We start from the raw sequence: 57,671 nt of genomic DNA on the forward strand, positions 1-57,671 counted from the left end.
GGGTCGAAGCCCCACCGATCGAGCCGGGCTTGCGGTGGTTACGGTGCGAACCGTGGGAAGCGCTGACGCCCTTGAAGCCGTGACGCTTCATGACACCGGCGGTGCCCTTGCCCTTGGTCGTGCCGATGACGTCGACCTTCTGGCCGGCCTCGAAGACCTCGGCCGTGAGCTCCTGGCCCAGGGCGTAGTCCGAGGCGTCCGGCGTGCGGATCTCGGTCACGTGGCGGCGCGGCGTGACGCCGGCCTTCTCGAAGTGGCCCTTGAGGGGCTGCGTCACCTTGCGCGGGTCGATCTGGCCTGCGGCAAGCTGGACGGCGGCGTAGCCGTCGGCCTCGGCGGTCCGGACCTGGGTCACCACGTTGGTGCCGATCGCGACGACGGTCACAGGAACCAGTCGGCCGTTCTCGTCCCAGGTCTGGGTCATGCCGAGCTTGGTGCCGAGGACGGCCTTCACGAGGCGCTCGTTCTGCTGGGTGGTCATTCTCGTCTCCTCCCCAGCCTCAGAGCTTGATCTCGATGTTCACGTCGGCAGGCAGGTCGAGTCGCATGAGCGAGTCCACCGCCTTCGGCGTGGGGTCGATGATGTCGATGAGGCGCTTGTGGGTGCGCATCTCGAAGTGCTCGCGGCTGTCCTTGTACTTGTGAGGCGAACGGATCACGACGAAAACGTTCTTCTCGGTCGGCAGCGGCACCGGACCCACGACCGTTGCACCAGCGCGGGTGACAGTGTCGACGATCTTGCGCGCCGAGCTGTCAATCACCTCGTGGTCGTAGGACTTGAGCCGGATGCGGATCTTCTGTCCCGCCATGGCGTCGTCTGACTCTCTCTCTCGAACCGCTATGTCTGTCCGACCCCCGCGCTCGGGCGTGTCGCGTAGTGCGGCGTGCCGTGGCACGCAACACCCGGCGATCCGGGGCCGTGATGTGTGGATCTGACTCGCCCCCACAGGCTGTGAAGCCGTGGGCTGCGACGTCGACCCGCAACGTACGCTCGCCTGCGTCTGGAACGTGTGTTCCACCGGGGCTCGATCCGCGTCGCACAGAAGGCTGACGCCGAGAGACTCGGTCAGTTCAACACACTGTTCGACACATGAAGGAGCGCACCTATAACAGGCAACCCGTCTAGTCTGCCACAGATGGCGCCAGGGACCAAGTTCGGGTCGACGTGATCTCCCCCACCGCCCGCCTCTCCGCGGCCCGTCGCCTACGCAAGGTCGCTTCGCGTGCGCTCCGGCGCGCGCGAGGAGCCGAAGCGCACGCGAAGCCGGGCCCGTCCGCCGGCGAAGCCTGAGCGGGCCTCAGGCCACGCCACCACGCCGGCGCCCCGCGGGCCCCCGGCGCACCTCTCGGCGGCCGCTCGCCTCCGTCGGGACCGCGCGCGCCCCACGAAGCCCGGCCGCCGCCAGCAATCGCGCCAGACGCGTCCGGTCGGCAAGGTCGTCCCACCCCCAGCGCACCACCCGCCACCCCGCTCCGCGCAGCCGATCCTCACGTCGCTTCTCCGCCCAGACGACCTCGCCGGGATCCCAGCCGCCGAGGTACTCCTCGCGCAGGTACTTCGCCCGTCCGTCGAACTCCCCCACCAGCGCGAGGTCCTCCCAGGCGAAGTCGACCCGGCCGGCCAGCCCGTCCGCGTCCCTGACCTCCACCTGGAGCTGCGGCCGCGGGAGACCCAGCTCGAGCATCCGCGCCCGGCTGACCGACTCACCGACCGACCCGGAGCGTCCGTCCGCGTGCGCCAGGACGCGCTCAGCCCGCGCGCGTCCCAGGACAGCCGCATGACCGCTCAGCACCCGCGCGAGACCGTCGTGACCGGCGAGGCCGACCCGCAACGCCCAGTCCGCCGACGCCAGGGCAGACGCGAACGAGTCCGTGAGCGCGAGGTCCACCACCGTGCGCTCAGCCCCGACGCAGCGGCCGGCGCTCCCGCGCGCGACGACCTCGAGCTCGCCGCCGAACGTGTGCTGCACCAGCTGAGACGTCGACCGCCCGCCGCTCGCGGCCCCTGCGCAGACGTGCGCCACCTCGTCCCAGCCGTCGGTCCGGGGGACTCCCCATGCCACCGCGGCCGACTGGTGCGAGAGCACCACGCCCGGGAACAGTGCGGTCGCCGCACACGCCCGCAGCGCGTGCCGCTCCTCCGCCGTCGCCGCCTCCCAGACCGTGGTCCCGACGTAGGCACCTCGGCGCACACGGACCAGCTCGCCAGCGGCGTGCGCGCGGACGAGGGTGCGCGGTGCCCCTCCCGTCGTTCCGGCGTCGCGGGTCAGGACGAGCTCGCGTGCGAGGCGTTCCACGCGCTCGAGCGCGTCAGCGGGGGCGTCGACCGACGGATGCCCTGGTGCAGGCGGCGGGCGGCGGGTCGCGTCGTACCGCGTGGGTCGTGCGTCGGACGGTCGCGTCGGGCGGCTGTGCGTCATGGGACGACCCTGCCCGGTTGCCACGGTGCGCTGCCGAGCGGGTGGGGGTCGCGGCCGCCGGCTGTGGCAACCGGCCGAGCGGCGCCGGCCCGTGCACGACGTGCTCGCGTGCGTTGCGGCGCTTCGCGTGCGCCGCACCGGACGCGAAGCGACCTTGCGTAGGCGACGGACGCCGGGGCGGGGGGTGGGGACGCCAAGGGCCCCGGCACCTTGCGGTGCCGGGGCCCTCGTGAACCAGCGGGAGCTCCCGCGGTCAGACCTGGGTCAGGTCAGATCACTTGATGATCTTCGTGACACGGCCCGAGCCGACGGTGCGGCCACCCTCACGGATGGCGAAGCCGAGGCCCTCCTCCATGGCGATCGGCTGGATGAGCTCGACCGTCATCTCGGTGTTGTCGCCGGGCATGACCATCTCGGTGCCCTCGGGCAGCGTGATGACACCGGTGACGTCCGTGGTCCGGAAGTAGAACTGCGGACGGTAGTTCGAGTAGAACGGGTTGTGACGGCCGCCCTCGTCCTTGGCCAGGATGTAGACCTGAGCCTCGAAGTTGGTGTGCGGGGTGATCGAACCCGGCTTCACGACGACCTGGCCACGCTCGACGTCCTCGCGCTTGATGCCGCGGAGCAGGAGGCCGGTGTTGTCGCCCGCCTGTGCCTCGTCCATCTGCTTGTGGAACGTCTCGATGCCGGTGACCGTGGTCTTCTGCGCCGGACGGATACCGACGATCTCGACCTCGGAGTTGACCTGGAGGGTACCGCGGTCCACCTTGCCGGTGACGACGGTGCCACGACCGGTGATCGTGAAGACGTCCTCGATCGGCATGAGGAACGGCTTGTCGAGGTCACGGACCGGGTCGGGGACGTTCTCGTCCACGGCGGTCATGAGCTCGAGGATCTTCGCGGTCCACTCGGGGTCGCCCTCGAGAGCCTTGAGGCCCGAGACGCGGACGACCGGAGCCTCGTCACCGTCGAAGCCCTGCGAGGAGAGGAGCTCACGGACCTCCATCTCGACGAGCTCGAGGATCTCCTCGTCGTCGACCATGTCGGACTTGTTGAGCGCCACGAGCAGGTAGGGCACGCCGACCTGACGGGCGAGCAGGACGTGCTCACGCGTCTGGGCCATCGGGCCGTCGGTCGCGGCGACCACGAGGATCGCGCCGTCCATCTGGGCGGCACCCGTGATCATGTTCTTGATGTAGTCGGCGTGACCCGGGGCGTCGACGTGCGCGTAGTGGCGCGCCGGCGTCTCGTACTCGATGTGCGCGATGTTGATCGTGATACCGCGCTGCTTCTCCTCCGGCGCGGCGTCGATCTCGTCGAAGTTGCGCTGGACGTTCGCCGGCAGGTCGGGGTACGTGTCGGCGAGCGTCTTCGAGATCGCAGCCGTCAGCGTCGTCTTACCGTGGTCGACGTGACCGATGGTGCCGACGTTGACGTGCGGCTTGGTCCGCTCGAACTTGGCCTTAGCCACTGGGGTCCTCCTGGGACTCGGGGTAGTTGCGCTGGCGCGCGTCGCTACAGGTTGGGGTGATTCTAAGGGGTCGACCTGTGGGGACTTACTCGCCCCGGGTCTTCTTGATGATCTCGTCAGCCACGTTGCGAGGAACCTCGGCGTAGCTGTCGAACGACATCGAGTACACGGCACGACCCTGGGTCTTGGACCGCAGGTCGCCGATGTAGCCGAACATCTCCGACAACGGTACCTGGGCCCGGACGACCTTGACGCCGGTCGCGTCCTCCATCGACTGGATCATCCCGCGACGCGAGTTGATGTCGCCGATGACGTCGCCCATGTACTCCTCGGGGGTCCGGACCTCGACGGCCATGACCGGCTCCAGGAGCACGGGGTCTGCGCGCTTGACGCCCTCCTTGAGGACCATCGAGCCCGCGATCTTGAACGCCATCTCCGAGGAGTCGACGTCGTGGTACGCGCCGTCGATGAGCGTGGCCTTGACGCCCACGAGCGGGAAGCCCGCGAGCACGCCCTGCTCCATCGCCGACTGGATACCGGCGTCGACCGACGGGATGTACTCACGCGGGATGCGGCCACCGGTGACGGCGTTGACGAACTCGTAGAGGTCGCCCTCGGCCGTGTCGAGCGGCTCGAAGGTCACCTGGACCTTCGCGAACTGACCCGAACCACCGGTCTGCTTCTTGTGCGTGTAGTCGACCTTGTCGGTCTTCCGACGGATCGTCTCGCGGTACGCCACCTGAGGCTTGCCGACGTTGGCCTCGACCTTGAACTCGCGACGCATGCGGTCGACGAGGATGTCGAGGTGGAGCTCGCCCATGCCGCCGATGACGGTCTGGCCGGTCTCCTGGTCGAGCTTCACCCGGAAGGTCGGGTCCTCTTCCGCCAGCTTCTGGATGGCGGTGGAGAGCTTCTCCTGGTCGGCCTTCGTCTTCGGCTCGATGGCGACGTCGATGACCGGCTCGGGGAACGTCATCGACTCGAGGACCACCGGGTTGGCGATGTCGCAGAGCGTGTCACCCGTGGTGACGTCCTTGAGTCCGATGAACGCGTAGATGTGGCCGGCCGTGGCGTCCTCGACCGGGTTCTCCTTGTTGGAGTGCATCTGGAAGAGCTTCCCGATGCGCTCCTTCTTGTCCTTCGTCGAGTTGAGCACCTGGGCGCCCTGCGCGACGTGGCCCGAGTAGACCCGGACGTACGTCAGCTTGCCGAAGAACGGGTGCGACGCGACCTTGAACGCGAGAGCCGAGAAGGGCTCGTTCGCGTCGGGGTGGCGCTCGATGATCTCCTCGACGTTGCGCACCGAGTGGCCCTCGACAGAGGGCACGTCGAGCGGGGTCGGGAGGTAGTCGATGACCGCGTCGAGCATGGGCTGGACGCCCTTGTTCTTGAACGCGGAGCCGCAGAGGACCGGGAAGGCCTCGCCGGCGATCGTGAGCTTGCGGATGCCGGACTTGATCTCGGCGATCGACAGCTCCTCGCCACCGAGGAACTTCTCGAGCAGCTCGTCGTCGGTCTCGGCGACAGCCTCGACGAGGGCCGCGCGGTACTCCTCGGCCTTCTCCTGGAGGTCGGCCGGGATCTCCTCGGTGTCGTACGCCTCGCCGAGCTTGGTCTCGCCGTGCCAGACGAGCGCCTTCATCTCGATCAGGTCGACGACGCCGGTGAAGTCGTTCTCGGAGCCGATCGGCAGCTGGATGACCAGCGGCTTCGCCTTGAGGCGGTTGACGATCGTGTCGATGGTGAAGTAGAAGTCCGCGCCGAGCTTGTCCATCTTGTTGACGAAGCAGATGCGGGGGACGTTGTACTTGTCCGCCTGGCGCCACACCGTCTCGGACTGGGGCTCGACACCCTCCTTGCCGTCGAAGACGGCGACCGCGCCGTCGAGGACGCGCAGCGAACGCTCGACCTCGACCGTGAAGTCCACGTGGCCGGGCGTGTCGATGATGTTGATCTGGTTGTTCTTCCAGTAACAGGTCGTCGCGGCCGACGTGATGGTGATGCCGCGCTCCTGCTCCTGCTCCATCCAGTCCATCGTGGAGGCGCCGTCGTGCGTCTCACCGATCTTGTAGTTGACGCCCGTGTAGAACAGGATGCGCTCGGTCGTCGTCGTCTTACCGGCATCGATGTGCGCCATGATGCCGATGTTGCGGACCTTGTTCAGGTCGGTCAGCACGTCCAGTGCCACGTTGGTATCCCCTTGTCGGTGGGAGGGAGGTCGAGCGCGCGCAGGTGTGGCGCCGTCGACCGGGGGTCACCCGGCCGACGGCGACGACATCACCAGCGGTAGTGCGCGAAGGCCTTGTTGGACTCGGCCATCTTGTGCATGTCCTCGCGGCGCTTGACCGCGGCACCGAGGCCGTTCGAGGCGTCGAGGATCTCGTTGGTGAGACGCTCGGTCATCGTCTTCTCGCGGCGGGCGCGCGAGTAGTCGGTCAGCCAGCGCAGCGCGAGGGTGGTCGCACGGGCCGGACGGACCTCGATCGGGACCTGGTACGTGGCACCACCGACGCGGCGGGACTTGACCTCGAGCGCGGGGCGCACGTTGTCGAGCGCGCGCTTGAGGACGACGACGGGGTCGCCCTCGGTCTTGGCGCGGACGCCCTCGAGGGCGCCGTAGACGATCGCCTCGGCGGTCGACTTCTTGCCGTCGCGGAGGACCTTGTTGACGAGCTGGGTGACGATCGGCGACCCGTAGACGGGGTCGACGACGAGCGGCCGCTTCGGAGCGGGACCCTTACGAGGCATCAGGCCTTCTCCTTCTTCGCGCCGTAGCGGCTACGCGCCTGCTTGCGGTTCTTGACGCCCTGGGTGTCCAGCGCGCCACGGACGATCTTGTAACGCACACCGGGGAGGTCCTTCACACGACCGCCGCGCACGAGCACGATCGAGTGCTCCTGCAGGTTGTGGCCGACACCGGGGATGTACGCGGTGACCTCGAGGCCCGACGAGAGCTTGACGCGCGCGACCTTGCGGAGCGCGGAGTTCGGCTTCTTCGGGGTGGTGGTGTACACGCGGGTGCACACGCCGCGGCGCTGAGGGGAGCCCTTGAGGGCCGGCGTCTTGGACTTCGACGCCTTCGACGTCCGCCCCTTGCGGACGAGCTGCTGGATCGTAGGCACTACGTCTCCGTGTCTTCTCGAGCTGCACGAGACGCGAGCCGCCTCGACAGTAGGTACATGTCTTTGGGCACCGGCAGCAAGAGGCGCCAGCAGTGCACGAGGCACTGCTACAGCCACTTCCCACCGGCCCGATGGTCCGCTCTCCGATGACCCGGAGGTCTCGGTGCGGATCGCCCGCGCGCTCACATCAGGACCAGAACTGACAGTGGCACACGCTCCACCGCAAGGGCAGGGAGATCGGTGCATCAGAACGGCCCGACGGCGCGGGCAACAGTTGTCTATCGTACTCGGCGCATCAAGCGCCGTCAAAGACGCCGACGGCCGGCCCCGCACGCACGGGGCGTGCAGGACCGGCCGTCCTGGGATCTGACGAGCCGGAGCCCGTGGACGATCAGCGGTAGTCGCCGAAGTCCAGGTCGTCGAGCGGGATCGCCTCGCCGGTGCCCATGCCCAGCGGCCCGAAGTCGATCTCGTCGTACCCGAACGTCGGGAACAGCTCGGAGCGCGCCTCGTCGGTCGGCTCCACGTCGACGTCGCGGTACCGCGGCAGGCCCGTCCCGGCGGGGATGAGCTTACCGAGGATGACGTTCTCCTTGAGGCCCAGCAGCGGGTCACGACGACCGCTCATCGCGGCCTCCGTGAGCACGCGCGTGGTCTCCTGGAAGGACGCCGCGGACAGCCACGAGTCGGTCGCGAGCGACGCCTTCGTGATGCCCATGAGCTCCGGACGACCCGAGGCCGGCTGACCGCCCTCCGCGACCGCGCGACGGTTCGCGTCCTCGAAGCGGCCACGCTCGGCCAGCTCACCGGGGAGCAGGTGCGAGTCGCCCGAGTCGAGCACGGTCACGCGACGCAGCATCTGCCGCACGATGACCTCGATGTGCTTGTCGTGGATGTCGACACCCTGCGAGCGGTAGACCTCCTGGACCTCCGCCACGAGGTGCTTCTGCGTCTCGCGCGGCCCGAGGATGCGCAGGACCTTCTTCGGGTCCACGGCACCCAGCACGAGCTGCGTGCCGACCTCGACGTGCGCGCCGTCGTCGACCAGCAGGCGCGCACGCTTCGAGACGGGGTACGCGATCTCCTCGCCGCCGTCGTCGGGCGTGAGCACCAGGCGGCGCGTGCGCTCCGAGTCGTCGATCGCGACGCGTCCCGAGTACTCCGCGATGGGGCTCTCACCCTTGGGGGTGCGGGCCTCGAAGAGCTCGGTGACACGCGGCAGACCCTGCGTGATGTCCTCTGCCGAGGCGACACCACCGGTGTGGAAGGTACGCATCGTGAGCTGCGTGCCCGGCTCACCGATCGACTGGGCCGCGATGATGCCGACGGCCTCGCCGATGTCGACGAGCTTGCCGGTCGCGAGCGAACGGCCGTAGCACTTCGCGCACGTGCCCACGCGGGACTCGCAGGTCAGGACCGAACGGACCTTGATCTCCGAGACCCCGGCCTCCAGCAGGCGGTCGATGAGGACGTCGCCGACGTCCTCGCCGGCCTCCGCCACGACGGTGCCGTCAGCATCCTCGACGGCCGACGCGAGCGTCCGGGCGTACACGCTGGTCTCCACCTTGGAGTGGCGGACCAGTGCGTCGCCGATCTGCTCGGCGACCGGGTACGCCAGACCACGCTCGGTGCCGCAGTCCTCCTCGCGGATGATGACGTCCTGCGACACGTCCACGAGACGGCGGGTCAGGTAGCCCGAGTCGGCCGTACGCAGAGCGGTGTCGGCCAGACCCTTACGGGCACCGTGCGTCGCGATGAAGTACTCGAGGACCGAGAGGCCCTCGCGGTAGTTCGACTTGATCGGGCGCGGGATGATCTCGCCCTTCGGGTTCGCGACGAGACCACGCATACCGGCGATCTGGCGGACCTGCATCCAGTTACCGCGCGCACCGGAGCCGACCATCGTGTAGACCGTGTTGCGCTCCGGGAAGTTCTCCCGCATCGCGGTCGCGACCTTGTCGGTGGCCTGCGTCCAGATCTCGATGAGCTCCTGACGGCGCTCGTCGTCGGTGATCAGACCCTTGTCGTACTGCTGCTGCACCTTGAGGGCACGAGCCTCGTGCTCGGCGAGGATCGCGGCCTTGGCCGACGGCGTGGCGACGTCGGAGATCGCGATGGTGACACCCGAACGGGTGGCCCACCGGAACCCGGCCTCCTTGAGCGCGTCGAGCGAGGCGGCGACCTCGACCTTCGGGTAGCGCTCCGCCAGCTCGTTGACGATCGACGACAGACGCTTCTTGTCGACGATCTCGTTCACGTACGGGTAGTCGACGGGCAGCGTGTCGTTGAACAGCGCGCGGCCCAGCGTCGTCGTGTAGTCGAAGGACGCACCGGCGACGTAGCCCTCGGGAGCGTCCGTCTCGGCCAGCACGAGGTCCGGGATGCGGAGCGTGACCTCGGCGTTCAGGTCCAGGCTGCCCTGGTCGAACGCCATGATCGCCTCGGCGACGGACGCGAACGCACGACCCGCACCCTCCGCGTCCTTCTTCTCGTTGGTCAGGTGGTAAAGACCGATGATCATGTCCTGAGAAGGCATGGTCACCGGACGACCGTCCGACGGCTTGAGGATGTTGTTCGACGACAGCATCAGGATGCGGGCCTCGGCCTGCGCCTCGGACGAGAGCGGCAGGTGGACGGCCATCTGGTCACCGTCGAAGTCCGCGTTGAACGCGGCACACACGAGCGGGTGCAGGTGGATCGCCTTGCCCTCGACGAGCTGCGGCTCGAAGGCCTGGATGCCGAGGCGGTGCAGCGTGGGTGCACGGTTCAGCAGGACGGGGTGCTCGGTGATGACCTCTTCGAGCACGTCCCACACGACCGGGCGGGCACGCTCGACCATGCGCTTCGCCGACTTGATGTTCTGCGCGTGGTTCAGGTCGACCAGGCGCTTCATCACGAACGGCTTGAAGAGCTCGAGCGCCATCTGCTTCGGCAGGCCGCACTGGTGCAGCTTGAGCTGCGGGCCGACGACGATGACCGAACGGCCCGAGTAGTCGACGCGCTTGCCGAGCAGGTTCTGGCGGAAGCGCCCCTGCTTGCCCTTGAGCATGTCGGAGATCGACTTGAGCGGGCGGTTGCCCGGACCCGTCACCGGACGACCACGACGACCGTTGTCGAACAGCGAGTCGACGGCCTCCTGGAGCATGCGCTTCTCGTTGTTCACGATGATCTCGGGGGCACCGAGGTCGAGCAGACGCTTCAGCCGGTTGTTGCGGTTGATGACGCGGCGGTACAGGTCGTTCAGGTCGGACGTGGCGAAGCGGCCACCGTCGAGCTGGACCATCGGACGCAGGTCCGGCGGGATGACCGGGACGGCGTCGAGGACCATGGCGGTCGGCGAGTTCGTCGTCGTGAGGAACGCGTTGACGACCTTGAGCCGCTTCAGGGCGCGGGTCTTGCGCTGGCCCTTGCCGGTGCGGATGGTCTCGCGCAGCGACTCGGCCTCGGCGTCCAGGTCGAAGCTCTCGAGACGCTTCTGGATCGCCGCGGCGCCCATCGAGCCCTCGAAGTAGGTGCCGTAGCGGTCCGTCAGCTGGCGGTACAGCATCTCGTCACCCTCGAGGTCCGCGACCTTGAGGTTCTTGAAGCGGTCCCACACCTGGGTCAGGCGGTCGAGCTCCGCGTCGGCACGCTTGCGCAGCTGCGCCATCTCGCGCTCCGCGGAGTCGCGCACCTTGCGGCGGGCGTCCGCGCGAGCACCCTCGGCCTCGAGCTCGGCCAGGTCGGCCTCGAGCTTCTGGGCACGGGCGTTGATGTCGTTGTCGCGGCGGTTCTCGATCTCCTTCTTCTCGAGATCGATCTCGTTCTGGAGGTTCGGCAGGTCCTCCTGGCGGGCCTCGGCGTCGACCCACGTGATCATGTACGCCGCGAAGTAGATGACCTTCTCGAGGTCCTTCGGGGCGAGGTCGAGCAGGTAGCCGAGGCGCGACGGGACGCCCTTGAAGAACCAGATGTGCGTGACGGGCGCGGCGAGCTCGATGTGGCCCATGCGCTCACGACGCACCTTCGACCGGGTCACCTCGACGCCGCAGCGCTCACAGATGATGCCCTTGAAGCGCACGCGCTTGTACTTGCCGCAGTAGCACTCCCAGTCCCGGGTCGGACCGAAGATCTTCTCGCAGAAGAGCCCGTCCTTCTCCGGCTTGAGGGTGCGGTAGTTGATGGTCTCGGGCTTCTTCACCTCGCCGTGCGACCAGGCACGGATGTCGTCGGCCGTGGCCAGGCCGATGCGCAGCTCGTCGAAGACGTTGACGTCGAGCAAAGTGTCCTACTTCCTTCGTCTCACCGGTCCCGTCCGGTCGTTGCCGGTCCGGGTCGTCGGTGCAGGGAATGTCGTGAAGGTGGTTGGTGGCGGTCGGGCCGGTCGTCAGGGACGGCCGACCCGACCGCGCGTGGAGACCGTCAGATCTCTTCGACGCTGGACGCGTTGGGGCGGCGGGACAGGTCGATCCCGAGCTCCTCGGCGGCGCGGTACACCTCGTCGTCGGGCTCCCGCATGTCGACCATCGTGCCGTCCGAGGACAGGACCTCGACGTTCAGGCACAGCGACTGCATCTCCTTGAGGAGAACCTTGAACGACTCCGGGATGCCCGAGTCGGGGATGTTCTCGCCCTTGACGATGGCCTCGTAGACCTTGACGCGGCCGGGGACGTCGTCCGACTTGATGGTGAGGAGCTCCTGCAGCGTGTAGGCCGCGCCGTACGCCTCGAGAGCCCACACCTCCATCTCGCCGAAACGCTGTCCACCGAACTGCGCCTTACCACCGAGCGGCTGCTGCGTGATCATCGAGTACGGACCCGTCGACCGCGCGTGGATCTTGTCGTCCACGAGGTGGTGCAGCTTGAGGATGTACATGTAGCCGACCGACACAGGAGCCGGGAACGGCTCGCCGGAGCGGCCGTCGAACAGCTGCGCCTTGCCGTCGCCGCCGACCATGCGCTCGCCGTCACGGTTGGGGAGCGTCGTCGACAGCAGACCGGTGAGCGCCTCCTCCTCCAGACCGTCGAAGACGGGTGTGGCGACCGGGGTGCCCGGCTCGGCCTTCGCGGCGACCGCGGGGACCTTGTCCTTCCAGGAGAGGTCCTTCTCCTCGGCGAGCGAGATGTCCCAGCCCTGCTTCGCGACCCACCCGAGGTGGGTCTCGAGGACCTGGCCGACGTTCATACGACCGGGGACGCCGAGCGGGTTGAGGATCACGTCGACCGCGGTGCCGTCCGCGAGGAACGGCATGTCCTCGACCGGGAGGATCTTCGAGATGACGCCCTTGTTGCCGTGACGGCCGGCGAGCTTGTCGCCGTCGGTGATCTTGCGGCGCTGCGCGATGTAGACGCGGACCAGCTGGTTCACGCCGGCGGGCAGCTCGTCGCCGTCCTCGCGGTTGAACTCGCGGACGCCGATGACCGTGCCGGACTCGCCGTGGGGCACCTTGAGCGACGTGTCGCGGACCTCGCGCGCCTTCTCACCGAAGATCGCGCGGAGCAGGCGCTCCTCCGGGGTCAGCTCGGTCTCGCCCTTGGGCGTGACCTTGCCGACGAGGATGTCGCCCGCCGAGACCTCGGCACCGATGCGGATGATGCCGCGTTCGTCGAGGTCCGCCAGGGCCTCCTCGGAGACGTTCGGGATGTCCCGCGTGATCTCCTCCGGGCCGAGCTTGGTGTCGCGCGCGTCGACCTCGTGCTCCTCGATGTGGATCGAGGAGAGCACGTCGTCCTGCACGAGACGCTGGCTGAGGATGATCGCGTCCTCGTAGTTGTGGCCCTCCCACGACATGAACGCGACGAGGAGGTTGCGGCCGAGCGCGAGCTCGCCCTCGTCCGTCGCCGGACCGTCGCCGAGCACCGAGCCGACCTCGACCCGCTGGCCCTCGTCGACGAGCACGCGCTGGTTGTAGCTCGTGCCCTGGTTCGAGCGCTGGAACTTCTGCGCGCGGTACGTCGACGTCGTGCCGTCGTCGTTCACGACGGTGACCAGGTCGGCCGACACGGCGGTCACGACGCCCGGCTTGGTCGCGACGATGACGTCACCGGCGTCGACCGCGGCACGCCACTCCATGCCGGTGCCGACGAGCGGCGCCTCGGAGCGGACCAGCGGCACCGCCTGACGCTGCATGTTCGCACCCATGAGGGCGCGGTTGGCGTCGTCGTGCTCGAGGAACGGGATGAGCGCCGTCGCGACCGAGACCATCTGGCGCGGCGAGACGTCCATGTAGTCGATCTGCGTCGCCGGGACGTCGTCCGTCTCGCCGCCCTTGATGCGGACGAGCACGCGGTCGAGGACGAAGTGGCCGTCCTCGGTGAGCGGCGTGTTCGCCTGGGCGATGATGTGGCGGTCCTCGTCGTCAGCCGTGAGGTACTCGATGTCGTCCGTCACGCGGCCGTCGACGACCTTGCGGTAGGGCGTCTCGACGAAACCGAACGGGTTGATCCGACCGAACGACGCGAGCGAACCGATGAGGCCGATGTTCGGGCCCTCAGGGGTCTCGATCGGGCACATGCGGCCGTAGTGCGACGGGTGGACGTCACGGACCTCCATGCCGGCGCGGTCACGCGACAGACCACCCGGGCCGAGGGCCGACAGACGCCGCTTGTGCGTCAGGCCCGCGAGCGGGTTGTTCTGGTCCATGAACTGCGACAGCTGGCTCGTCCCGAAGAACTCCTTGATGGAGGCCACGACGGGACGGATGTTGATGAGCGTCTGCGGCGTGATGGCCTCGACGTCCTGCGTCGTCATGCGCTCGCGCACGACGCGCTCCATCCGGGACAGGCCGGTGCGGACCTGGTTCTGGATGAGCTCGCCGACCGCGCGGATGCGGCGGTTGCCGAAGTGGTCGATGTCGTCCGTCTCGACGCGGACCTCGACGGTCTCGCCGTTCCGGGTGCCCGGGATGCTCGCGACCTCGGCGTGCAGCGCGGCGATGTAGCGGATCGTGGCGACGATGTCGTCCTTGGACAGCGTGGAGTCCGCGAGGGGCGCGTCGATGCCGAGCTTCTTGCTCACCTTGTAGCGGCCGACCTTCGCGAGGTCGTAGCGCTTCGGGTTGAAGTAGAAGTTCTCGAGGAGCGCGCGACCGGCCTCGACCGTCGGCGGCTCGCCCGGACGGATCTTGCGGTAGAGGTCGAGCAGCGCCTCTTCCTCGGTGTGGACGTGGTCCTTCTCGAGGGTGTCGAGCACGGCCGGGAAGTCGGCGAACTGCTCGCGGATCTCGGACTCGGTCATGCCGAGCGCCTTGAGCAGCACGGTGACGGACTGCTTGCGCTTGCGGTCGACGCGCACGCCGACGGCGTCGCGCTTGTCGATCTCGAACTCGAGCCAGGCGCCGCGCGACGGGATGATCTTCGCGGAGAAGATGTCACGGTCGCTCGTCTTGTCGGCGATGCGCTCGAAGTAGACGCCCGGCGAACGGACGAGCTGCGACACGACGACGCGCTCGGTGCCGTTGATGATGAACGTGCCGCGCTCGCTCATGAGCGGGAAGTCGCCCATGAAGACCGTCTGGCTCTTGATCTCACCGGTGGTGTAGTTGACGAACTCCGCGGTCACGAAGAGCGGCGCGGCGTACGTGAAGTCCTTCTCCTTGCACTCGTCGGCCGTGTACTTCGGCGGCTCGAAACGGTGGTTGGAGAAGGAGAGGGACATCGTCTGACCGAAGTCCTCGATCGGGGAGATCTCCTCGAAGATCTCCTCGAGGCCCGACGTCGACGGCACGTCCTGGCGGCCGGCCTCCTGGGCGGCGGCGACGCGCGCGCGCCACTTCTCGTTACCGAGGAGCCAGTCGAAGCTCTCGGTCTGGAGACCGAGCAGATCGGGGACACCGAGGGGCTCGTAGATCTTGGCGAAGGAGACGCGACGAGAAGCAGTACGGTTCGCGATGGCGTCGGCGGTGGGAGCAGAAGGGGTGCGCGAGGCAGCCAAGAGGGGTCCTTCCCTGCAGATCGAAAGAACGCTGCACTGCCGGACCGGGCACGATCACCGCCGCCAGGACCACAACGTGACGCGCACGTACGTCACCGTGAGGTCGTGGGGTATCTGAGATCGGGGGCACAGGACAGCGCAAAGCGTTAGCCTACCCGAAACCTGGCCTCGGGTCCAGTCCCCCTCTGCGGGCCACGACAGGTCGCGCCCCATCACCGCGCGGCACCGTCCTCGGGCCCCGCGATCACTTCGCCGACCACGTCGTCGACGTCCTGCTGGGACCCGCGTTCCCGCACGTCCCTGCGCGACTCCCGGACCAGGTGCGCATCGTCGCTGTCCTGCGCGCTGCGCCACCACGAGTCCGCGTCCTCGTCGCGCAGACATGGTGGCACACGGGGTCGCCCTTCGTGAAGTCGTGCACCCCGTACGGCTCCTCGCGCAGCGCCGCCCGGGTGGTGGCGCTATGCTCCCGCGACCCTGTCGCAGAGACGACGAGGCCCCCACCCAGAAGGGTGGGGGCCTCGCACGGTGATCACGCCGGTGATCCCGGCCGCGGCCCGACTCGCGTCAGGCGACGACCGGAAGGATCACTTGACCGTGACGGTGGCGCCGGCGCCCTCGAGGGCAGCCTTGGCCTTGTCAGCGGCCTCCTTGGTGGCGTTCTCGAGAACCGGCTTGGGGGCGCCGTCGACGAGGTCCTTGGCCTCCTTGAGACCGAGGTTCGTGAGCGCGCGCACCTCCTTGATGACCTGGATCTTCTTCTCGCCGGCAGCCTCGAGGATGACGTCGAACTCCGTCTTCTCCTCCTCGGCCTCAGCAGCAGCACCCGCGGCGGGGGCGGCGACGGCAACGGCGGCCGGAGCGGCAGCGGTGACCTCGAAGGTCTCCTCGAAGGCCTTCACGAACTCGTTGAGCTCGATGAGCGTGAGCTCCTTGAAAGCGTCGATGAGCTCGTCGGTGGTGAGCTTCGCCATGATGGCGTTCCTTTCGATCTGGGCGCCCTGAACGGTTCCGGGCTCGCGGCCCGGGACTCCGTCAGGAGCAGGGGTTGTGATGGTCGGCGCACCGCGGTCAGGCGGCAGCGCCCTCCGAGTCCTGCTTCTGACGCAGGGCATCGATGACGCGAGCAGCCTCGGCGGGCTTCGCGGTGAAGACGTACGCAGCCTGGAACAGCTTCGCCTTCATCGCCCCGGCCGCCTTGGCCAGCAGGATCTCGCGGGACTCGAGGTCCGCGAGCTTCGTGACCTCGTCGCTCGTCAGGGGGCGTCCGTCGAGGACACCGCCCTTGATGACCAGCGCGGGGTTCGCCTTGGCAAAGTCACGCAGACCCTTGGCCGCCTCGACCGGGTCACCGGTCACGAAGGCGATCGCCGACGGACCAGCGAGGTCGGCGTCGGCGATGTCGACCCCGGCCTCCTTGGCCGCGATGGCGGTCAGCGTGTTCTTCACCACGGCGTAGGTTGCGTTGCCGCTGAGCGACCGACGCAGCGTCTTGAGCTGCGCGACGGTGAGCCCGCGGTACTCGGTCAGCACGGCTGCGTTCGACTCACGGAACGCGTCCGTGAGCTCTGCAACTGCGGCTGCCTTGTCCGGCCTCGCCATGGCAATCCTTCCGATGGTGGTGCCGCAGGCGCCGTGCCGAGACCCCGGGAAACGAGAAGAGCCCCGCACAGGGCGGGGCTCGTGATCACACGCACATCGGTGAGGACGTCTCGTGTCGAGGCTCGCACCTGCGCCGGCCCCCGTTCGATGACGGGACTTCGGTGACGACTGCCGATCCCCGCGAACGGGTTCCGGGCAGGCGTCGACGACCTGCGGTCTTGGGTACCCGACCACTGTACGTCATCGCGGCGGCACGACCAAAACGCGCCCTGCGGTGGCTGACCCGTCACGCCGCCAGACCGGGCAGCGACGCGAAGCACACCAGCGGCACGGGCTCCTCGACGTCCTCGAGCGCCCGGGCGAGCGCCTCCTCCGGCTCGGCGCCGTCGCGCAGACGCTGGTGGAAGCGCGGCATGACCTCCGCCGCGACCTCGTCGGACAGTGGTGCGACAGATGCCACGACCGCGCGAGCACCCAGGCGCAGGAGCACCGACGTGAGCCCGAGCACCTCCCCCGCCAGACCTGGCGTCGCACCGCCCACCTCGCACGCCGACAGGACGACGACCGACTGCGGGAGCCGGAGGCCGTCGAGCTCGTGGGCGAACAGAGGCCCGTCCGCGAGGCCGACCTGTGCGAACAACGGGTTGTCGGCGTCGTGCCGCCCGTGCGCAGCGAGGTGCACGACGTCGTGGTCGCCGAGCGCGTCGCGCACCGCGGACGCCGTCGCCGCGCCCGCGACCCAGGCCGCGCCCCCCGGCCAGACGGTCGCGACCGCACGCACCTCGTCGGCAGCCCGCGGCACGCCAGGACCAGCCGCCGCCACCACCCTCGCGTCGACGGCGCCCGACCCGACAGCGCGCCCTCGCGCCACATAGGAGTTGACCGCAGTCGGCAGGCCGCGACGGGACGGGAGCGACGACCAGGGAAGGCCGATCAGCGGGTCACGGGCCGCCACGTACAGCGCCCCCTCCGCGCGCAACGGCCGGACCAGCAGGTCGTCGAGGTGCCGCAAGCCCGACCCGAGAGAAGCCACCGCGACGCGGTGCAGCGCCGGCGGGATCAGGTCGTTCGACACGATCTGCAGGTCGGCGCGGACGCGGCGGATCCGCTCCGCGACGTCCGCGGCGTCGGCGAGGTCGACGAGCGTCATGCCCTGCGCGCCGGCCCGGACGGCGACGACACGCCCCTGGATCACGGCGAACGAGGCGACGACGGCGCCGTCGGACTGCTCCACGAGTCGCCCGAGCACCTCCCGAGCGTGCACCGGACGCTGCACCGACGCGTCGCCCGGGCGTTGCCACGATCGCTCCCGCAGCTGGTGCTGGGTGTCCTTCGCGCGCTTCCGCAGCATCGCAGCCTCCCGTGCGGCCGCGGGGTCGGTGTCGACCGGGAGGTCACGGGCCCGTGCGAGGAGCGCCCGCGCGGTCGACAGCAGCTCCGCGGCGACCGGGTCGTCGGGCGGGGTGACGCGAGCGGCACCGGCGAACGCGGCCCGGCCACGCTCCAGCGCGTCGAAGAGTGAGGCGGGGCGCCGCGTCCGCGCCGCCGCGTCCACGTCCGCCCAGTTCAGCCCCAGACCATGGACCGACGCGGCAGTGAGCGACTCCACGGAGCCCAGCCGGGTGCGGTGCGCAGCCAGGACGCCGAACCCGTGCCGTACGGCGCGCAGGCCGGCAGGCCGGTCTCCTGCGGCGAAGGCGAGCTCGGCGGCCACGACGCATCGCTGTACCCGCAGGCTCAATGGTGCACCGTGCAGTCGAGCGGGTACCTCGTCGAGCACTGCGCGAGCTGCGTCGAGCTCCGCCGCGGAGACGAGCCACTGGATCGCGATGAGCCGGGCCTCGACTGCCGGCTCACGGCCGAGCACCGCACCCGTCGACGCACCCCGGTCCGCGACGTCGAGCGCCGCCGCGGCACGTCGACGGCAGACCGCAGGGCTCGGCGTCCCCTCGACCCGGGCGCGCGCTACCTCGACCTCGAGCTCGAGGGCCCGGGCCGTGACTGCCCACGACGCGTGACCACCGTCCTCGAAGTGGCGCCGCGCGAGCGCCCCCCATCGCTTGGCGTCAGCGAAGCGGCGCAGTCCGAGGAACGTCCGGGCGCGGAAGTACTCCGCCTCCGCGAGATCGAGACGGAAGCCGGCGCGCTGCAGCTGCGGGATCGCCTCCGCGAGCGCCGCGTCCGCCTCGGTCCACAGTCCGGCCTCGACGAGGACCTCCGCCTTGCCGAGGAGAGGGATGCCGTCGTCCTGGTCGGGCGCGTGCTGGTAGGACCGGTCCATGTCGGCGAGAGCACCCGGCAGATCGCCGAGGAGACTCTTGGCATAGCCGACGTTGTGATCGGCGAACGCGACGTAGTAGGGATGCCCCAACTTCCTGGCGTGCTCCTGCGCACCGAGATAGTCACGGAGCCCGACGTTCACGTCACCAAGATCGATCGATGCCGAGCCGCGGTTGATGAGAGTGATGGCCATGTCGCGGTGGTTCGTCCTCGGCAAGCCGCTCAGTGCCGAGGTGAACATCCGGTGCGCGAGCGTCGGTGAGCCTGTTCGGAGAAAGATGAGCCCACGCTGACCGTCGACCACGGCCGCCAGCTCGCGGTCACCGAGCAGCGCCGCATGTGCGGCGGCCTGCTCGAGATCGCCTCCCGCATCGCCCTCCCCGGGAATGGCGTCGACCGCGGTCGATCGTGTGACGAGCGCCCGCACGAGGAGCCGACGCAAGCCGTCGGCGTGTGAGGACTCCCCGGTGACGGCTTCCGTCAGCTCGCCGACGAGAGGAACCAGGATGTCGAGCGCAGCGGCATGCTGAGCGCGGACGCAGAGCTCACGGGCGCGTTCGAGGCGGTCGGTGTAGCGTGCCGCGTCATCGTGCTGCGTCACACCGACCGCCTCTCATGTCACGACCCGGGCACCGTCCCATACAGGTCGCCCACAGCAACGACAGCATCCCACGCCGCCGTCACCCGTGACGAGGTCTCGTGCCCTGAGGCGCGCGCCTCGAGGAGAGCGACGGCGAGCTCGCCCGCGAGCACCGGGGCCGCGAACGACGTGCCGCTCCACAGCGCGAAGCCGCCCCGGAAGTCGTCCGGGTCCACCGACTCGCGCAGACCGTCCGGCGTCCGCGACCGCGGGGTCGCCGGTCCGTCGAACGTGGTCGGCATCGTGCTCAGAGACTTTGCTCCCGCGCGGACCGCCGTCACCCACGGGCCGTCGTTGGCGAAGTCCGCGAGCGTGCCGTTCGGGTTCGACGCCGTCACGGTCAGCAGCGGGGTGTACCCGGCGACGAGGTCGGCGGGTCGTTCCGGGACGACCGGCCCACCCGGCACGCGTCGCACGGACGGTGCCCAGGCTGCCGGGAAGACCGGGCGGCACGACCCATCGTTACCGGCGGACACCACGACGAGCACCCCGGCCGCACGGAGGTCGCGCAGCGCGCCGCGCAGGACGCCGTCGTAGTCGTCGCTCTCCGTCTCCTCGGGGTAGTAGCCCAGCGGCAGGACGACGACGTCGACCGCGGCGCACGACGAGTCGCCCGCGACCCCCCGCAGGTGGAAGTCGAGCAGCCGCTCGAGGCTTCGTGCGACGTCCCACTCGGTCGACTCCCCGCTCGCCCCCGAGATCCGGACCGGGAGGATCACGGCGTCCGGGCACACCTGGTGGACGACGCCTGCGATGAACGTGCCGTGCCCCGAGTACTCGCCGATGGTGCCCTCGTCCGTGCTGTCCGGTGCGGCGTCTCCGTCGGGCTCGCGGTCGTCGTACGTGCCGATCGGGGCGCCGTCGAGCAGCACGCCTCGTGCGACCACCGGGCTCGACGGGTCGAACCACGGGTGCTGCCCGACACCGCTGTCGACGATCGCGACCACCGGGCGCACCAGCCCGTCAGCCGTCGTCCACAGGTCGCCGGCCGCGTGGGAGCGGCGTGGCGGAGAGGCCACGAAGGTCGCCGGCTCCCTCGTGCCGGCCAGGCCGTAGCCCGTCGTCCGCTTGTGCCCCACGAGCACGTGGTCCAGCCCGAGGCGGACCGAGTCCCCCTGGTCCGCCCCCTCGCCCACCTCGTCCAGCAGCTCCCACACGTCGACGTCGTCCCCCGCGACGTGCACCGCGACGCCCTGTCGCGACGCACCCTCACGGGCACCGGCCACCGGCGCCTCGCTCACCCGAACGTCCAGGCCCCGCCGCACGGCCGCCGCACGGACAGCCGACACCAGCACGTCGTCGGCCGCACCCCCCGGCGCGGAACGCACGATCAACCGGTCCGCCACGTACCGCGTCGGCGCGACGCGGCGTGCGCGACGCACCCGCGCGCGCGCCGGGTCCAGGTCGCGGACCTCGTGCACCACGCCGTCGTGGTCGCGCAGGGTGCGCACCGGCCGTCGACCGTCCGTGCCGCCGTCGGTGCCGGGTGGGATCTCGCTCACGGTCGTACCTCTCGATGTGGACGACGGTCACCGTCGTCGGCTGCGGTGGTGACGCGCCGGGGCGCGTCGGGAGCGGCGGCTGCCGCGGTCAGAGCTCGATGACGGGCGTGCTGACGGCTGGGCCGTCCTCCGGTCGGGCCACGAGGCTCGCCGGGCCTGGCGCGACGGCGTCGAACGCGAACCGGCCGTCGTCGTCCGTGCGCGTGGTGAGCACCTCGCCGTGCGGGCGGTGGAGCTCGATGTCGACCTCGCCGGTCGGCGCGATCCAGCCGTCGATCCGCACCCCGTCGATCCCGGGGGCGACGGTGATCATCACGGTGCGCGACGTGGACGTGAAGGTGATCGTGCGTGCCTGCGTCGGCGCGGTCTCGGCGCGGACGCCGGTGGGCTCGGGCACGAGCTCGAGGGTCATGACCTCGGTCTCGAGCGCGGCGAGCGTCATGGCGAACAGCGACCTGTCGGCGAGATCCACGGGCACCGGGTCGACCAGGAGCGCCAGCCTGCCGATCTCGGCGAGGATCCTCTCGTCGTCGGCGTCGAGCGGCTCGTCAGGTGAGTACGACCTGCTCATGCGTGCCTCCAGATGTCGTCGGCGCCGCTCTGCTCGAGAAGCGTGCGCAGCTTGGCGAGGCACCGGCCTCGGGTCGCTCCGATGCTGCCCACCGGCATGCCGATGGCCTCGGAGATGTGCTTGTAGTCGGGTCGGTCGGCGAGCGAGACGAGCCGCAGCAGCTCGCGGCACCGGTCGGGCAGGTCCTGGAAGACGGTCCACAGCGTGCGGTCGCGGTCGTCCTCGACGACGACGACGTCCGGTGCCGGGTCGGGGGTCGGCAGCTCGCGGTGCGCGCCGGTCTCCGGGTCCGGCCCGTCGTGCAGCTCGGTGCGGTGGCGTTCGTCCCGCCGGCGACGACGCACGGCCTCCCACGCCCCCCGCTTCGCCGTCACGAGGAGCCACTTGAGCACGGCGTGCGGCTCGGCGATCGTGTCGACGTGCCGGACCAGAGCGACCCAGGTGTCCTGCACGACGTCGTCCGCGGCCTGGGGCTCGACGCCCTGCGCGCGGACCGTGTGCCACAGCAGCGGGGTCATCTCGCGGACCACCGCCTCGAGCGCAGCGGGACGGCCTTGCCGGTACTCGAGGACGGCGTGCGCCGCCCGGTCCCCGAGGCTGAGCCCGTCAGGGTCACGTGTCGTGTGCGGCTTGTCAGCCATCGATGCGCCACCGCCTTTGCTCGACGTGGTGAGAGCCGCGCTGACCTGCGGCTTCGACCATCCTACGAGCGGCTCGCGGCCTCGGCGCGATGCGCTCTCGCTGGTGCTCACGGGACCACCGCTCCTTGCCTCGTCGCTCGTCCACGCTCGTCGATGCCGGCGTCGTGCGCCGACCCGTCCTGCTGGACGGGTGCCCCGTCCCCCTCTGCCACAGGGCACCCGTCCCCCGCACGACCAAGAGCGGAGCACGCACCGTGCTGATACGCCCAGCAGACGTGACCTGGGTCACATCAGGCGACATCGCACCGATACGGGAAAACCCTCATGCTCGCGGCCACGCCGGGCCACCGACACGGGAATCCCCTGATATCGCCCCGTGCTCCGCCCGATCTAGTCTCGCGAGGTCCCCTAACAAAGGAGTTCCTTGTGGACCTCTCCCGCCTCGTCCCGGCCTCACGCCGGACCCGCGCCCTCGTCGGTGCGACGTTCGCCGCGGCACTGGGCGTCACCTCGGTCGCCGGGGCTCTGCCCGCGACGGCCGCCCCCGTGCAGACCGGTCTCGGCGTCGCCGCCGCCACGGGCTCGTCCGCCCAGTGGCTCACCGGCTACTGGCACAACTTCGACAACGGCTCGGGCACGATCCACCTGGCCGACGTCCCGCAGCAGTACAACCTCGTCGAGGTCGCCTTCGCGGACGCGTCCGCGGCGTACCCCGGCGGCATCGAGTTCAACCTCGCCACCAAGGACTTCGGCGGCACCTACAGCGTCGACCAGTTCAAGGCCGACGTGAAGACGCTCCACGCACAGGGCCGGAAGGTGGTGCTGTCCATCGGGGGACAGAACGGCACCATCAACGTCACCAGCGCGACCCAGGCCACCAACTTCGCCAACACGGCGTACTCGGTGCTCCAGGAGTACGGCTTCGACGGCGTCGACATCGACTTCGAGAACGGCATCGACGCGACCTACACCGCGAACGGCCTGCACGCGCTCGCGAGCAAGGTCGGGTCGTCGTTCATCCTGACGATGGCGCCGCAGACCATCGACTACCAGGCGACGTCGATGGCGTACTACAAGCTGACGCAGAACGTGAAGGACATCCTCACGATCGTCAACACGCAGTACTACAACTCGGGCTCGATGCTCGGCAGCGACGGCAAGGTCTACTCGCAGGGCTCGGTCGACTTCGTGACCGCCCAGGCGACGATCCTGCTCGACCAGATGGGCCTGCGCCCCGACCAGGTCGGCCTCGGCTACCCCGCCACGTCGCAGGCGGCCGGCGGCGGCTACCAGTCCACGGCCAACGTCATCGCGGCGATCGACTGCCTCGAGAAGGGCACGTCGTGCGGCTCGTTCAAGCCGAGCAAGACGTACGGCAAGATCGGCGGCGCCATGACCTGGTCCGTCAACTGGGACAAGACGGCGAACTACGCGTTCGCCAACGCCGTGGGCGCCCGCCTCGGCTCCGGCTCGGGCACCCCCACGTCGTCGCCGACGGCGACCAGCACGCCGACGCAGTCGGCCACGCCCACCCAGTCCGCCACCCCGACGCAGTCGGCCACGCCCACCAAGTCGGCGACCCCGACGGCCACGCCCACCGCCACCCCGACGCCCACCTACACCGGCACCTGCTCGGTCGCGGCCTGGTCGTCCAGCACGGTCTACACGGGCGGCCAGCAGGTCTCCTACAACGGCACGATCTACAGCGCGCAGTGGTGGACCCAGGGTGACGTCCCCGGCACCGCCGCCACCAACGGCTCGTCCGTGTGGAAGGTCGTGGGCACCTGCTCCGGCTCCACCGGCACCGCGACCCCGACGAAGTCGGCCACGGCGACCGCGACCTCCACGTCGACAGGCGGAACCGGCACCTGCACGGTCGCCGCGTGGTCGTCCTCGACCGTCTACACCGGCGGCCAGCAGGTCTCCTACAACGGCAAGGTCTACAAGGCGAGCTGGTGGACCCTGGGCGAGACGCCGGGCAGCGCCTCCGTGTGGGCGCTCGTCAGCACCTGCTGACGCTCGCACCCAGCCACAGCATCGCAACAGCACGAAGGGGCCCCGGGCACACGCCCGGGGCCCCTTCGTCGTCGTTCGGACGGGTCCCGGCCCCGGACGGCGCACGCGTCGACAGGTGCAGGAAACGCCACAGGGCGGCACCACCCGGAGGTGGTACCGCCCTGTGCGCGACTCAGAGGTGCCTGATCAGGCAGCCTCGTCCTCGGTGAGCTTGGTCGTGCGGCTCGGGTCGACCGGGACGCCCGGGCCCATCGTCGTCGTGATGGTCGCCTTCGAGATGTAGCGGCCCTTGGACGCCGACGGCTTGAGACGCAGGATCTCCTCGAGCGCCGCCGCGTAGTTCTCCACGAGCTGGGCGTCCGTGAAGGACACCTTGCCGATGATGAAGTGGAGGTTCGCGTGCTTGTCGACGCGGAACTCGATCTTGCCGCCCTTGATCTCCTCGACAGCCTTCGCGACGTCCATGGTCACGGTGCCCGTCTTGGGGTTCGGCATGAGACCACGCGGGCCGAGGACGCGGCCGAGGCGGCCGACCTTGCCCATGAGGTCCGGCGTCGCGACGGCGGCGTCGAAGTCCGTGCGGCCCTTCGCGACCTCGTCGATCAGCTCGTCGCCACCGACGATGTCGGCGCCGGCGGCCCGGGCCTCCTCGGCCTTCGCAGCGTTCGCGAACACGAGGACGCGGGCGGTCTTACCGGTGCCGTGCGGCAGGTTGACCGTGCCACGGACCATCTGGTCCGCCTTGCGGGGGTCGACGCTCAAGCGGAACACGACCTCGACGGTCGCGTCGTACTTGGTGGACGACGTCTCCTGGGCGAGGCGCACGGCCTCCAGGGGTGCGTACAGACGCGTGCGGTCGATCTTCTCTGCCGCGGCGCGGTACGCCTTGCTGCGCGTTGCCATATCTGCTTCTCCTGATCAGCAGTCGTGGTCAGAGGGTCCGCGCGGACCCTGCCACTGGGGTGTGCTCCGGCCCGGGTCCGGGCCGGAGCGAGCGGTGCGAGAGCGTCAGCCCTCGACCTTGATGCCCATCGAGCGAGCGGTGCCGGCGATGATCTTCGCGGCCGCCTCGATGTCGTTCGCGTTGAGGTCCTCGAGCTTCGTCTGGGCGATCTCGCGGACCTGGGCGCCGGTGAGGGTCGCGACCTTCACGGTGTGCGGGGTCGGCGAGCCCTTGTCGACGCCTGCGGCCTTCTTGATGAGCTCGGCCGCCGGCGGGGTCTTGGTGATGAAGGTGAACGAGCGGTCCTCGTACACCGTGATCTCGACCGGCACGACGTTGCCACGCTGCGACTCGGTCGCCGCGTTGTACGCCTTGCAGAACTCCATGATGTTGACGCCGTGCTGACCGAGCGCGGGGCCGATCGGCGGCGCGGGGGTCGCCGCGCCGGCCTGGATCTGGAGCTTGATGAGGCCGGAGACCTTCTTCTTGGGAGGCATGTGCTGTCCCTCTTTCGTGGTTCGTGGGCCGACGCCGTGGGCGATGACCCGGTTGCAGAGCCGCCCGGAGCGGCAGGCAATAGGGGTTCGTCAGATCTTGGCGACCTGGTTGAACCCCATCTCGACCGAGGTCTCCCGGCCGAAGATGGAGACGAGGACCTTGAGCTTCTGGGCCTCGACGTTGATCTCGGAGATGGTCGCCGGCAGCGTGTCGAACGGACCGTCGGTGACGGTGACCGACTCGCCGACCTCGAAGTCCACGTCGATCGTGGGGGCGGCCTTGGCCGACGGCTTCGACGACTCCTGCTGGGGCGCGAGCGTCGACGAGAGCATCGAGACGACCTCGTCGAGCGTCAGCGGCACCGGCTGGTGCGTGTGGCCGACGAAGCCCGTGACACCCGGCGTGTGGCGCACGGCGCCCCACGACTCGTCCGTCAGGTCCATGCGGACGAGGACGTAGCCGGGGATGCGGACGCGCCGGACGATCTTCTTCTGCGCGTTCTTGTACTCGACGACCTCTTCCATCGGCACTTCGATCTGGAAGATGTAGTCCTCCATGTTCAGGCTCTGGATACGGGTCTCCAGGTTGGCCTTCACACGGTTCTCGTAGCCGGCGTACGAGTGGATGACGTACCAGTCGCCGAGCTGCGAGCGCAGCTCGCGCTTCAGCTGCTCGACCGGGTCGAGATCTTCGTCGGACTCCGCGTCGTCGGACTCGGTGTCGTCCGCCTCGATGTCGTCGGCCTCGTCCGCGGCGGCGTCCTCGGCCTCGTCAGAGGTCTGCTCGACGTCGTCGACGGTGTCCGCCGGCGTCTCGGCGACCGAGCCCTCCTCGGGCACCACGACGTCGTCGTCGACGTTCTCGACGTTGTCAGGAGACTCCTGGGACACGGGCGAACCTGCTTTCCTTGGCGTGAGACTTCAGTTGACGATCGTGCCGAGCGTCGACCGACGCTCACCGCGCCGCACCGGGCGCGAGCGCGCCACCGGGGACGTCAGCTCCCGAACACCCACAGGACGGCCTTGCCGATCCCGAAGTCGACCAGCGTCACGAACGCCATGATCACGGTCACGAAGACCAGCACGACCGCCGTGTAGGTGAAGAGCTCGGTCCGGGTGGGGGTGTGGACCTTCTTCAGCTCGGCGACGACCTGTCGCACGAACAGGACGATCCGTCCGAAGAAGCCCTTCTTCTCCGAGGAAGCAGAACGCTTCTTCGGTGCCGGCGCGTCATTCGCGCTGACCGACCCCGATGCCGAATCGCTCACTTCTTCCCCACTCCGAAGACCGTTGGACGAACACGCACGTCGTGCGTCGTGCAGGGTAGACAGGACTCGAACCTGCAACCTGCGGTTTTGGAGACCGCTGCGCTACCAATTGCGCCACTACCCTTTGCGTGACAGACGCCCGCACGTGCGCTGCGTCCCGGAACGACGTCTGCACGTCGTCAGGGGCACCGCAACAGGGCGGGCGTCGACCACCGAGCACTCATCGTACGCGACACCGGGCCCCCGGGTCGAACTCGGCTTTCACCCGCCCCTGCGCCGACTCGTAACCGGCCGGAAACCCACGCGTCGACGCCGGCCCGTAGCGTCGTCGTCAGCAACAGGTCGACGACGACGCCGAGGCCTCGACGCGGAGCCTCTTCCCCACTGGGCAAGAGACGACGCGGAGGGCAGCGATGGCACGAGCAACCACAGGGATCCTGGTCGACCTCACCGACGCCGGCACGGCGGTCGCGGTCGCCGACCGGCTGCGACGCATGGGATTCCGTGCCGCAGCCCACGACGAGTCCGGCATCCGCCGGCCCGTCCCCCCGCCCCGGCACCCCGCCGTGGTCGTGACCGAGCACGACCGCGCCGACGAGCACGCCTCCGCGCGCGGCACGCGCGGGCACGGCGCTCACCCCGACCCCGCGGCAGACCGCCGAGTCCTGGTCGTCGACCAGGTGTCGACGACCGCGAGCGCCGCGGACATCACCGCCATCGCCACGGAGACGGCTCGGCACGCGGACGCGGTCGGGGCCGCTCCCCCGCCCCTCGAGGTGCTCACCACGGCGGAGCTCACCGCGGGGATCGCGCCGTTCCGCCACGACGGCGGCGTCGAGACGTCCTTCGGCGCCGGGAAGTTCGCGGTCGTCGCGATCGCGGTCTACGAGGGGAGCCGGATCCGACGGTCGTTCGGGCCGGCGGCCGGCGCCGACCTCGAGCGCACGCTCGCGCAGTGCGTCGACGACGACCTGCCGGGCGTGTACCCGGTGGGCGTCACCGAGCAGCACGAGATCGTGCTCGTCGTCGACCGGTCGCGCGTCGGGCGCCTCTCGCGCGGCCTCGAGATGGTCGTCCGGCGGCTCGCGGCGCGGCACTACCGCGTCGGCCGCGGCACGGTGTCCGAGGCCCGCACGGACGACGACCGGGCGCACGACACGCTCCAGGTCACGCCGCTCGTCGGGTACGCACCCTTCTCCAGCAAGGACTCCGCGCGCTCGGCGCTCGCACGTGCGCTCGTCGGCGTGCAGGGGTCGCGCGAGCGGCTCGACCTCGAGCCCACCGCCGGCCCGCCGCGGCTCACGGACGCCGAAGAGCTCGCGGCGCTGCGCGAGCCCCTGCCGGCCGCCGCCCCCGTCGACGAGACGGTCGGCGCGTGGAAGGCCCTCGGCGGACGGCTGCGGGCCGTGACCCAGCAGCCCACGGGGCGCCTGTGGACCCAGTTCGCGATCACGCTCGCCGTGGGAGTCCTCCTGCCCTATGTGCTCTACGTCGCCGCCGCGCACAGCGGGCTCGACCTCACGCGGTTCACCTACCCGCTCGTCGTGGTGGCGATGATCGTGACGGCTCTGGCGATCGTCGTCGAGTCGTCGCTCGCGGCCGACCCCACCCAGCCCGCTCCCGTGCCCAGCGGGACCGCTCCCCCGGCGGCGAGCGCGATCATCGCGGCCTACCTGCCGAACGAGTCGGCGACGATCGTCGACACGATCGAGGCGTTCCGGCGGATCGACTACGCGGGCGACCTGCAGATCGTGCTGGCGTACAACACGCCGCAGGACCTGCCCGTCGAGGCGGTCCTGCGGGACATCGCCGCACGCGACCCGCGGCTCACGCTCCTGCGGGTCCCGGCCTCCACCTCCAAGGCGCAGAACGTGAACGCCGCGCTGGACGTCGTCCGCGGCGAGTTCGTCGGCATCTTCGACGCCGACCACCACCCCGGCCCCGGAAGCTTCGAGCGGGCCTGGGCGTGGCTGCGCGACGGCTACGACGTCGTCCAGGGGCACTGCGTGGTCCGCAACGGGTCGGCGTCGCACCTCGCCGGGATCGTCGCGGTCGAGTTCGAGTCCATCTACGCCGTGAGCCACCCCGGACGCGCCCAGCTCCACGGGTTCGGGATCTTCGGCGGCTCCAACGGGTACTGGCGGACGTCGGTGCTCCGCGAGACCCGGATGCGCCGGCGCATGCTCACCGAGGACATCGACGCGTCGATCCGCTCGATCACGGCCGGGCACCGGGTCGCCTCCGACCCGCGGCTGACGTCGTACGAGCTCGCGACGACGACGCTCGGGCAGCTCACCGCCCAGCGGCTGCGGTGGGCGCAGGGCTGGCTCCAGGTCTCGGCCCAGCACCTCGCCGCGGCCCTGCGCAGCCCCCACCTGACCGTCCGGCAGAAGATCGGCATGACGTACCTGCTCGGCTGGCGCGAGCTCTACCCGTGGGTGTCGCTGCAGGTCTACCCGATCCTCCTGTTCGCGCTGCTGCACCCGCACCGCATCGAGAGCCGGTCCTGGTTCATCTCGCTGTTCGTGCTCAGCACCGTCTTCACGCTCGCCATGGGCCCGCTCCAGGCGTTCATGGCGTACGTCCTCGGGGAGCCGTCGATCCGCGCCCACCGCCGCTGGTACTGGCGCTACCTCGTGTGGTCCGGGTTGTTCACCGAGCTCAAGAGCGCCCTGACGCGCATCGCGCACGTCAAGGAGCTCAGCCGCGAACGCGTCTGGCGCGTCACCCCGCGCGTCGTGCCCGACGCGCCGGACACGCACGGCACGGCGACCCCCCGTGACACCCCCCGACCCGTCGGACCGGAAGCGCAGGTGGCCTGAGATGACCGACACCCGACCCGCTGAGACCCCCACCGCACAGACCCCCACCGCAGAGGCCCCCACCACCGGCGGGGCCCTCGCTGCCGACACGTCGCAGGACTCCGCCCGCCTCGAGGACACGATCCTGCGCGACGACTCCGCCGCGCTCCCCGTGTCCGACGCCCTGCCCACGATCGACAAGGCCCGTGCCGCGCCCGGGAACACCGGGGCGCGCTTCGAGGACCTCGAGGGGTACCGCGGCATCGCCGCGATCGGCATCGTGGTCTTCCACGCGTACCAGTTCTGCCGCGCGGGCACGTCGTCCGACTACGCCTACCAGGGCACGTGGTTCTACCACGTCATGCTCAACCTGGACGGGCTCGTCAGCCTGTTCCTCGTCCTGTCGGCGTTCCTGCTCTTCCTGCCCATCGCACGCAAGGTGCTCACGGGCGTCGAGCCCGGGTCGGCGAGCGTCTTCACGATCCGGCGCGCGCTGCGCATCCTCCCCCTGTACTGGGGGGCGACGCTGCTCGTCTGGGCCTACCGCAACCCGACGATGCCGGGCGACTGGCGCGACCTCGTCGAGCACCTCACGTTCACACAGGTGTTCGACAACCACCGGATCTTCTACACGATCGGGCCGGCCTGGTCCCTGTCGGTCGAGGTGTGGTTCTACGCCTTCCTCGCCCTGCTGCTCCTCGCCTACAACCGGTTCGGCGCGCACACCCGCACCCTGCGGACGCGACGCGTGCTCGTCTGGGCGCCGGTCGTCGTCCTCGGGACGGCCTCGCTCGCCTACCAGGGCTGGGCGCTCGCCACGCACGTGTCGCACGAGGCGTACAACGTGTGGTTCAACCCCCTCGCCAAGGGGTCCGTGTTCGTCGGCGGCATGGTCCTCGCGCTCGTCATGGTCCACCGCGACGGCCGGCAGCTCACCCGACCCTGGCTGATCGGCCTCCGGCTCGGCGCCCTCGCCCTGCTGGTCTGGGGCATGGCGATCCGCGGCGACGACGCGGCCACGTCGTCGTACTGGCAGCAGCTGTCCACCGTGGCGTTCGTGCTGCTGCTCGCGTCGTCCGTCATGGCGCCCACGACGGCGCTGTGGCGCCGCGCCCTCATGCGGCCGTGGCTGCTGTGGGCCGGGCTCATCTCGTACTCGGTGTACCTGTGGCACGAGCCCGTCCTGCTCTTCCTCGACCAGCACGGACGCCTCAGCCACGCGCAGTCCGCGTTCCCGTTCGTGGCCCTCGTCCTGGTGCTCGTGTCCCTGCCGGTCGGCTGGCTGTCCTACTGGGTCATCGAGTACCCCGTCGGACGACTCCGGATGCTGCGCCTGCCGAACGGCCTCAAGCGCAGCTACTACCCCTCCTCCCGCGTCTACACGGCCGCCGGTACGCCAGACTGAGGCGGTGCGTGACCTGACCACCCTCCCCAAGGCCCACCTGCACCTGCACTTCACCGGATCGATGCGGTCGGCCACGCTCGTCGACCTCGCGCAGCGGTACGGGATCCGGCTCCCCGCCGCCCTGCTCGACGGGGACCCCCTGCGGCTGCCGCCCACCTCGCGCGGGTGGTTCCGGTTCCAGCGGCTCTACGACGCCGCCCGCGCCTGCGTCCGCAGCGGCGACGACATGCGCCGCATCGTCGACGAGGCGGCCGCGGACGACGCCGCCGAGGGGTCGGGCAGGCTCGAGATCCAGGTCGACCCGACGTCCTACGCGCCGTTCCTGGGCGGCATCACCCCCGCCGTGGAGCTCGTCCTCGACGCCGCCCGGGAGTCGTCCGCACGGCACGGCACGGAGGTCGCCGTGATCGTCGCCGCGTCCCGGCTGCGCCATCCGCTCGACGCCCGGACGCTCGCGCGCCTCGCCGCCCGGTACGCCGGCAGCGGCCCGGGCGAGGTCGTCGGGTTCGGGCTCTCCAACGACGAGCGCCGCGGCGACACCGACGCGTTCGCGCACGCCTTCCGCATCGCGCGCGACGCCGGCCTCGCGTCCGTCCCCCACGGCGGCGAGCTGCTCGGCCCCTCCCACGTCACCGAGGTCGTCACGGCGCTCGAACCCGACCGGCTCGGGCACGGCGTGCGGTCCGGCGAGGACCCCGCCCTGCTCGACGACCTCGTGTCCCGGGGCGTCGCGCTCGAGGTGTGCCCCGCGTCGAACGTCTCGCTCGGCGTCTACCAGGACGCCGCGGACGTCCCGCTGCGCGCGCTCGTCGACGCCGGCGCCACCCTGGCGCTCGGCGCGGACGACCCCCTCCTGTTCGGCTCCCGGCTCGTCGCGCAGTACGAGACCGCCCGGCACGTCCACGGGTTCGACGACGCCGCGCTCGCCGACCTGGCCCGGTCGTCCGTCCGCGCGAGCACGGCACCGGCAGCGACCCGGGAACGTCTCCTCGCCGGCATCGACCGGTGGCTCGCGACACCCGCGGGGTGACGCCGGACCGAACCCTGGCGAACCACCGATCCCGCGCGGAGCCGGACGTCGACGCGAGGCGTCACGATCCGGTCTCGAAGGTCACCGCAACCACCCCACCGATGACCGGATCCCGCGCCCGACAAGGCACCATAGGGGGACGTCCCCGCAGGAGGGACCGCACAAGGGGGGCACGGAATGACGCTCGGCAGGGGACTGCGCACCAGGACGCGACGCACCGTCGCGGCGGCCGCGCTCGGTACGGCGGCCATGGTGCTCGTCGCAGGGTGCGGCGCGAGCGGGACGTCCACCGGGATGCCGTCGGACGCCCCCGGGCCGCAGGTCACGACGGCCGAGGCGACAGGGCCGACGACACCGAGCCCCACGACGACCACGGAGCCCCCGGCCGGGTCGCCCTCCCCCACCGAGCCCGTCGCACCGACGACGGCCACCACCCCGGAGCCCGCGGCCACGTCGACGCCGGAGCCCACGTCGTCCGCGGCGTCGTCGACCCCGAAGCCCACGAAGACCGCCCGCGTGACCGAGCACAAGGACCTCCGCTCGGGCGACTCGGGCGCGCGGGTGCTCGCGCTCCAGAAGAAGCTCCTCGCGAACGGCTACTGGATCACGGACGCCGACGGGTCGTTCGGGCCGTCCACGCTCCAGGCCGTGTGGGCCCTCCAGAAGGTCGCCGGTCTGGGCCGCGACGGCGTCGTGGGCCCGAAGACCCTCGCCGCGGTCGAGGCCGGGACCCTGCCGACCCCGCGCAGCCGCAGCGGTCACGTCATCGAGGTAGACCTCGCCAAGCAGGTGCTGCTCATCGTCGACGACGGGCACGTCACCACCGTGCTCAACGCGTCCACGGGCAGCGGCAAGCAGTTCTCGAGCCCGTCCGGACCGTCGAAGGGGACGCAGTTCACCGCCGTCACCCCGACCGGGACCTACCGCATCGGGCGCCAGTACGACGCGCTCTACGAGTCCCGCCTCGGGCTCGGCAAGATGTGGCGACCCAAGTTCTTCAACGGCGGCATCGCGATCCACGGCCTGTGGTACGACGTCCCGCCGTACCCCGCGTCGCACGGGTGCGTCCGGGTGTCGAACCCCGCCATGGACTGGATCTGGTCCGCGGACCAGGCCCCGCAGGGGACGACGGTCATCGTCTACTGACGTCGTCTGCTGACGGCTAGAGCGAGACGCCCACCAGGACCGGCTCCGGCTCGAGCTCGATGCCGAACGCCGCGTGCACGCCGTCCCGGACCGCGCGCGCGAGCGCCACGACGTCCGCCGCGGACGCCCCGCCGCGGTTCGTCAGCGCGAGCGTGTGACGGGTCGACAGGCGCGCGCGGCTGCGTTCGCCGTCGAGCCCGAACCCCCGGCCGAACCCGGCGTGCTCGATCAGCCACGCGGCCGACGTCTTGACCAGCGACTCGTCGACGGCCCCGAGGCTCGGGCCTGTCGTCGTCTCGGGCCGGGCGGAGCGCACCGGGAACCGCGGCGCGTCGGCGGGCAGCCGGTCGGCCTGGTCGGCGGGCACGACCGGGTTCGTGAAGAACGACCCGGCGCTCCACCGGTCGTGGTCGGGAGCGGAGGTCGGCGCCCCGGGAGCGGCGTCCTCGGCCGGACGGCCCGCACGATCGTCACGGCCGGCACGGTCCTCGAGCATCCCCTTGCCGGCGCGCAGCTCGAGCACCGCGGCTCGGACGTCCGCACCCGGCGCCCGGGTGCCGACCTCGACGTCGAGCCGGCGCGCGAGCTCGGCGTACGCGACGGGCGCGGACGACGTCCCGAGCCGCATCTGCAGCGCGACGTCCAGGACGACGTACCGCGGGGTCGGGAACCAGGGCGCGGCGGGGTCGTCCTCGGTGGGCACGTCGCGCGTCGAGCGCTTGAGCAGCGACGTGCGGTACCCGAAGCCCAGCTCGCCCGCCGCGAGGGTCCGCACGCGTCCGCGTGCCCGGTCCCACACGCGGACGGACGCCACCACGCCGGCGACCTCCTGGCCGTACGCGCCGATGTTCTGCACGGGCGCGGCGCCGAGCGTGCCCGGGATGCCGGACAGCGCCTCGACGCCGATCCACCCGGAGTCGACGGCCTCCGCGACGAGCGCGTCCCACGGCTGGCCGGCGGGCGCCACGACGCTCGCCCCGCCGCACGCGTCCTCGGACTCGCGGCGCACACCGGTGCGCAGGTCGCGCACCACGACGCCCGAGAAGCCCTCGTCCGCGACGAGGAGGTTCGAGCCGGAGCCGACGACGAGCAGGGGCTCGCCCGCGTCGTCGCACCCCCGCACGACGTCCACGAGCTCCTGCTCGGTGGACACCTCGACGTAGGAGTCGATCTCTCCCCCGACGCGCAGGGTGGTCAGGTCAGCGAAGGTGGGTGGCACCCGTCCAGCCTAGGCGGGTGCGGGCGCGTCGGACGACGCCTGCCCGACGGCGCCCCGCAGCGGGCGCACCGCGTTCATGACGACGAGGCCGAGCGCGACGGGCACGGCGACGAACAGCAGCGCGTGCCGGTACCCGGTGTGGTGCGCGATGAACCCGATGACGGGCGGGCCGAGGAAGAACGCGCTGTACCCGATGGTCGCGACGACGCTCACGCGCGCGGCGGCGCGGACGGGCTCGTCCGACGCGGCGCTCATGCCGACGGGGAAGCCGAGCGCCGCACCGATGCCCCACAGGGCGATCCCGACCATCGCGAGCGGCAGGCTGGGCACGAGCGCGAAGATGACGACCCCGACGAGGGCCAGGGCCCCGCACAGCCGCAGGACGGTCACGCGGCCCCACCGGTCGAGCAGCGCGGTCCCGACGAGCCGCATGCCGGTCATCGCGACGAGGAAGACGGTGAGCGCGGCGGCACCGGTGGACGCCTCCACGTCGAACCCGTGGACGGTGGCGATCGCGGCCCAGTCGTTCGCGGCGCCCTCCGTGAGGGCAGCACCGAGGACGACGAGCCCGATGAGCAGGGTGCGCGGCTCGAGCCACGCGGCCCACGCGCCCCGGACGGGCACGGGCGCGCTCGCGGGGTCGGTGCGGGTGTCGTCGCGGTGCGTCCCGTCGGCGGACAGGTCCGCTGCCGCGGCTCCGGGCGCTCCCGCCGGGGCGACGTCGGGCAGGAACGCCGTGACGGACACGACCACGCCGACGATCGTCAGCGCGAGGGCCACGAGGACGTGCACGGGGACCGACAGGTCGAGCCAGGCCGCGGCGGCGCCGAATCCGGCGCCCGCGACGGTGCCGAACGAGAACGACGCGTGGAAGCGGGGCATGATCGCGCGCCCGAGCTGCTGCTCGACGTGCGCGCCCTGGAGGTTCATGGCGGCGTCCCACACGCCGATGCCGACGCCGGCGACGAGCAGCGCGGCCCGTGCGAGGCCGACGCTCTCCTGGGCGTACGCGACGGTCACGCCGACGTAGCCGACCGCCGCGACGGCCGTGAAGAAGAGCACGGCGCGACGGCTGCCGAGGCGCCCGACGACCATGCCGCTGAGCGGCAGCGCGCAGATCGACCCGATGGCGGTGAACAGGAGGAGCAGCCCCATCTGGTCGGGCTCGAGCCCGAGCCGCGACTGCACGGCGGGGAGCCGGGACGCCCAGCTCGCGAAGATGAACCCGGCGAGGAAGAAGACCGCGAGCACCGCCCAGGTCGCTCGCGTCAGCCGCCGGGGGTCGTCGTGGTGCACCGTCGCTCCTCCTGTGGGACGCTGGTTCGAATCGTTTCGATCAGCGGTGACGATTGTGCGGGTACTCTGGCCGCGTCGTCAAACGGGCGCGCCCACCACCGCGGGCCCACCACCGCCCGCACGTCGCACCCCGTGCCCGCCCCGCGGGGCGGGCACCCCTGAGGGAAGGCCCCGATGTCCCGTCCCACGCTCTCCGCCGTCGCCTCCCGCGCCGGCGTCTCCGTGTCGACGGCCTCGATCGCGTTCTCCGGCTCCGGACCCATCGCCGACGCCACCCGCGAGCGCGTGCTCGACGCCGCCCGCGAGCTCGGCTACACCGGCCCCAGCCCGCTCGGCCGCCAGCTCCGCTCCGGCCGCTCCGGCATCGTCGGCGTCGTCGTCGGTGACCACGTCTCCCGGACCTTCCGCGACCCCGTCGCCGTGCGCGTCCTCGACGGGCTCGTCTCCGAGCTCGGCGCCGCCGGCCTCGGCGTCCTCCTGATCCCCGGGATCGGCCAGGACACCGACCCCCTCCTGCAGACCGCCGCCATGGACGTCGCCGTCCTCGTGTGGGGAGCCCGGTCCGACGACCCGACATACGCCGCCCTCGAGACGCGCGGCCTGCCCGTCGTGATCGGCGAGGGGGCCCCGCGCCCCGGCGTCCCGCTCGTCGCCATCGCCGACCGCGAAGGCACCGCCGCCCTCGGCAGGCACGTCGTCGGGCTCGGGCACGAACGCGTCGCCGCCGTCGCGCTGCCGTTCGGCTGCAGCCCCGAGCACACCGGCCTCGCCGACGCCGACCGCGTCGCCCGCGCCGCCCGGACGCCCACCCGCAACCGGCTCGACGGCCTGACCGACGCCGGCATCACGCCCGTGGCCGTGTGGGAGGCCGACGCATCCCTCGTCGAGGAGGGCCGGGCCGCCGGGCTCGCGCTCCTCGACGTCCCCGCCGAGCGGCGCCCCACCGCAGTCCTCGCGCAGTCCGACCTGCTCGCCGCCGGCGTCCTGCTCGCCGCCCACGACCTCGGGCTCCGCGTCCCCGAGGACGTCTCCGTCGCCGGATTCGACGGCGTCGACCTCCCCTGGCTCGGCGCCGACCGCCTCACGACGGTCCGGCAGCCGCTCGAGGGCAAGGGGACGGCGCTCGGCCGCGCCGTCGTCGCGCTCCTCGCCGGCGAGGAGCCGGGCTCCGTCGTCCTCGACGTCGAGCTGAGCCCGGGGACGACGACGGGCCCCGCACCGCGCTGACGCGCGGCACAGGGCCCGTGAGAGGTCGTCAGACCAGCCGGACGACCGCCTGGCACTTCGCGAGGACGCGGACGCCCTCGACGGCGACCGTGAGGTCGACGCGGGCCGTGCCGGCCTCCGCGTCGAGAGCGCCCACGACGCCCGTGACCACGAGGGTCGCGGCCCCCGGGTCGGGAACCGGCACCGGGCGGGCGAACCGCGTCTGGTAGTCGACGACACGGCCCGGATCGCCGGCCCAGTCCTCGACGAGCGCGACCGCGCTTCCCATCGAGAACATGCCGTGGGCGATGACGCCCGGCAGACCGACCTGGGTCGCGACGCGCTCGTTCCAGTGGATCGGGTTGAAGTCGCCGCTCGCGCCCGCGTACCGGACGAGGCGCGCCCTGTCGACGACGACCTCGCGCGTGCCGATCTGCTGACCTACCTCGAGCGAGCCGAGGTCAGGGGTGGCCACTGCGTGCTCGGTCATGCGTCCTCCCCCCGGACCGCCAGCGTCGACACGACCGTCGAGACGAGCTCGCCCGGGGTGCCGTCGGCGCCCGCCGCGTGGATCTCGCAGCGGGTCGTGACGAGCGTGATGCCCGCCCGCGCGACCAGGGAGTCGACGTGCAGGACGGTCACGAGCTCGTCGCCCGCCACGATCGGGCGGTGGTGCGTGAAGCGCTCGTCCGCGTGGACCACGCGCGAGAAGTCGACACCGGCGGCCTCGTCCTGGAGGTACTGCGCCTCGGCGCGCTGGGCCACCACGACGGCGAACGTCGGCGGCGCGACCAGGTCCGGATAGCCCGAACCCCGCGCAGCGTCCACATCGTGGTGCGCGGGGTGGGTGGCGCCGACGGCGGCAGCGAACTCGCGAAGCTTCTCGCGACCGACGCTGTACGCCGCGTTCGGCGCGTAGGTACGACCTGCGTAGTCGAGGTTGATCGTCGTCACAGGTGAACCGTCGCTGTCCGGAGGATCAGCGGGTCTCGCGGTGCGACGTGTGCTTGCCGCAGCGCGGGCAGAACTTCGCCAGCTCGAGACGGTCGGGGTCGTTCCGACGGTTCTTCTTGGTGATGTAGTTCCGCTCCTTGCAGTCCACGCACGCAAGCGTGATCTTCGGGCGGACGTCCTGGGACTTGCTGGCCATTGAAGTGCCACCTCTCGCGCCCCCGGAAGGCGCTTCGTACTTCGTTCGATGCTCGACGCCGGCTGCCGGGCACCAGGGACTTCACGGCCGCACGCCCCCGGCCGGGGACGTCGTACCGTCTTCAGGTCGGCCGACGAGAACCGTCGACCTGCGGTAGCGGAGGCGGGGATCGAACCCGCGACCTCACGATTATGAGTCGTGCGCTCTAACCATCTGAGCTACCCCGCCTCGTGGTGACCACGAGAGCCATCCGCAGGACTATCGTCCCACGAACGGCCTCACGGCACTCACAGAGCCCCCGATGGGAATCGGACCCATGACCTCAGTCTTACCAAGACTGCGCTCTACCACTGAGCTACGGGGGCAGCGCGGAAAACACTACACAACGAGTGCCCCCAGGACGAAATCCGCGCTCAGAGAAAGGCACCGGACCGGTGCGCCGGCTCACACGACGACGCGGGTCAGCGCCTCCCCCGTCGGACCCGTCGGCGCCGCCGGGGTCGTCAGGCCGCGCGCGTCGAGGAGAGGTCGCACGCCCTCGCCGAACCAGTACGCCTCCTCGAGGTGCGGGTAGCCCGACAGGACGAACTCGTCGAAACCGGCCGCGTGGTACTCCGCGACGAGGTCCGCGACCTCCTCGTGCGACCCGACGAGCGCCGTCCCGGCGCCGCCCCGGACCAGCCCCACCCCGGCCCACAGCCCCGGGTGGATCTCGAGGCTGCGCGCCGTGCCGTCGAACGCGCCGTTGAGGGCGGTCATGCGCTGCTGGCCGACCGACGCCGACCCCTGGAAGAGCGTGCGCGCCGCCTGCACCTGCTCGGGCGTGAGCCGGTCGACGAACCGCTGGGCGACGGCCCACGCCTCCTCGGACGTGTCCCGCGTGATGACGTGCAGCCGCACCCCGAACCGGAGCTCACGACCGCGCTCGGCGGCGAGCCGCCGCACCTCGTCGATCTTCGCCTTCGCCTGGGCGGGCGGCTCACCCCACGTGAGGTAGACGTCGGCCTGCTCCGCGGCGACCGGGAGCGCCGCGTCCGACGACCCGCCGAAGTACACCTGCGGGACGGGCGTCGGGGGCAGCGAGACGCGGGCGTCACGCACCCGGTAGTGCCGGCCGTCGTAGTCGAGCGGAGTGCCTGACCAGACGCCGCGCACCACCTCGAGGAACTCCCGGGTGCGGTCGTAGCGCTCGTCGTGGTCGAGCCAGTCGCCGAACCGGCGCTGCTCCGACCCGTCGCCGCCCGTGACGACGTTGAGCACCAGCCGTCCGCCCGACAGCCGCTGGTAGGTCGCTGCCATCTGCGCCGCGAGGGTCGGCGAGACCACGCCCGGGCGGAACGCGACGAGGAACTTGAGCCGCGACGTCTGGCTGATCAGCGCCGCGGTGACGAGCCACGCGTCCTCGCACCACGTCCCCGTGGGGGTGAGCACCGCCTCGTAGCCGAGGCGGTCGGCCGCCCGCGCCACCTCCGTGAGGTAGTCGAGCGTCGGGAACCGGAACGCGTCGGCCGTGCCGCTCGAGCGGGACGCGTGCGACCCCTCGACGATGCTGCGCCCGTCGCCGGACGTCGGCAGGAACCAGTGGACCTTGACGTCCCCGTCGGGGACGCGCGTGGTGTCGGACATGTCGAACCTTCTCTCGGACGTCTCGGGCTCAGGGTGCGGTGGGGGTCGGGCTCGCGGACGCGCCGCCCGGTGCGAGCGCCGCCGCGACCGACGCGTTGAGCCGGTCGTCGACGATCGACGAGAACGGGTCCGACGCCGGGAGCTGCTTCGCCGTGACGAACGCGTCGGTGAGTCGCTGCTCGGACGACACCACGGTGTCGTCGAGCAGGATCGCGTGGCGCAGCGACCGGTTGGCCTCCTTCGCGACCTCGATCGGGAGCTGCGTCTGCTCCGCGTACACGGCCGCGTACTCGTCCGGGTGCGTGTTCGCCCACTCGTGGGCGCGGGCGATGCGCTGGGCGAGGTCCTGCAGGGCGGCGGTCCGCACCGGGTCGGCGAGAGCGTCGTACGACGCCAGGCCCAGGCCGTAGCCGTTGGAGACGCCCTGGGCGGTCACGAGAACCTTCGCACCCTGCTGCTCCGCGATCGCCGTGTACGGGTCCCAGATGGCCCACGCGTCCACCTCGCCGCCGTTGAACGCCGCGAGGGCGTCGGCCGGCTGGAGGTAGCTGATCGTCACGTCGTCGGGCGTCAGTCCCGCCTTGCTGAGCTGGAGGAGCAGGTGGCCGTTCGCCGAGGAGCCCTTGGCGACCGCGACCTTCTTGCCCTTGAGGTCCGCCACCGAGGTGACGGACGACCCCGCTGGGAGAAGGATCGCGTCGCTCGACGCGTCGTTCGTGTAGGCGGTGACGACCTTGATCTTCGCCTTCGCCGCGAGCCCGAAGACCGGTGGGGTGTTGCCCGTGATCGCGAAGTCGATCTTGTTCGCGTTGAGCGCCTCGACCTCCGGCGGCCCCGACGTGAACGTCGAGAACGCGATCTTGTACGGCGTGCCGTCGAGCTCTCCCGCGGCCTGGAGCAGCGCCTGCGTGCCCGCCTTCTGGTCGCCGACCTGGAGCGTCAGGCCGGCGAGGTCGGTCGAGGTCACCGTCGACGGGTCGCCCGGCGTCGTGGCCTCCGACGACCCGCTGCAGGCGGAGAGCGCCGCCGCGGCGGCGAGCGCGGTGGTCGCCGCGAGCGTGCGGACGAGCCTCCGGGTGCGGGGGGCGTGCTGCGGACGACGGACGGGGCGGGTCATGGTGGTTCCTCCTGGGTGGGGGGGTGGGAGCGGGTACGGCGGCGTGACGGGGGCGTGCTCGAGCCCTCCGTCAGTGCCGCACGCCGAGGTGCGCGAGGAGCGTGCTCGCGTACCGGGCGAACTCGGGGGCGGTGCGGTCGTGGGGGCGCGGCAGGTCGATCTCGAGCCGGTGCGCGATGGCTCCGTCCTCCAGGACGAGGACCTCGTCCGCGAGCGCCACGGCCTCGTGGACGTCGTGCGTCACGAGGAGCACGCCGAAGCCGTGGCGGGCGAACAGGTCGAGCAGGACGTCCTGCATGCTCAGGCGGGTCAGGGCGTCGAGCGCCCCGAACGGCTCGTCGAGCAGGACGAGCTGCGGGTCGCTGACGAGGGCGCGGGCGATCGCGACGCGTTGCGCCTCGCCGCCGGACAGCGTCAGGGGCCACGCGTCGGCGCGGTGCTCGAGCCCGACCTCACGCAGCAGGCCCAGGGCCGCGGCGTCACGGGTGGCGGCGTCGGCACCGGCCCGCACGAGACCGTCTGCGACGTTCTGCCGCACGGTCCGCCACGGGAACAGGCGCGGCTCCTGGAAGGCGACGGACGGGTCCCCGGCGGTGCGCACCTCACCCGTGTGGTCGTCCGAGAGGCCCGCGAGCGCCCGCAGGATCGTGGACTTGCCCGATCCCGAGCGTCCGACGAGTGCGACGACCTTCCCGGCGGGGACGTCGAGGTCGACGCCGGCGAGGACCTCGCGGTCGCCGAAGGACTTGCGCAGCCCGCGCGTGCGGGCGGCGGTCGTGGAGTCTGTCGCGGACTCTGTCGTGATGGTCGTGGTGCTCATGCGGACTCCCGGTAGCGCAGGGCCCGCCGCTCGAGGACGCGGACGAGCCAGTCGGTCAGCAGGCCCAGCAGGGCGTAGACGACGAGCCCGAAGATCACCGTGTCGGTGCGGAAGAACTCGCGGGCGTTGTTGATGACGAAGCCGAGGCCGGCGTCGGAGTTGATCTGCTCGGCGACGATGAGGGACAGCCACGCGATCGCGAAGGACTGACGTAGCCCGACGAGGATCTGCGGTGCGGCGCTGGGCAGGATGACCGTTCGCAGGGTGCGCGAGAACGAGAACCCGAGCACCCGCGCCGCCTCGAGCAGCTTGGGGTCGACCTGCCGGATGCCGGACGACGTCGTGAGGTAGAGCGGGAACGCGACGCCGAGACCGACGAGCAGGATCTTGGGCTGCTCGCCGATCCCGAACCAGAGGATGAACAGCGGGATCAGCCCGAGGTGCGGCAACGCGCGCAGCATCTGCAGGGGCGGGTCGAGCAGCGCGTCGGCGATCTTCGAGAAGCCGACCGCGACGCCGAGCGCGAGCCCGATGCCGCCGCCGACCACGAGGCCGAGCAGCACGCGCCGGGTGGACACGAGCAGCGCCTCCTGCAGCTCGCCGCTCTCGACGAGCTGCCAGCCGGCCGCCACGATCGCGCCGGGTGACGGCAGGACGTCGGGAGGGATGACGCCGGTCGCGCTGCCGACCTGCCACAGGACGAGCAGCACGACCGGCGAGACGAGGCGCCACGGCACGTGCCACCGGCGGGCACCGGGCCGGAGCCGGGCCGCGCGGGGCACGGGCGGGTGTGCGGCGGCGACGCCGCCGGCACGCGGTGCGAGGACGTCGGCGGTCGCGGTCGGACCGAGCGTGGAGACCACGGGAAACCTCCTGGGACGGCAGGGCGACAGGGCTGAGGGGGGTGGCACGGGGGGCGCCCTGCCGCACCGGGACGCGCGAGGGCGTGGGTACGGGTGGGGCGGGGCGCGGGCGCGACGGCGGACGCCGGGGTGCGTGCCGTCCTCCGGACGGCGCCGGGGGCGCGGTGCGGGGTGCGGGCGCGGGGTACGGGCGCGCTGGAGCGTCAGGCGCGACAGGCGCGCGGACGACAGCCGCCCCGACGACAGGAGCGCGCGGCGGGGAGGTCGGGCCGCGTCGTGGCGGTGTCCGTCATGTCCCCTCCCCCTGCTCCTGGTCGATCGCTGCGGTGCAGCGCGGTCCGTCCAGTCTTGCGGGGACGTCCGCCCGCCGGAAGGGCCTTCCCAGCCCGCGAGACAATGTCAACCAGTTCGCTCAAGAAAGGCTCCCGGCGAACGCGAAAGGACCCCGGGTCGTCACGACCCGGGGTCCCTCCGTGCGGCGTCCGCCGGCCTCAGCGACCGACGGACGACGGCCTCACGACGCGGCCAGCTTCGCCACGTCCTGGGCGCTCAGCGCCCGGTCGAACACGTGCACGTCGTCGACGGCCCCCTGGAGGAAGTCGACGTCCGCGCCCTGCCACTGCCCACGCCCGATCGAGATCGTGCCGCTCGTGGCGTGCGTCTCGGTCGTCTTCTGGGTCGAGGCCAGCGTGCCGTTCACGTACACGGCCACGGTGCCCGCGTCGGCGTCACGGACGCCCACGAGGTGGTACCACTGCCCGGTCTGCACCTTCACGTCCGACGCGATGGCGCGCGGGCCGTTCGGGAAGCTGAACGCGAACCCCTGCTGGGCGTTGTTCGACCCGCTGTACTGCAGGAAGAACGGGCTCGAGCCCGACGCCTGGACGCTGTCGGCGGCCACGGCCGTCGCGTACGCCTTCGGCAGCGCGTCCATGCGGACCCACGCCGAGATCGAGTAGCTCTGCGTCGTGTCGAGCTTCGGGACCGACGCGTCCGCCTGGGCGGTCTTGCCGTCCAGCGCGACCGCCTTGCCGTGCTTGCCCGCGACGAGCGTCGCGCCGCCCGACAGCGTGGCCGAGCCCGCCCGTCCGCTCTGGTCGGGCACGCTCGCACCCGACGTGGAGTCGAAGCTCCACGCCCCGACACCCACGAGACCGCCACGACCCTTCGTGGCCGGCTCGCCGGCACCCGCTGCGACGACCTCCTGGTTGATCGCCCGGACCCGCGCCTTGTCCATCTTCGAGATGCGGCGGTCGTAGGTGAAGAACCCGTTGAGCTCGCCCTCGACGTCCGTGAGCTGCGTGTACACCGAGCCCGACAGGTGGTCGCGGGCGTAGCCGACCAGCTTGGCGGTGTTCTCGACGTACGCGTCCGTCAGGGACTTGGAGTTCGTGACCTCGCCGTAGGGGTTGATCGAGCCGCCGGCCCACATGTGGCCGAGCGTCGCGAGCGAGAAGCCGCCGTGCTCACCGTCGATCGCGGCACGCGTGGCGTCCGGCGCCGGGTTACCCGGGCCCGTGTAGTCGTGGTAGTCGATGATGTCGCCCGACATCGTGTCACCCGGCATGTTGCAGCAGTTCTGCCCGCTGCGGGTGTTCACCAGACGCGAGGGGTCCTGCGCCTTGATGGACGCCGCGACGTCCGCCGCCTGGCTGATCCCCCACTGGCCCCAGCCCTCGTTGAACGGGATCCAGCCGATGATCGACGTGTCGGAGACGTGCTGCGAGATCATGCGCTGCAGCTCCGACTTCCACTCGGTGCGCTGCGCGTCCGTGGTGTTCGAACCGGACGGCATGTCCTGCCAGACCATCATGCCGATCTTGTCGGCGTCGTAGTACCAGCGCGCGGGCTCGACCTTGATGTGCTTGCGGATCGTGTTGAAGCCCAGGTCCTTCGTGGTCTGGACGTCCCACTTGAGGGCCTCGTCCGTGGGCGCGGTGTACACGCCGTCCGGCCAGAAGCCCTGGTCGAGCGTGGCGAGCAGGAACGTCTGCTGGCCGTTGAGGACGATCTTGTTCGTCCCGTCGATGTTCTTGATGCCGATCGACCGGATGCCCGCGTAGCTGTCGACCGTGTCGTTCGACTTCCCGTCCTTGAGCTGCACCTTGAGCGAGTACAGGTACGGGTCGTCCGGCGTCCACCGGTGCGAGCCCGTGATCCGCAGGCTCAGCTTCTCGTTCGCGCCGCCGCTCGTCGCCGCGACCTTCTTGCCGTTCGCGTCGTACGCCGTGACGAACACGGTCGCGCTGCTCGACGCGCCCGCGGAGAGGGCGGTCACGTCGAGCGAGTCGTCCGGCGCCGCCGTCGTGCCCGACAGCTGCGGGGTGAGCGTCAGCGAGTCGACGTGCGCCTGCTGCACCGGCTCCATCCACACCGTCTGCCAGATGCCCGACGACGGCGTGTAGAAGATGCCCGACGGGTTCGCCGACTGCTTGCCGGTCGCCTGGTTGGTCGTCGTGTCGGTGACCCGGACGACCAGGTCGTTGGCGCCGCTCTTGACGTAGTCCGTGATGTCGGCGCTGAAGGCGTCGTAGCCGCCCGTGTGCTGCGCCACGACCTTGCCGTTCACCAGGACCGTGGTCTGGTAGTCGACAGCCCCGAAGTTCAGCTCGAGACGCTGCTGGTTGGCCTTGTCGCCGACCTTCCAGTCGCTCGGGACGGTGAACGTGCGGTGGTAGGCGAAGTTGTCGTAGTGCTTCTGGATGCCCGACAGCTGGGACTCGATCGGGTACGGCACGACCGCGGTCTGCGCGCCCGTCCACGACGTCGGCGCCGCCGTGTCAGCGGCCGCCAGCGGCTCGAAGTCCCACTTGCCGTTGAGGTTCTGCCACGCGTCGCGCGTCAGCTGCGGGCGCGGGTACTCCGGCAGCGGGTTGTTCGGGTCGACGTCCTTGGCCCACTTGGTCGTGAGCTGGTACGCCGACGCGTTGTCGATCAGCGCGTTGAACTCCGGAGCGGCCGTGCCGTCGACCGCGAGCGAGCCCTTGCCGTCGTAGACCACGCGGCCGTACGAGTTGCCGAGCACCGCGGCGCCCAGCGTCACGACGACCTTCGACGCCGACGAGCCGGCCGCGACCGACGTGACCGGGTAGTCCGTGCCGTCGATCGGGACGCGCAGGTGGTCCTTGAGCCCGTCGAGGCCCGTGACGGCCCCCGGGAGCTGGAGGACGACGCTCTTGCCGTTCGTCGGGATCGAGGCCCGGACGTCGTACGTCTGGAAGTCGGACGCCGGCGTGAACGCGCTCTGCGGGACGGCTTGCTTGGCGACGCCCGCGTCCGCCGACTCCCAGCTCAGGTGGATGTACGCGCCACCCGTGGCCTGGAACTGCTCGAACGTGAACGGGACGGGCTGACCCGCCTCGAGGTGCACGGTGTGCGACGCCGTCTGGGTCTTGTCCCAGTCGTTGACCCACCAGTCGATGAGCTCGTCCGACGCGGCCGAGCCGCCGACCCACAGCCGGAAGCCGTTGTCGCCGATCGCGCTGAAGGTGTAGTCACCGGTCTTCGGAGCGGTCACGTAGCCCGACCAGCGGACTCCGACGTTCTCCGACTTCCCCGTCATCGCCTTGTACAGCGGGAGCATGTCGCTCACGTCGACGTCCGGGTCGAGCACCGACGTCTGCAGGTTCGCCGCCTCGAGCGGGAACGTGCTCGTGTTCGTGATCGTGTAGTAGTCGGCGCGCAGGCCGTGCGTGCCGTCGTCGGCCGCCGCGGCGAGCCGGGTCGCGGCCAGCGAGTCGGCCTGGCCCGCGGGCGTGGCGACCGCACCGAACGCGGACGTGGGTGCCAGTGCGCCCGCGGTGGCGAGCGCGAGAACCCCGACCGCGACGGCTCGTAGCCGTCCGGTGTGGCTCAGGGGTGGGTAGTGCATCGTCGATCCTCTTCTCGTCGTCGAGATGACTCGTGCGTGCTTCCCGGCGCACCCAGCAGAGGCTTCGTCGCCACACAGGGGTACACCGGTGCACAGATTCTGACCACAAAGGCGCACAGTTGGCAACACTTTCGAACGTGTTTCGATCATTCGATGAGCAGATAACGATCACGCATCGATCCGTGGATCGATCAGAGGGGTGTCGGCGGCGTGTCGATCACGCCTCCTTCGACACGGTTCGATCGCCGGTTCGCGCCGCTGGCGACGCAGTCCGGCGCTCGGCTTCGTGACGCCACGCACCACAGCCGCGTGCCGGCGACCCGTCCCGCGAGCAGGTGGCGGCGGCAGGACGCGCTCCGTGGCGACGGGGGCTTGCTCGGGGGCGGGACGGCAGCGGCTGTGGTGCTCCGCGTCACGAACCGCGCTGCCTCCACCAGGCTGCCTCCGATGGGCTGCGTGTCACGTGCCCGGGTACGACGAAGGCCCCGGATCCGTGGATCCGGGGCCTTCGTCAGCGGTGGCAGGTGAGGGATTCGAACCCCCGAAGCATGACGCGGCTGATTTACAGTCAGCTCCCTTTGGCCGCTCGGGCAACCTGCCGTGGCGAGCCAACGATACCCGGACCAGGGCCCCACGACGAAATCCGCCCGTCGGACGCCGTCGACCGGCCTACTCTCGACGGGTGCCCACCCCGCCGGACCCCGCGACCGAGACCCCTCGCGACGCCCCACGGCCGACCGGAACCACCGGCCAGGACCCGCAGCCCGACGCCGCCCGGCAGAGCCGGGAAGGTCTCGCCGCCGGCTTCGCCGCGTACCTGCTGTGGGGTGCGATGCCCCTCTACTTCCGCCTCCTCGAGCCCGCCGGCGCGCTCGAGATCATCGCCCACCGCGTCCTCTGGTCGCTCGTGTTCTGCCTCGTCCTCCTCCTCGCGACCGGCGGCCTACGGCCCCTGCGCGACGCCCTGCGCTCGGGTCGGCTCGTCGGCACGCTCTCCGTCGCCGCGGTCCTCGTCGCCGTCAACTGGAGCGTGTACGTCTGGGCCGTGCTGAACGACCGTGTGCTCGACGCCGCGCTCGGGTACTTCGTCAACCCGATCGTCACCGTCCTGCTCGCCGTGGTCTTCCTGCGCGAACGCCTCCGGCCTCTGCAGTGGGCGTCGCTCGGGCTCGTGGGCGCCGCGGTGGTCGTGCTCGCCGTCGGCGTCGGCGGGATGCCGTGGGTGTCGCTCGCCCTCGCGTTCTCGTTCGGCCTGTACGGGCTGCTGAAGAACCGGGTCGGCGGCCGCGTGGCCGCCGCACCCGGCCTCGCCGTCGAGACGCTCGTCCTGACGCCTGTGGCCGCCGGCTACCTCGTCTGGCTCTCGGCCCAGAGCACCAACACGTTCACGCAGGACGGACCGTGGCACGCCGTCGCGCTCGCCTCCGCGGGCGTCGTCACCGCCGTCCCCCTGCTGCTGTTCGCCGCCGCCGCCCGGCGCATCCCGCTGAGCGTCGTCGGGCTGATCCAGTACCTCACGCCCGTCCTCCAGTTCCTCGTCGGGCTCCTCGTGTTCCACGAGGCCATGCCCGCGTCCCGCTGGGCGGGGTTCCTGCTCGTCTGGGCGGCGCTGATCGTGCTCACCGCCGACGCCCTCCGCCAGGTGCGCACGACGCGTCGTCGGGCCGCTACGGTGGAACCATCACCCGCACCCTGAAGCCGAGCAGTGGCGCCGCGTCCGACGCGTGCGCGTCCGAGGAGGGACACCGTGGCCGATTCGTCGTTCGACATCGTCAGCAAGATCGACCGTCAGGAGGTCGACAACGCGCTGAACCAGGCCTCCAAGGAGGTCGCGCAGCGGTACGACTTCCGGAACATCGGCGCGTCCGTCGCGTGGAGCGGCGAGAAGATCCTCATGGTGGCGAACTCGTCCGAGCGCGTCCTCGCGATCCTCGACGTCCTCGAGACCAAGCTCATCAAGCGCGGCATCTCGCTCAAGAGCCTGGACACCGACAAGGAGCCCAAGCCGTCCGGCAAGGAGTACCGCCTCGAGGCCGGCCTCAAGGAGGGCATCTCGTCCGAGGACGCCAAGAAGATCACCAAGCTGATCCGCGACGAGGGCCCCAAGGCCGTCAAGACGCAGATCACCGGTGACGAGGTCCGCGTGACCAGCAAGTCCCGCGACGACCTGCAGAGCGTCATCGCGCTGCTCAAGGGCGCCGACCTCGACGTCGCGCTCCAGTTCGTCAACTACCGCTGAGGCGGTCCCCGCGCACGACGCACCGCCCCGGTCCCTGCAGGGACCGGGGCGGTGCGTCGTGCGGAGAGTCAGGCGGGGCGGTCGCCGATCTCGTCCAGGCTCGCGAGCGCCGCGTCGAGCGCGTCACGCAGCGCGACGACCTGCTCGGGCCGCAGCAGGAGCTCGGCGGTGACGGCCGGGCCGGACGCACCCTGGACGGCGTCCCGGTAGGCGAGGCCCTCGGCGCGGACGAACACCACGGTCGGGCCGACGGCCCCGGCGTTCGGGCCGCTCGTCACCTGCTGCGCTCCCCCGCCGACGGCGAACGCCGTGACGGCGAGGCCGTGCTCGAGGTCGGGGGCGCGGTCGTCGATGTCGCTCATGCGCGCCAGCCTAGACGGCGGCCGACGGCGCCGGCCGGGCGTCACGACGGCGAGCCCGTCAGCCGACCGTGACGTCCAGGGTCACGTCGACGTTGCCGCGCGTCGCGTTCGAGTACGGGCACACCTCGTGCGCGGCGGCGACGAGGGCGTCGGCGTCCTGCTGCGACAGCCCGGGCAGCTCGACACGCAACGTGACGGCCAGGCCGAACCCCACGCCGGACTCGTTCCGGCCGATGCCGACCTCCGCGGTCACGGACTCGTCCGCGAGCGTGACGCCACGCTGCTTCGAGATCCCGAGCATCGCGCTGTGGAAGCACGCGGCGTAACCGGCGGCGAACAGCATCTCGGGGTTGAGCCCGCCGCCCGGACCGCCCATCTCCTGCGGCGGGAAGAGGTCGGTGTCCAGCGAGCCGTCGGACGTGCGGACGTGCCCGCTGCGGCCCTCACCGGTCGAGAGGGCGGATGCGGTGTAGAGGATGTCCATGACCGGGGCAACAACCGGTGGCGCCCACACCTTCCCGCGCGAGCGGAAGCGCGTTCAGAGGGCCGTGAGGATCCTCGGGCCGTCGGCGGTGACCGCGATGGTGTGCTCGACGTGGGCCGCACGCGAGCCGTCCGCGCTCAGCAGCGTCCACCCGTCTGCGGCATGCCGGTACCGTCCCGACCCGCCGAGCAGGAACATGGGCTCGATCGCGATGGTCAGCCCCTCGCGCAGCTCGAGACCCTTGCGGCGGCGGCCTTCGTTCGGGATGAACGGGTCCTCGTGCATGGTGTGGCCGATGCCGTGGCCGCCGTGGTCCTCGAGGTTGCCGTACCGGCCCTTGCGGGCGATCCTGTCGACGGCGTACCCGATGTCGCCGACGTGGCTGCCGACGGTCGCCGCGGCGATGCCCGCGGCGAGCGCCTGCTCGGTGGCGGCGATCAGCTCGAGGTCCTCCGGGCGCGCGTCACCGACGACGAACGAGGTCGCCGAGTCGCCCGTCCATCCGTCGAGCGTGGCGCCGCAGTCGATGCTCACCAGGTCGCCCGGCTCGATCGCCCGGTCCGTCGGGACGCCGTGGACGACCTCGTCGTTGACGCTCGCGCAGATCACCCCGGCGAACGGGGTCGGTGCCCACTGCGGGTGGTAGTTCAGGAACGGGGACGTCGCGCCCGCCCCGAAGATCACGTCGCGGGCGACCTGGTCGAGCTGCTTCATGGTCACCCCGACCTCGGCCGCCTCACGGCAGGCCTGCAGGGCCTGGGCGACCACGCGCCCCGCCTCGCGCATCGCGTCGATCTCGCCGGGGGTCTTCAGTGCCACGGTTGCTCAGCTCTCCTGGTCGCGGGAAGGGTGGTGGGACGGGGGTGACGACGGGCTCGTGCTCAGTAGTACGTGATCTCAGTAGTACGTGATGCCGCCCTGCGTGCCGGCCATCGCCTCGAGGCGCTGGATCCGGTCCGCCATGGGCGGGTGCGTCGAGAACAGCTTGGCCATGCCCGCGCCCGCCTTGAAGGGGTTCGCGATCATGAGGTGCGAGACGTCGACCAGCTTCTGGTCCTGCGGCAGCGGACGGGCCTGCGTGCCCGACTCGAGCTTGCGCAGCGCGGACGCGAGGGCCAGCGGGTCGCCCGTCAGGGACGCGCCGTCCTCGTCCGCGTCGTACTCGCGGGTGCGGGAGATCGCGAGCTGGATGACGGACGCCGCCAGCGGCGCCAGGATCATCAGCGCGAGCGCCGCGAACACGTTGCCGCCGCCGTTGTCGCGCCGGTCGCCGCCCCCGCCGAAGAACAGTAGGAACTGGGACAGCGACGTGATGACGCCCGCGATCGCAGCAGCGACCGACGACGTGAGGATGTCGCGGTTGTACACGTGCATCAGCTCGTGGCCGAGGACGCCGCGCAGCTCGCGCTCGTCGAGCAGCCCGAGGATGCCCTCGGTGCAGCACACCGCGGCGTTGCTGGGGTTGCGGCCGGTCGCGAACGCGTTCGGCGCCTGCGTGGGCGACACGAAGAGCTTCGGCATCGGCTGGTTCGCCTTCTGCGAGAGCTCCCGCACGATGCGGTACATGCCCGGCTGCTCCTGCTCCGTCACCGGGTACGCGTGCATCGAGCGGATCGCGAGCTTGTCGGAGTTCCAGTACCCGACGAACGTGCCGACCAGACCCAGCCCGACGAAGATCCACAGCATGCCCGCGGAGCCGCGGAAGAAGAGCGCCCAGATGGCGAGGAGCACGACCCAGAGCACGCTGAACAGCAGCGTCGTCTTGAGACCGTTGTGATGCCTGTGCTTCATCGCCTCAAACTACCGTGGACGCCTGGACGCCCGCTGGGCAGCGGCCGTGCGGGTGAGCACGTGCCCGGTGCCCGGCGGGCGTCCAGGAGCGCGCAGTCAGTCGCGCGCGAGCGCGATGGAGATCTGCTCGTCGCGCGGGACGACCTTGATGCGCTTGCGGCCGTGGGGCTCGCCGAGCGACTTCTCGTGGTCGTCGAGACGCAGCCAGCTGGTCCAGTCGACGTAGTCGACGCCGCGGTCGCGCAGGAAGTCGAGGATCGCCTGCGGGTCGCCGTGGGCCGCCGGGAGCTCGTCGCGGCCCTCGAAGTCCTCGACGAGGTGGCGGACCGTCTCGGACGCGTCCGACTTGGTGTGGCCGATGAGGCCCACCGGGCCGCGCTTGATCCAGCCGGTCGCGTAGACGCCCTCGACGTGCTCGCCGTCGAGGTCGACGACGCGGCCCTCACGGTTCGAGATGACGCCCTTGAGCTCGTCGAACGGGATCTCCGGCAGCGGCGAGCCGAAGTAGCCGACCGCGCGGTACACGGCGCCGACGTTCCAGTCGTGGAACTCGCCCGTGCCCGACACCGTGCCGTCGCCGTTCAGCTGCGTGCGCTCGGTGCGCAGACCCGTGACGCCCTGCTCCTCGTCGCCCAGCACCTCGGCCGGCGCGTGGAGGAAGTGCAGGTGCAGGCGGCGCGACGCGGTGAGCTCGGCCGGGTCCTTGAGGGTCCAGTCGGTGAGCGTCTTGACGACCTGCTTGGTCTGGTTCGACGAGCTGATGGCGGCCATCGAGCCCTCGTCGAAGTCGAAGTCCTCCGGGTACACGACGACGTCGACGTCCGGCACGTGGCCGAGCTCGCGCAGCTCGAGCGGCGAGAACTTGGCCTGCGCCGGGCCACGGCGCGCGAACACGTGCACGTCCTTGACCGGCGACGCCTTGAGGATCTCGTACACGTTCGCCGGGATCTCGGTGGGCAGCAGGTCGTCCGCGTGCTTGGCGAGGATGCGGGCCACGTCGAGCGCGACGTTGCCGGCGCCCAGGACGGCGACCGACTCCTGGTCGAGCGGCCAGGTGCGCGCGACGTCCGGGTGACCGTCGTACCAGGACACGAAGTCGGCCGCGCCGTACGAGCGCGGCAGGTCGATGCCCTCGATCGCCAGTGCGGCGTCACGGATGGCACCGGTGGAGAAGATCACGGCGTCGTAGAACTGGCGCAGGTCGTCGAGCTTGACGTCCACGCCGTAGTCGACGTTCGCGATGAGGCGGATGTCGCCGCGGTCCAGCACCTTGTGCAGCGCGTCGATGATGAGCTTGATGCGCGGGTGGTCGGGGGCCACGCCGTAGCGGACCAGACCGAACGGCGCGGGGAGGCGCTCGAACAGGTCGATGCTGACGTCGAGGTCGGTCTTCGACAGGATGTCCGACGCGTAGATGCCGGCCGGGCCTGCGCCGACGACGGCGACGCGGAGGGGACGGTTGCTGCTCACGTGAGGTGCGCCTTCCGTGCTGTGGGTCTTCGGACGCCGCCTGGCCCGTCCGTGCTCCCGGGCGGCTGTCTGGCCGGCGACCGGGCGGGGTCGGACGTCGGGACGACCGTCCAGGCTGACGACGGTCTTGAGGAACGCTGGCGGCGTCATCCGGGGTTCTCCCCCGAGTCTATGACGCGCACGCCTCCGACCAGTGTGCCCGCCATCTCGCACGGTGGATACGTCGTCCCACATCGCGGACCATTGTGTCCCGGTCCCGGCTCCGCGTGCCGGTCCCGTGTCCCGGACCGCTCAGACCGTGCCGGACACCCCGGTCCCCGCGACCGCCTGCAGCGCCCGCTCCAGGTCCTCGCGCGACGCGGCACCCGCCGTCGCCCGCAGCGGCCGGTACGCCGGCACGACGACCGCCGCGCCCGTCGCGCCGACCACCCACAGGGCGTCGCGCCGCGCCGACCCGAACACCGCCGGCGCGACGTGCACCGACGTCAGCGTCGCCCGGTCGAGCACCCACCGCGGCTGCTCGTCCTTGCGGAACCACACCTCGATGCGGTCCGGCAGCACCGCCAGGGCCGCCACCGAGCCACCCTGCCCGGCGATGTTCGCCCGCGAGACGCCCAGCGCCGTCGCGACGTCCAGCATCTCCGACGCCGTCGTCGCGGGCACCACCGCTGCGCCCGGTCGCAGCGCGGCCACGCGGCGCGCCAGCCCGTCGATCCGCCGCGTGACCACCCACAGCGTCACGACCACGATCACCAGCACGACGAGGATCGCGATCGTCCAGGTCAACGAGTCGGTGTCGCCGTCGCGGACCTGGTTCACCAGCCGCAGCACGCTCACCAGCGCGAGCGCGACCAGCGCCCACAGATACCACCGGCGACGCTGCTCCGCGCCATCTCCTCCGTGCTCAGCCATCTCTCGGTTCCTCCCTGCGCCCGGCGCGGTCAAGCGTCCGCGCGACTCTCGTCGTACCACTGGCTCCAACGGTCCATCTGCTGGTCGTACCGGTGCTGCTCCCACGCGTGCGCCCCGACCGCGAGCCCGACCGCGACCGCCAGCGCCAGCGCGCTCAGCAGCAGCGACCGGCCGACGGGCCGACCACGGTCCTGGAGCCGGCGGCTGTACCAGACCACGTACACGACCCACCACACGCCGACCACGGCGACCAGGACGATCGTCGCCGTCCCCAGGACACCCGGTGGGGCCTGCGGCAGCGGCGGCTCGCTCACAGCTCACCCGTGACGACGTGCAACGACCCCACCACCGCGTCGAACAGCTCGAGCAAGCCGTCGCGCAACGGGACGAACGGCGACGTGAACACCATGTAGACCAGCTCCGAGTAGCCGTCCAGGCGCACCCAGTAGTCCGCCCGCAGCTCCGGCAGCAGCGGGTCGCCCGCGGCGTCCGTCCGCTCGATCTCGGTCGCCGTCACGACCCGCACGGCGCTCCCGCCCACGAGGTCGGCGCGCAGCACCTCCGCACGCACACCCTCCGCCCGGTGCACCGCGTCCTCGACGGCCCGGTCGGCGGTGACGCCCGGCAGCTCGTACACGACCATCGTCCCCGTGACCTGCACGTCGCCGACCGGCATGTCGATCAGCGCCATCGTCCGGCCGCCGGCGGCGGCGGCCTGCTCCGACGCGCGCAGGAGGTCGTCCCGCACGTCGCGGCGCATCCGCGCGGCCCGGTCGTCGCGGCCCAGGCGACGCTTGACCAGCGCCGCCACGGCCGCCGTGCGCGATGCGTCGTCGTCGAGCGGCACCCGCCACCACTCGAACGGCACGACGATGCCCAGCCGTCCCTCGAGCAGCGGACCGTGCTCCGCGTCGCTCACGCACCCTCCCGGTAGGCGAGGCTCTCGACGGTCGCCACGGCGTCCGCCTCGATCTCCTCGCCGAGCGCGGGGTACGCCGACTCGAAATCGAGCACCAGGACCTCGTCGCCGTCCGTCGGGAACACCGTGAAGCGGAGCGTCGTCACGACGAGGTCGTCCGGCGACTCCGCGGTCGTGATGATCTGCAGCGCCACCGGGCCCAGGGCGGTCTCCGGCATCGGCGCCGCCTCGTAGTCCACGACCCGCGTGCCCGGGACCTCAGGGCGCTTCCGGAGGCCCCGCACGAACCGGCGGTACTCCTTGTGCGCCGCGCGGTCCGTCGGCAGACCGCGGAGCATGAGGACCGCGCGCGGCTCGTGGTCGGCGGCCGCGGGCACCCACACCCCCGCGATCCGCACGTCGCCCGCGTCACGGGCGCGCGCGTCCAGGGTCCGCAGGATCTCCTGCGCCGCACCCGGGTCGCCCGGGAACCGTGCGGCCACGTCCGCGAACCGGGCCGGGTCGTCCAGGCCGACCTGCCAGGCCACCCAGTCCTCCCCGAGCCCCAGCTCCAGCGCGCGGCTCACTTGCCGACCTTCGACGTGACGAACGAGCCGGCACCGAACGAGTCCAGCGCGAACGGACCCAGGGTGCCACCGAACACGCCCGGCGTGAACCGTCCGCCGCTCATCCCGCCGCCGAGAGCCTTCATGGTCGCAGGGTAGGCCCGCGCACCCCGCGCGAAGCCCTCGACGGCGTCGACGTTGCGCAGCGACTGGTACGCGCGCGCCGCGTCACCCTGACCCACGAAGTTCATCCACCAGGCCCGCCCGCGCAAGCCCTTGAACGACCGGGCACCCTGGTTGACCCAGGTGTTCCACGACGTCGGTCTGAACCACTTCACGGTGCTGCTGCGCAGCTCCGGGACCTCCCGCAGCATGGTGCGCAGGCGACCCGCCGTCGTCGGGTTGCCGAACCGGCCCCCGATGCGCGCCAGCCGGCCCGCGGCCTGCGTGACGCCACGCGACGACAGGACGCGCGCCGACCGGCTCAGCACCTGACCGGCACCGAACGACAGCACGCCCAGCGCGTCGAGGACGACCGTTCCCACGGACCCTTCGCCGTGGGCCAGCAGCGCGAGGTCGGCGACGAGCGCCACGACACCGGCGATCAGCGAGAGCACCCCCAGGACCTCGCCCAGCACCGGGACCCACGCGAGCACGAGGGCCGCGATGCCCAGCACGCCGGCGATGTTGCCCGCCCAGTCCGACACGACGTGCGCGACCTCGGAGCCCCACTTCTCCCACCAGCCGTCGTTCAGGCCGTCCGCCTCGACCGCGTCGTCGATGTCGCCCGCCGCCTTGCGCGCCGCCGCGTGCCACGGCTCGAGGATGCCCGACAGGCGGCCGACCACCGCGTCGAGGTGGTCCTGCGCGTCCTGGGCGGCCCGGTTCGCGACCTCGACGGGGTGGTAGGCCGAGTAGTCCAGGGGCGACCCCGTCCGTGTGGCGGTGTGCCGCAGGTCGTCGTACGTCGACTGCGCGCCCGTCTGCTGACGGCTCGCCGTCTGCGCCGCGTCCTGGGCGGACACGGCCTCGTGCCACAGGGCCAGCGCGTCGTCCTGGGCCGTCCGGTGCGCCGCGGCGTACGTCACGAGGGCGTTGCCCGTGTCGCGGTAGCGCTGCTGCGCCTTGACCACCTGGTCGCGCACCTTCGACGCCCGCTCCCGCAGCGCGTCGATCGCCTCGGACTGCCCGGCGAGGCCGTCGAGCCGCGTCAACGAGGTGCGCGCCCGGTCCATCGCGTCGGCCACCGCCAGGTAGTGGCGGCCACCCTGCTCGGAGGTGGACGGGTCACCCGGCACCGGGTCGGCCGGCGCGAGCGGCTCCCAGTTCACGACGCGTCCTTGTCGAACGACGCCGCGAGGTCGCTGTCGACCTGGCGGAAGGTGCCGCCGGCGCCGTGCGCGAGATCCGCGGCGTTCTTGATGTCGTCGCGCAGCTTCTCGCGCGTCTTCGTCCACTTCGACGCGAAGTCCCTGACCGCCCGTGCGAGGTCGTCGTCGCCGACGTCGTCCGACAGCCGCGCCGCGTAACGGTCGGCAGCGTCGAACTCGTCGGCGACCGCCTTGAGGTCGGTCGCCGTCTCGGACAGCAGGTCGGTGTCGACCACCAGTCGTTCCACGCAGGCTCCTTCACGAACGGCGAGCGGCCCGGGTCACCGCCTTCACCACGGCACGCGCCGCACCGTCACCCTAGGCGCAACGCACGAGCGCCGACATGGGGAGCACTCCCCATGTCGGCGCCACGTGCGTGCACGCGCTGGGCGTGCGTCAGCCCCGGATGCCCGACGCGAGCTGCGAGTCCACGTCCTGCAGCGTCTGCGCCGCCTGCTCCAGGAAGTGCGCCATCCCCTCGATACCCGAGACCGCCTGCGTCGTCCCCGTCGTGAACTGCTCGTACGACGACTGGAACGCACCCGACGCCTGGTCCGTCACGAACCCACCGGCCACCAGGTTGTCCACCAGCGACTTCAGGTGGTGCAGCGTGTCCGTCAGCTGCTGCTGACCGTTACGCAGCTGACCCGCCGCACCGCGCATCTCCTCGTACGTCACGTTCACGTTCGCCATGAAAGCTCCTCGGATCGATCTGCCGGATGACCGGCACCGTGCCGTGCCCCTGCGGCCCGGCTGCCCCCACAACATAGCGACCTCGGGCGCACGGCCGAAATGGGGAGTACTGCCCTGTGGACGCCGGGCGCGACGCGTCTCGTCGCACGCTCTTCCCGCGGCGCGCACCAGACCCGCGAAAGGCTCGGCTACTGGTGGTACGCCGTCGGCCTCCTCGCCGCGCCCGTCACCGGCCCGATCCTCTGCTACACGGCACGCCTGCAAGCCCGCGTCGCCGGCTTTCCCAGCGCCGCCAAGGCCCTGGCCGACGTCCGGGACATCGCCAGGCCGTCCGACGGCGACGTGCTCGAGCAGGTCACCACCGTGCTCGGGCAGGACCCGCGCCTCGAACACACGGTCCACCGGCTCGCCTGGCGGGTCGCAGGTCACGAGGGGACCGCACGCTCCGAGCT

The 57,671-nt window shown here is 71.2% G+C and carries 50 protein-coding genes and 4 tRNA genes (2 of these 54 only partly in view); 9 read left to right on the forward strand and 45 right to left on the reverse strand.

All coding sequences use genetic code 11. From position 1 onward, the window contains the following. The 15 genes from rplC to CLV34_RS03885 form a co-directional block, all read right to left on the reverse strand. A protein-coding gene (rplC, locus tag CLV34_RS03810) for a 50S ribosomal protein L3 (protein ID WP_100348865.1) crosses the window boundary here: on the reverse strand, positions 1 to 481 show its 5' portion. The gene continues 179 nt to the left of window position 1, outside the view; the window shows 481 of its 660 coding nt (coding positions 1-481); its start codon is at positions 479 to 481; its stop codon lies beyond the left edge, outside the window. A 19-nt stretch (positions 482 to 500) separates the two neighbouring features. Further along, positions 501 to 809 (reverse strand): 30S ribosomal protein S10, encoded by a 309-nt coding sequence (gene rpsJ, locus CLV34_RS03815; protein ID WP_019146773.1) that lies wholly within the window; start codon positions 807 to 809, stop codon positions 501 to 503. 489 nt (positions 810 to 1,298) lie between these two features. Next, the gene (locus CLV34_RS03820) at positions 1,299 to 2,297 is read right to left on the reverse strand and encodes a type IV toxin-antitoxin system AbiEi family antitoxin domain-containing protein (protein WP_170044561.1); all 999 of its coding nucleotides are present in this window, start codon (positions 2,295 to 2,297) and stop codon (positions 1,299 to 1,301) included. A 397-nt stretch (positions 2,298 to 2,694) separates the two neighbouring features. Further along, complete coding sequence (tuf, locus tag CLV34_RS03825) at positions 2,695 to 3,891, reverse strand: elongation factor Tu (RefSeq protein ID WP_100348867.1); 1,197 nt, start codon at positions 3,889 to 3,891, stop codon at positions 2,695 to 2,697. An 85-nt stretch (positions 3,892 to 3,976) separates the two neighbouring features. Then, on the reverse strand, positions 3,977 to 6,079 hold the full coding sequence (gene fusA / locus CLV34_RS03830) for an elongation factor G (protein WP_100348868.1): 2,103 nt from the start codon (positions 6,077 to 6,079) through the stop codon (positions 3,977 to 3,979). Positions 6,080 to 6,168: 89 nt separating this feature from the next. Continuing rightward, complete coding sequence (gene rpsG, locus CLV34_RS03835) at positions 6,169 to 6,639, reverse strand: 30S ribosomal protein S7 (RefSeq protein WP_100348869.1); 471 nt, start codon at positions 6,637 to 6,639, stop codon at positions 6,169 to 6,171. Next, positions 6,639 to 7,013, reverse strand: a complete 375-nt coding sequence (gene rpsL, locus CLV34_RS03840) for a 30S ribosomal protein S12 (RefSeq protein ID WP_100348870.1) — start codon at positions 7,011 to 7,013, stop codon at positions 6,639 to 6,641. The genes rpsG and rpsL overlap by 1 nt, the downstream gene beginning before the upstream one ends. A 391-nt stretch (positions 7,014 to 7,404) precedes the next feature. Next, positions 7,405 to 11,274 (reverse strand): DNA-directed RNA polymerase subunit beta', encoded by a 3,870-nt coding sequence (locus CLV34_RS03845; RefSeq protein ID WP_100348871.1) that lies wholly within the window; start codon positions 11,272 to 11,274, stop codon positions 7,405 to 7,407. A 140-nt stretch (positions 11,275 to 11,414) separates the two neighbouring features. Further along, positions 11,415 to 14,924 carry a DNA-directed RNA polymerase subunit beta gene (rpoB, locus tag CLV34_RS03850; protein ID WP_100348872.1) on the reverse strand — a complete coding sequence of 1,170 codons (3,510 nt, stop codon included), beginning with the start codon at positions 14,922 to 14,924 and terminating at the stop codon, positions 11,415 to 11,417. A gap of 587 nt (positions 14,925 to 15,511) precedes the next feature. Next, positions 15,512 to 15,898 (reverse strand): 50S ribosomal protein L7/L12, encoded by a 387-nt coding sequence (gene rplL / locus CLV34_RS03860; protein ID WP_100348874.1) that lies wholly within the window; start codon positions 15,896 to 15,898, stop codon positions 15,512 to 15,514. Between the two features lie 97 nt (positions 15,899 to 15,995). Continuing rightward, positions 15,996 to 16,526 carry a 50S ribosomal protein L10 gene (gene rplJ, locus CLV34_RS03865; RefSeq protein WP_100348875.1) on the reverse strand — a complete coding sequence of 177 codons (531 nt, stop codon included), beginning with the start codon at positions 16,524 to 16,526 and terminating at the stop codon, positions 15,996 to 15,998. Positions 16,527 to 16,812: 286 nt separating this feature from the next. Next, positions 16,813 to 19,407: a CHAT domain-containing protein gene (locus tag CLV34_RS03870; RefSeq protein ID WP_100348876.1), complete on the reverse strand. Its 2,595-nt coding sequence runs from the start codon at positions 19,405 to 19,407 to the stop codon at positions 16,813 to 16,815. Between the two features lie 17 nt (positions 19,408 to 19,424). Further along, the gene (locus CLV34_RS03875) at positions 19,425 to 20,948 is read right to left on the reverse strand and encodes a S8 family peptidase (protein WP_100348877.1); all 1,524 of its coding nucleotides are present in this window, start codon (positions 20,946 to 20,948) and stop codon (positions 19,425 to 19,427) included. Between the two features lie 88 nt (positions 20,949 to 21,036). Next, a complete protein-coding gene (locus tag CLV34_RS03880; RefSeq protein ID WP_100348878.1) occupies positions 21,037 to 21,519 on the reverse strand; it encodes a carboxypeptidase-like regulatory domain-containing protein in 483 nt (160 codons plus the stop codon). After that, positions 21,516 to 22,160, reverse strand: a complete 645-nt coding sequence (locus tag CLV34_RS03885; protein ID WP_100348879.1) for an RNA polymerase sigma factor — start codon at positions 22,158 to 22,160, stop codon at positions 21,516 to 21,518. Before CLV34_RS03885 ends, CLV34_RS03880 begins: the two co-directional genes overlap by 4 nt. 426 nt (positions 22,161 to 22,586) lie before the next feature. Between CLV34_RS03885 and CLV34_RS03890 the strand changes: the two genes are divergently transcribed. After that, a complete protein-coding gene (locus CLV34_RS03890; RefSeq protein ID WP_211289334.1) occupies positions 22,587 to 24,176 on the forward strand; it encodes a carbohydrate-binding protein in 1,590 nt (529 codons plus the stop codon). Between the two features lie 186 nt (positions 24,177 to 24,362). Here CLV34_RS03890 and rplA read toward each other — a convergent pair whose 3' ends face one another. The 5 genes from rplA to CLV34_RS03915 form a co-directional block, all read right to left on the reverse strand. Then, positions 24,363 to 25,079, reverse strand: a complete 717-nt coding sequence (gene rplA, locus CLV34_RS03895; protein WP_100348880.1) for a 50S ribosomal protein L1 — start codon at positions 25,077 to 25,079, stop codon at positions 24,363 to 24,365. Positions 25,080 to 25,184: 105 nt separating this feature from the next. Further along, a complete protein-coding gene (gene rplK / locus CLV34_RS03900; protein WP_100348881.1) occupies positions 25,185 to 25,616 on the reverse strand; it encodes a 50S ribosomal protein L11 in 432 nt (143 codons plus the stop codon). Between the two features lie 90 nt (positions 25,617 to 25,706). After that, complete coding sequence (nusG, locus tag CLV34_RS03905; protein WP_245858955.1) at positions 25,707 to 26,507, reverse strand: transcription termination/antitermination protein NusG; 801 nt, start codon at positions 26,505 to 26,507, stop codon at positions 25,707 to 25,709. 104 nt (positions 26,508 to 26,611) lie between these two features. Next, complete coding sequence (secE, locus tag CLV34_RS03910; RefSeq protein WP_100348882.1) at positions 26,612 to 26,884, reverse strand: preprotein translocase subunit SecE; 273 nt, start codon at positions 26,882 to 26,884, stop codon at positions 26,612 to 26,614. 51 nt (positions 26,885 to 26,935) lie between these two features. After that, positions 26,936 to 27,008, reverse strand: a tRNA-Trp gene (locus tag CLV34_RS03915). Between the two features lie 289 nt (positions 27,009 to 27,297). On the opposite strand from CLV34_RS03915, the gene CLV34_RS16675 reads away from it, so the two are divergent. The 4 genes from CLV34_RS16675 to CLV34_RS03935 all read left to right on the forward strand — a co-directional run bounded on the left by CLV34_RS16675 (position 27,298) and on the right by CLV34_RS03935 (position 33,266). Further along, complete coding sequence (locus tag CLV34_RS16675) at positions 27,298 to 29,706, forward strand: glycosyltransferase family 2 protein (RefSeq protein ID WP_211289335.1); 2,409 nt, start codon at positions 27,298 to 27,300, stop codon at positions 29,704 to 29,706. 1 nt (position 29,707) lies between these two features. Beyond that, the gene (locus tag CLV34_RS03925; RefSeq protein WP_100348883.1) at positions 29,708 to 31,090 is read left to right on the forward strand and encodes an acyltransferase family protein; all 1,383 of its coding nucleotides are present in this window, start codon (positions 29,708 to 29,710) and stop codon (positions 31,088 to 31,090) included. Between the two features lie 4 nt (positions 31,091 to 31,094). Next, a complete protein-coding gene (locus CLV34_RS03930; protein WP_100348884.1) occupies positions 31,095 to 32,120 on the forward strand; it encodes an adenosine deaminase in 1,026 nt (341 codons plus the stop codon). A 177-nt stretch (positions 32,121 to 32,297) separates the two neighbouring features. Further along, positions 32,298 to 33,266 (forward strand): L,D-transpeptidase family protein, encoded by a 969-nt coding sequence (locus CLV34_RS03935; RefSeq protein WP_100348885.1) that lies wholly within the window; start codon positions 32,298 to 32,300, stop codon positions 33,264 to 33,266. A gap of 16 nt (positions 33,267 to 33,282) precedes the next feature. Here the strand turns inward: CLV34_RS03935 and CLV34_RS03940 are convergent, their stop codons facing one another. After that, positions 33,283 to 34,485 (reverse strand): UDP-N-acetylmuramate dehydrogenase, encoded by a 1,203-nt coding sequence (locus CLV34_RS03940; RefSeq protein WP_100348886.1) that lies wholly within the window; start codon positions 34,483 to 34,485, stop codon positions 33,283 to 33,285. Positions 34,486 to 34,494: 9 nt separating this feature from the next. Further along, positions 34,495 to 35,781, reverse strand: coding sequence for an MFS transporter (locus CLV34_RS03945; RefSeq protein WP_100348887.1), 1,287 nt, complete (start codon positions 35,779 to 35,781; stop codon positions 34,495 to 34,497). Between the two features lie 174 nt (positions 35,782 to 35,955). Between CLV34_RS03945 and CLV34_RS03950 the strand changes: the two genes are divergently transcribed. Then, a complete protein-coding gene (locus tag CLV34_RS03950; RefSeq protein WP_100348888.1) occupies positions 35,956 to 37,008 on the forward strand; it encodes a LacI family DNA-binding transcriptional regulator in 1,053 nt (350 codons plus the stop codon). A 28-nt stretch (positions 37,009 to 37,036) separates the two neighbouring features. Here the strand turns inward: CLV34_RS03950 and CLV34_RS03955 are convergent, their stop codons facing one another. The 11 genes from CLV34_RS03955 to CLV34_RS04005 form a co-directional block, all read right to left on the reverse strand. Further along, the gene (locus CLV34_RS03955; protein ID WP_100348889.1) at positions 37,037 to 37,477 is read right to left on the reverse strand and encodes a MaoC/PaaZ C-terminal domain-containing protein; all 441 of its coding nucleotides are present in this window, start codon (positions 37,475 to 37,477) and stop codon (positions 37,037 to 37,039) included. Then, positions 37,474 to 37,941 carry an FAS1-like dehydratase domain-containing protein gene (locus CLV34_RS03960; RefSeq protein ID WP_100348890.1) on the reverse strand — a complete coding sequence of 156 codons (468 nt, stop codon included), beginning with the start codon at positions 37,939 to 37,941 and terminating at the stop codon, positions 37,474 to 37,476. The genes CLV34_RS03955 and CLV34_RS03960 overlap by 4 nt, the downstream gene beginning before the upstream one ends. Positions 37,942 to 37,966: 25 nt before the next feature. Further along, positions 37,967 to 38,137: a 50S ribosomal protein L33 gene (rpmG, locus tag CLV34_RS03965; protein WP_036953345.1), complete on the reverse strand. Its 171-nt coding sequence runs from the start codon at positions 38,135 to 38,137 to the stop codon at positions 37,967 to 37,969. Between the two features lie 154 nt (positions 38,138 to 38,291). Continuing rightward, positions 38,292 to 38,365, reverse strand: a tRNA-Met gene (locus tag CLV34_RS03970). Positions 38,366 to 38,430: 65 nt separating this feature from the next. Beyond that, positions 38,431 to 38,502, reverse strand: a tRNA-Thr gene (locus tag CLV34_RS03975). A gap of 79 nt (positions 38,503 to 38,581) precedes the next feature. Next, the gene (locus tag CLV34_RS03980; RefSeq protein ID WP_100348891.1) at positions 38,582 to 39,763 is read right to left on the reverse strand and encodes an LLM class flavin-dependent oxidoreductase; all 1,182 of its coding nucleotides are present in this window, start codon (positions 39,761 to 39,763) and stop codon (positions 38,582 to 38,584) included. A 28-nt stretch (positions 39,764 to 39,791) separates the two neighbouring features. Next, positions 39,792 to 40,880: an ABC transporter substrate-binding protein gene (locus CLV34_RS03985; RefSeq protein WP_100348892.1), complete on the reverse strand. Its 1,089-nt coding sequence runs from the start codon at positions 40,878 to 40,880 to the stop codon at positions 39,792 to 39,794. 70 nt (positions 40,881 to 40,950) lie between these two features. After that, entirely contained in the window at positions 40,951 to 41,700 is a 750-nt protein-coding gene (locus CLV34_RS03990) for an ABC transporter ATP-binding protein (protein WP_100348893.1), read from the reverse strand. Next, positions 41,697 to 42,563: an ABC transporter permease gene (locus CLV34_RS03995; protein WP_245858957.1), complete on the reverse strand. Its 867-nt coding sequence runs from the start codon at positions 42,561 to 42,563 to the stop codon at positions 41,697 to 41,699. The genes CLV34_RS03990 and CLV34_RS03995 overlap by 4 nt, the downstream gene beginning before the upstream one ends. Positions 42,564 to 43,077: 514 nt before the next feature. Further along, the gene (locus tag CLV34_RS04000; RefSeq protein WP_170044563.1) at positions 43,078 to 46,434 is read right to left on the reverse strand and encodes a LamG-like jellyroll fold domain-containing protein; all 3,357 of its coding nucleotides are present in this window, start codon (positions 46,432 to 46,434) and stop codon (positions 43,078 to 43,080) included. 518 nt (positions 46,435 to 46,952) lie between these two features. Then, positions 46,953 to 47,034 (reverse strand) — tRNA-Tyr (locus CLV34_RS04005). An 82-nt stretch (positions 47,035 to 47,116) separates the two neighbouring features. Here CLV34_RS04005 and rarD point away from each other — a divergent pair. After that, positions 47,117 to 48,130: an EamA family transporter RarD gene (rarD, locus tag CLV34_RS04010; RefSeq protein WP_100348895.1), complete on the forward strand. Its 1,014-nt coding sequence runs from the start codon at positions 47,117 to 47,119 to the stop codon at positions 48,128 to 48,130. A 51-nt stretch (positions 48,131 to 48,181) separates the two neighbouring features. Beyond that, entirely contained in the window at positions 48,182 to 48,673 is a 492-nt protein-coding gene (locus tag CLV34_RS04015) for a YajQ family cyclic di-GMP-binding protein (RefSeq protein WP_100348896.1), read from the forward strand. A 68-nt stretch (positions 48,674 to 48,741) separates the two neighbouring features. Here CLV34_RS04015 and CLV34_RS04020 read toward each other — a convergent pair whose 3' ends face one another. From CLV34_RS04020 to CLV34_RS04075, 12 genes are all read right to left on the reverse strand, one after another. Next, positions 48,742 to 49,035, reverse strand: coding sequence for a hypothetical protein (locus CLV34_RS04020; protein ID WP_100348897.1), 294 nt, complete (start codon positions 49,033 to 49,035; stop codon positions 48,742 to 48,744). 58 nt (positions 49,036 to 49,093) lie between these two features. Beyond that, positions 49,094 to 49,519 (reverse strand): organic hydroperoxide resistance protein, encoded by a 426-nt coding sequence (locus CLV34_RS04025; protein ID WP_100348898.1) that lies wholly within the window; start codon positions 49,517 to 49,519, stop codon positions 49,094 to 49,096. A gap of 54 nt (positions 49,520 to 49,573) precedes the next feature. After that, on the reverse strand, positions 49,574 to 50,338 hold the full coding sequence (map, locus tag CLV34_RS04030) for a type I methionyl aminopeptidase (protein WP_211289336.1): 765 nt from the start codon (positions 50,336 to 50,338) through the stop codon (positions 49,574 to 49,576). Positions 50,339 to 50,416: 78 nt separating this feature from the next. Further along, positions 50,417 to 51,310, reverse strand: a complete 894-nt coding sequence (htpX, locus tag CLV34_RS04035; RefSeq protein ID WP_100348899.1) for a zinc metalloprotease HtpX — start codon at positions 51,308 to 51,310, stop codon at positions 50,417 to 50,419. 96 nt (positions 51,311 to 51,406) lie between these two features. Continuing rightward, complete coding sequence (locus CLV34_RS04040) at positions 51,407 to 52,780, reverse strand: FAD-dependent oxidoreductase (protein ID WP_245858959.1); 1,374 nt, start codon at positions 52,778 to 52,780, stop codon at positions 51,407 to 51,409. A 291-nt stretch (positions 52,781 to 53,071) separates the two neighbouring features. Beyond that, positions 53,072 to 53,692: a hypothetical protein gene (locus CLV34_RS04045; RefSeq protein WP_100348901.1), complete on the reverse strand. Its 621-nt coding sequence runs from the start codon at positions 53,690 to 53,692 to the stop codon at positions 53,072 to 53,074. A 29-nt stretch (positions 53,693 to 53,721) separates the two neighbouring features. Continuing rightward, entirely contained in the window at positions 53,722 to 54,006 is a 285-nt protein-coding gene (locus tag CLV34_RS04050; RefSeq protein WP_100348902.1) for a hypothetical protein, read from the reverse strand. Further along, positions 54,003 to 54,611 (reverse strand): hypothetical protein, encoded by a 609-nt coding sequence (locus tag CLV34_RS04055; RefSeq protein WP_100348903.1) that lies wholly within the window; start codon positions 54,609 to 54,611, stop codon positions 54,003 to 54,005. The genes CLV34_RS04050 and CLV34_RS04055 overlap by 4 nt, the downstream gene beginning before the upstream one ends. Then, positions 54,608 to 55,177, reverse strand: coding sequence for a hypothetical protein (locus CLV34_RS04060; RefSeq protein WP_100348904.1), 570 nt, complete (start codon positions 55,175 to 55,177; stop codon positions 54,608 to 54,610). The genes CLV34_RS04055 and CLV34_RS04060 overlap by 4 nt, the downstream gene beginning before the upstream one ends. Beyond that, entirely contained in the window at positions 55,174 to 56,487 is a 1,314-nt protein-coding gene (locus CLV34_RS04065; protein ID WP_100348905.1) for a putative T7SS-secreted protein, read from the reverse strand. Before CLV34_RS04065 ends, CLV34_RS04060 begins: the two co-directional genes overlap by 4 nt. Continuing rightward, on the reverse strand, positions 56,484 to 56,774 hold the full coding sequence (locus CLV34_RS04070) for a hypothetical protein (protein WP_157803682.1): 291 nt from the start codon (positions 56,772 to 56,774) through the stop codon (positions 56,484 to 56,486). The genes CLV34_RS04065 and CLV34_RS04070 overlap by 4 nt, the downstream gene beginning before the upstream one ends. A gap of 148 nt (positions 56,775 to 56,922) precedes the next feature. Next, a complete protein-coding gene (locus tag CLV34_RS04075; protein ID WP_100348907.1) occupies positions 56,923 to 57,219 on the reverse strand; it encodes a WXG100 family type VII secretion target in 297 nt (98 codons plus the stop codon). Positions 57,220 to 57,318: 99 nt separating this feature from the next. Here CLV34_RS04075 and CLV34_RS04080 point away from each other — a divergent pair, with 99 nt between their 5' ends. After that, on the forward strand, positions 57,319 to 57,671 hold the 5' portion of the coding sequence (locus CLV34_RS04080) for a hypothetical protein (protein WP_100348908.1). The gene runs 13 nt beyond the window's last position; only the first 353 of its 366 coding nucleotides appear in the window; it begins with the start codon at positions 57,319 to 57,321; the stop codon falls past the right edge of the window.

Origin of the sequence: Luteimicrobium subarcticum (assembly GCF_002798015.1) — a bacterium.
In the GTDB taxonomy this organism is placed as follows: Bacteria; Actinomycetota; Actinomycetes; order Actinomycetales; family Cellulomonadaceae; genus Luteimicrobium; species Luteimicrobium subarcticum.

Bases quoted from the DNA above. Each gene is read 5' to 3' on its own strand.
- rpsJ (WP_019146773.1), bottom strand. From the start codon at position 809: ATGGCGGGACAGAAGATCCGCATCCGGCTCAAGTCCTACGACCACGAG.
- rpsG (WP_100348869.1), bottom strand. From the start codon at position 6,639: ATGCCTCGTAAGGGTCCCGCTCCGAAGCGGCCGCTCGTCGTCGACCCC.
- rplL (WP_100348874.1), bottom strand. From the start codon at position 15,898: ATGGCGAAGCTCACCACCGACGAGCTCATCGACGCTTTCAAGGAGCTC.
- rplJ (WP_100348875.1), bottom strand. From the start codon at position 16,526: ATGGCGAGGCCGGACAAGGCAGCCGCAGTTGCAGAGCTCACGGACGCG.
- CLV34_RS03880 (WP_100348878.1), bottom strand. From the start codon at position 21,519: ATGAGCAGGTCGTACTCACCTGACGAGCCGCTCGACGCCGACGACGAG.
- CLV34_RS03885 (WP_100348879.1), bottom strand. From the start codon at position 22,160: ATGGCTGACAAGCCGCACACGACACGTGACCCTGACGGGCTCAGCCTC.
- rplA (WP_100348880.1), bottom strand. From the start codon at position 25,079: ATGGCAACGCGCAGCAAGGCGTACCGCGCCGCGGCAGAGAAGATCGAC.
- rplK (WP_100348881.1), bottom strand. From the start codon at position 25,616: ATGCCTCCCAAGAAGAAGGTCTCCGGCCTCATCAAGCTCCAGATCCAG.
- CLV34_RS16675 (WP_211289335.1), top strand. From the start codon at position 27,298: ATGGCACGAGCAACCACAGGGATCCTGGTCGACCTCACCGACGCCGGC.
- CLV34_RS03925 (WP_100348883.1), top strand. From the start codon at position 29,708: ATGACCGACACCCGACCCGCTGAGACCCCCACCGCACAGACCCCCACC.
- CLV34_RS03935 (WP_100348885.1), top strand. From the start codon at position 32,298: ATGACGCTCGGCAGGGGACTGCGCACCAGGACGCGACGCACCGTCGCG.
- CLV34_RS03950 (WP_100348888.1), top strand. From the start codon at position 35,956: ATGTCCCGTCCCACGCTCTCCGCCGTCGCCTCCCGCGCCGGCGTCTCC.
- CLV34_RS03955 (WP_100348889.1), bottom strand. From the start codon at position 37,477: ATGACCGAGCACGCAGTGGCCACCCCTGACCTCGGCTCGCTCGAGGTA.
- rpmG (WP_036953345.1), bottom strand. From the start codon at position 38,137: ATGGCCAGCAAGTCCCAGGACGTCCGCCCGAAGATCACGCTTGCGTGC.
- CLV34_RS03980 (WP_100348891.1), bottom strand. From the start codon at position 39,763: ATGTCCGACACCACGCGCGTCCCCGACGGGGACGTCAAGGTCCACTGG.
- CLV34_RS03985 (WP_100348892.1), bottom strand. From the start codon at position 40,880: ATGACCCGCCCCGTCCGTCGTCCGCAGCACGCCCCCCGCACCCGGAGG.
- CLV34_RS03990 (WP_100348893.1), bottom strand. From the start codon at position 41,700: ATGAGCACCACGACCATCACGACAGAGTCCGCGACAGACTCCACGACC.
- CLV34_RS04000 (WP_170044563.1), bottom strand. From the start codon at position 46,434: ATGCACTACCCACCCCTGAGCCACACCGGACGGCTACGAGCCGTCGCG.
- CLV34_RS04020 (WP_100348897.1), bottom strand. From the start codon at position 49,035: ATGAGCGACATCGACGACCGCGCCCCCGACCTCGAGCACGGCCTCGCC.
- CLV34_RS04025 (WP_100348898.1), bottom strand. From the start codon at position 49,519: ATGGACATCCTCTACACCGCATCCGCCCTCTCGACCGGTGAGGGCCGC.
- htpX (WP_100348899.1), bottom strand. From the start codon at position 51,310: ATGAAGCACAGGCATCACAACGGTCTCAAGACGACGCTGCTGTTCAGC.
- CLV34_RS04045 (WP_100348901.1), bottom strand. From the start codon at position 53,692: ATGGCTGAGCACGGAGGAGATGGCGCGGAGCAGCGTCGCCGGTGGTAT.
- CLV34_RS04075 (WP_100348907.1), bottom strand. From the start codon at position 57,219: ATGGCGAACGTGAACGTGACGTACGAGGAGATGCGCGGTGCGGCGGGT.